This window comes from Paenibacillus daejeonensis DSM 15491 (genome assembly GCF_000378385.1).
Taxonomy (GTDB): domain Bacteria; phylum Bacillota; class Bacilli; order Paenibacillales; family Paenibacillaceae; genus Paenibacillus_D; species Paenibacillus_D daejeonensis.
Genome location: NZ_KB899681.1, coordinates 1 through 49074 on the forward strand (window position 1 = coordinate 1; position 49074 = coordinate 49074).

The window sequence follows — 49074 nt, forward strand, 5'->3', positions numbered from 1 at the left end:
AGAACAATGAGCTCAAGAACCATTGCGGTCTGGGTAAGGTGTGGACCTGCAGCAAAGAAGCAGCTGCAATTAAAGCGCATCTTGCCGGCATCGTCGTCAACCTCAAAAGGGTCTCCAGGCGCTTTTCGCCTCCCGGTTCGGGGTTAATTAGACATGCAATTTGAGCCAAAACCCACGCACCAACCTCCTCAAACCTAGACTACCTGAAGACCTCTTCCATGCCTGTTTTTCGATATTTCCGCACATATTCTCATTTATTCATAGTTGATAGACAGTCACTATATGGCCGTTACGTTTTTATTGTGGCCCATTCGGGCGAAATAGCGGCTGTGGTGGCCGTTAAAACAAAAATGCTGCTTACCAGCAGGTCTCCCAAGGCAACCGGCCCAAGTTCGGCTGTCTTGGAAGATTCGCTAGCATGCCTCTCAAGCATTCCGGCTCACCCGAAAGCCCTGATCGGGACCGTAGCCGTTAGGATCAAACTTGCCGCGGAATGACACCTCGTTGTTGCTGACGTCCCCCATCCAGCCGCCCCCCTTCACGACCCGCCATACACCGCCATCGCTCTCCTCATCGACATGCCAATCCCAGCACCATTCCCTGACGTTGCCGGACATGTCGTGGATGCCCAGCTCATTCGCCTTTTTGCCTCCCACGTCATGCGTCCGGTTTTTATTGTTCTCAATGGCCGGCCAATTCCAGCTTCCGCTTAACGTACGATCACCGGCATTGATCCAGTACCAGGCCACTTCATTCGCATCCTCGCCCCCGCTATAGGTGTACTGCTGGCTCTGCTGTCCCCCTGACGCGGCATACTCCCATTCCGCTTCCGTCGGCAGCCGGTAGCCATTGGCCCCTTCGTTAATCGTCACCGTCCATTTCAACGTATCGTGTTCATTGCGATTTTCCGCATCCTTGCTTGCCTTGTCGATGGTGTAATAGGGCTCCAGCCCTTCGTTCACACTCCGCTTGTTGCAATATTCGATGACATCATACCAGCTGATCATTTCGACAGGCCGTTCGTCCCCCGGGAAGGCAGACGGGTTGCTGCCCATCACAGCTTTCCACTGAGCTTGTGTCACTTCAAATTTGCCAATATAAAAATCCGCCAAGACGTCGCTGCCACCACTCCCCGATTGTGAGCCTATTGCAGCGCCTCCCTCTACGAATACCAAATCGTCGCTTTCCAGGTCCTCGCCGGGCCCCGTAGTATCCACTACGTCTACCCGCTCCTGCGAACAAGCCGCGATGGCGACGGTCAAGACAGCCAAAATTAGCACCAGGCGTAGTTTTTTCATAGACAAATCTCCTTAAAGTCGTTTAAGCTAGTAACTAGCGGCGGAAGCAGACAAGACTGCCGGCGGCCAGGCCGGCAGTCTTGAACAAATAACGCATACGGACACGCCTTAAGCGCTTATCCGCTGAATGGTTACCACACCGTGACGTTGGAGCTTCCGCTGCTCTGATACCCCTCAGTCGCCATGACCTGATACGACCAGTTGTTGCCCAGATGCATGCCCCGACTTGCCCAGGCATTCACGTGATTATTAAAGGTAATTCTCACGTTGCTGCCTGTCGGCCGCTTGGACTGACGAACACTCCAGTACTGAGCGAACGTCTGCGTTCCGTCGATTGAAGGCGCGTTGTAGCGCATCGTCTGGTAAATATCATACGTCCCGCCGTCGCTCGTCACCGTCCCCCGGTGTGTCCCCGTCGGCCTGTAGGTGCCCCAGCTGTCGACGACATAGTATTCGATGAGTGAATTTCTTGTCCAGCCGTAGAACGTCAGATAGCCGTTACCTGATGGCGCCCACACCCCCGCGTTATAGTTGACCACACGATTTGGTGTGCCGTTGTTCCAGCCCTTACCCACGACGAAATTCCCGGTATTGTACCAATTGACGCTATAATTCCCTCCTGACCCATTAACGGCATTGACTGTACCGCCGCCATCCGTCCAATTTTGCCAATAATCCGTCGCACTGGCACTTGCCGCTAGCATACTGAGACTCATTGTAGCCGCAAGAACTACAGACACCACTTTCTTTTTCCACGCAAACATGTTTTGGCCTCCTACACGATTTTTTTGAAAATCCTGACCTTACGGTTGCCTATCTGCGGGTCTCTTGGGTGTGCGTGACTTGACCTGGTGAACATAGGAATAAGCTTGACCACCTCCTCAGTTGAATTATAGTTTGAAAGCGTATTCATTTGTACCTTGAAAATTATAGTTTTTACTCCATAATTTTAACATTATTTTTTTGTGTTTCACTTTATCCACCCTCGGAATGGATACGAACAACCGCTCCGTTAGAGTAGCGCACGCCAAAAAAAAGCCTGGCTTGAAGTCAGTCCAGCTGATTCCAGGCCAGGCTTATCTAATAGAAAACACTGGTGTTCTAGCACCTTACATACTTCCGCTTAAAGCCCGGCTTGCCGCGCTCCAGCGCCTTTCGGATCATCTCGGCCGCATGCAGGGTGCTGCTTTTCTTGCCTTCGCGCTGCATCTCGACTGGCCCAATCGCCTCTGCAGCCGCCACCGCCTGCTCGTACAGTGGCACATAAGACATGGCCACAGTGTAGACGAAGTTGTTCATTGCGGATTGTGTCCGTGGCGGCGCGTCGTGAATCTCGGCCTGTATCGTCTCCAGCATCGCTGCCAGCTTATCAGGCGAGAACTCATGGTCGGGGCGGCTGCCGAGCAGCCAGCAATAGCAGCTCCACCCTCCGGACATGCGAAGCTCCTCATCACTCGCGATCCAGCGGTCCGCTACGTCCTGGGCAATATCCGCTTCCGCCAACGTAACGGCCACAATGAAATCCGATATCATATAGAAGTAGGCCTCATCCATCCAACGGTCGTAATCCTCGGCCGTCATCGCCTTGGGGTCAGCAATGATACCTGCGAAATACATGGCATCGTAGTTGCCCGTCGCATACAGCTGCTCTGCCAGTGCCTGGTCGATCTTCATTTGCTTGGCCAGTGGCTTCATCGCCCCTGTAGCCACCCCGAAGAGAGGCTCTTGTGCGCCATTGGACAGGTAGATTTTCTTCGTCCGTTCCTTTCCAAGCGCTTCCAGCTCCTGCAATACTGTCTATGCTTCCATCGTCCAATCACGTCCTTCACTTTTTTCTTGCTCCCCTGTTGACTCCTGTGGTATTGTAAATGGAAATATTTTCTGGGAGTGATTCATATGGGGCTGACCAAGACCAAGCCGATTCTGCTGGACTTGCCTGATCGCTTCGAAAGTGAACGTATGGTTATCCGCGCCCCCCAATGGGGAGACGGAGCCGCAGTGAATGCAGCTGTCGCAGAAAGCATGGAATCGCTGCGTCCCTGGATGCCCTGGGCCCATCATCTCCCCACCGTCGACGAAACCGAAGCGGATCTGCGTCAGGCGAGGCTCCTATATCTGGAGCGTAAGGACCTCCGGCTGCTGCTGGTGCACAAAGAAACTGAACAGATCGTCGGCAGCAGCGGCCTTCATCGTATCGACTGGCCGGCACGCAGGTTCGAGATCGGGTATTGGGTGCGTAGCTCTTATGAGAAGCAAGGCTACATCACCGAAGCCGTTCACGCCATTACGGACTTTGCCATTCGAGAGCTTCAGGCGAACCGTGTGGAAATTCGCTGCGATGCCCGCAACACCCGGAGCGCAAGCGTTGCAGAACGTGCAGGCTTTACCCTTGAGGGTATACTCCGCAGCGAAACGGTAAATCCAGGCGGATCATTGCGGGATACGATGGTATTCGCCAAGGTCCGTGGCTTTGAATACGACCAGGCTTAGTGTGCAAATCGGCTCCCTGAACACCACACGCCATCCTTCTCTTCCTATCCTATCGCCTGCAACCATGCAAGACAACCAGCATCTTATTCCTTATCCTTCGCTTGGCGCACGAGCTTGAATCGAGATAACTCATCATGCAGCTGTTGCGCCAGGCTGCTCTGTGCCTCTGCAGACGCCTGTACCTGTTCCATGGAGGCCAGCTGCTGCTCAGAAGCCGCAGCCAGATTGACCGTTTCCTGAGAGGTCTGCCGGGTATGCTCCATACTGTCGGCAAATGTGGCTGCCACTTCCTCCGTCCCTGCAGATAGCTCCTGCGCAGCAGACGATACTTCCTGAATTTGACCGGATACTTGTTGTATCGCCTGGCGGATCGAGACGATTGCTTCATCGGCTGCATCGATGGACTGCAAGCCGCGCTCTGACTCCGTCCGGGTTGAAGTAATGGAAGCGCGGACCTCATCCGAGAGTTCCCGGATTTCTGTGACGATCGACGTGATGGTCTGCACGGATGCCCGGGTCTGCTCCGAGAGCTTGGACACCTCACCAGCTACGACCGCAAATCCCCGGCCGAACTCGCCCGCTCTTGCCGCTTCAATATTGGCGTTGAGTGACAGCAGCTGCGTTTGCGACGAAATATCCATAATAACCGACCCGATTTCGCCAATACGCTGTGAACGTTCGCCAAGCGTCTGGATTTTCTCGCTGGAGACGCGAACCGACTCCTGAATTCGTTGCATCTGGGAGACAGCTTCCTCCAACCTTCCCACGCCTGCTTCCGCACCATCTACTGCTTCGCTTGAGGATTCTGAGACGTGAGACGCCGCTTCCGCGATTCGGTTAATTGCCATGGCCATCTCTTGCAGCGCGGTTGCATTCTCTTCTGCGCTCTTGAGCTGCTGGTCTGCGCCCTCCGCGATTTCTCCCACAGATGTCGCCATATGACGCATCACCTGCGAAGAATCAATGGATACGGCAGACAACTGCTGGGACGACGACGCCAGTTGCTCCGAGATCTCCTGATTGCGCAGCAACAGATCGTTCAGCGAACGCGACATGGCGTTGAAGGAATCGCCAATCCATGACAACTCGTCCTTGGTGCGCAGCTCCACCCGACTGTTCAGATCACCGCCAGCCATTCGCTCTGCTTCCTGTTGAAGCTGCCGGATGGATGACATCGTATTCCGGTAAAATCCAACGTAAAGCATGGCAACCAGCAGAAGCGAAGCTATAACGAGGGCTACCAGCAAATTGCGGCTAAAGACGAGATCCTGGTGCCACTCGTCAAGTAAGCGATACAGCTCCTTCGACGCATGGTCGAACAATGTACTTGCCAGTTGAATCGTCGCTGTCCCCTCATCAAAGAAAGCGAGAGGGTCTAGTGTAAACGCAGTAGCTTGAATCACTTGATCATCCAGCTTGGCTGCATAGGCGCGAGTCACTTCCACCATCGTCGAGCCCTCTTCAACAATCTTTGCATCTACCGTAGCATTCATCTCAGAGACAGTTGTCATGCCTTTCTCTGCTCCCTCTAATTCATTGAGCAGCATGCGATGAGACAGCATCAGACCTACTTGTTCATCATCCGTCAGGCCATCGCGAGCCAGGATGCCGTTAACGGTTCCTCTCGTATGTGCAATAACTTCGATAAGAACAGGAAGACGGTTCACCACCAGGTCCATCATGTAATAGGTATCAAGCTCGGCGTTCAAGGTCAGTCCGGACTGATCCGCAGCCTGACGGATTTGATCCATAATCGTCTGCACCAGCAACGAATGCTGCTCAAAGCTCTCTCCAGCCGTCATGGTATCCAACTCGCCTTGCAATGTCCCCCAGCCGGCTTTGAAACGCGACCAGATCTCCCCAGTCTCTAATACGGCGCCATACTTAGCTTCCATGGCATCGACGTTAGCCATCGCTGTCTGAATGGCATCTGCCCGCTCTTGAAGGCGGCTTCCCGACTCCTCATTGCCACTGAGATATCCGTTGGCTAGTCCCCGGTGTTGCTGCAGCTCCAGCATAAGCGGCATCAGGGACTCCACATATACCACCCCATCGCGCTCCGATGCGATGACACTAATTTCCTCCTGAAGGTTGACCAGCCACAGCCATACCAGCAGGAGCATTGGAATGACCAGGGCCAGGCCAATGACCAAAAATTTCTGCCCATACTTGAGCCGCGACATGAGAAATGCCGCCGGGTTTGTCACTTTTGTCAATACGTTCATCTCGTCCCCGTCCTTATCCTTCTACTCTTACAACCTCCGCATTGCGGATTTTCAATCCGATTATAGCTGAACTTTGTTAGTAAATAATGAAGTTTCTCTCTAAGCCAAAAAGAAGCTGCCCAGCCGTCAGATTCCACTGACATGCTGGACAGCTTCTGTCCCAATAGCATCATCAAGATTAGGCCAACCCGCGATCCGTTTCCGGCTGCTGCAGCATATTCTTCATGTCATGACCCGTCGGGTTCTGGAAGACCCGGAGTCCGAATTCTGGCGCAACCGCGAGCAGATGATCAAAAATATCGGACTGCGCGCCTTCGTACGCCACCCAGCGGATGTCATTGGTGAACGCGTAAATCTCCATAGGCAGTCCGGATTCTTCCGGCTGCAGCTGCCGCACGATGCAGAGCATGCCTTGATGAATCTGCGGATGATGCTGGAGATAGCATTGGATATAGGTGCGGAACAAGCCAACATTGGTCAGTGCCCTTCCGTTCACGAGATTGGAGCGGTCAATCTCATGCTCCGTGTTATACGCTTCGATCTCCCGCTCCTTCTGGGCAATATGCTCCTCCAGAAAGTGGATTTTGCGCAGCTTATCGAGCATCTCTTGATCACAAATGCGGATACTGTTCATATCCAGATACACCGACCGCTTGATCCGCCGGCCCCCGGAGCTCTGCATGCCCCGCCAGTTTTTGAAGGAATCTGAGATCAACGCATACGTGGGAATTGTGGTAATGGTCATGTCCCAGTTCCGTACCTTGACCGTATTCAACGAAATATCAATGACATCGCCGTCTGTCCCATACTTGGGCATCTCGATCCAGTCCCCTACCCGCACCATATCGTTGGTAGACAACTGTACGCCGGCCACAAGACCGAGAATCGAATCCTTGAAGATCAGCATAATGACAGCTGACAGTGCTCCGATGCCGCTGAGCAGGATAAGCGGACTCTGACCGATCAGATTGGAGATAAGCAGAATCCCCCCGACGATAAAGAAAAGGATCTTCAACACCTGCAAATAGCCGCGAATCGGCCGCGATTTGGAAACCTCGAAGGTGGCATAAATATCGTTAATCGCATTCAGGAATGCACTCACTACCATCAGCACAACTACTGTCATGTAGATGGCAACACCTTTTTCGATGGCGGTCTCATAAGCAGGAAACAACGATGAGCTAAAATAAATGATGAGAGCCGGGACGATGTGAGACAGCTTGTGAAACACTTTGCGCTCAAGCATATAGTTATCCCAAGTGTAGCGGTTGTTTTTCACGTAATGGGTAATGATTCGGAGAACAACCCGTTTGGCAATGAAATTCGCCAGAATACTGAGCAGTGCGATCACCGCCGCCATCACCACTTGCGTAAGTATCGACGACGTATCGGGCGCCAAGCCCATGCCTTCAAACCAGTCTTGAATGTACTTCATGTGTTCCTCCTTGCGTAGTTCTTGTCATGCTGTAGTCCATTATAACATCAAAAGGCACTGATTCGCTCAGCGCCTCTCATCTACAGCATCTTCATATATACCAGCTTGCCTTCGCCAGGATAGTAGTAGTCGGGCAGGTGGCAGATAAAGGTGAAACCATTGCGCTCAAATAGTTGTCTCGCAGACTGGTATGGCGCGAGGTCGCAGGTAAAGGTCTCGATGTAACGGCCCCCACTGCCCGTGCAATAACGAATCATCGTATCAATCATCTTCCAGCCGAGCTTCTGGTGCCGGTGACTACGGTGTACGCCAAAGTAATCCAGACGATACCCGCCGCTGCGGTGCTCATTTTCCACGAAAATTATAGCCGAGATGACGGTGCCGTTGTCCTCCTCGTACCAGCAATTCATGTGTGACTGCCCAATGCTCTGAAGAGGAAGAAGCTTCAGCTGCTCCTCCTCCCCGGGCGTGAACCGCTGATCATCAAAGCAGTCCGGCCCCAGCAGGAACGCGGATACCGCGGACGCCTCCTCAATCGTTTCTACCATGCGCAGCTTGGACCCCTGTCTGAGCGCTTGCTCCATGACCCGCATCCTCCCTTTGAGTGCCTCATATAGTAGGCCGATCCATTCTTTCTATGGGATTCGTTCTACTAAATCACTTTCATCGAATGATTCCAGTCGCTCGCGGTGCCCTCTTGGTAGAGGCGGTCGCTCTCGAAGAAGTACAGCTTGGCCGCCAGATCATAGCGATTGCGTCGCACCACCTCCACGAAGCCTTCACGGGCATCGTAGAACTTGCCGGTGCGGAACCATTGAATGGATTTCTCGAATGCTGCTTTTGACTCATGCTTCAAACGCTTGAGTGCTTCGGGGTCTCCCTCGTACAGGTCATACAGCTCTACAGTCTCTGAGCGGCCGATCATCTCCAGCGCTCCCAGCTTGCGGTAAGCACCAATTGCCTCGTGTCGGATCGAGCTCAGCGCCTCCTGGGTGATGACAATATTGCAGCCCAGCTTCTCCGCCGTCTTCTCCAGCTCCAGGGCCATCGCAACATGACTGGACACGACGCTGCTTTCGATCCGCTGTTCCTCACCGATGATGCCGAGCATAACATCGCCATAATGGAGCGAAATGTTAATTTCGATCGGTTCGTACCCGACACTTTGTCGCTGGGCATTATAGACCGCCAACGTTCGCCGGATTTGAATCGCTGCATGGACTGCCGCGCCCGCATCGCCCTGGAACATCGTCAGCATGCCTGGCCCCTGGTAACGGCTGATAAAGCCGCCGTGCTCACGAATAATCGGCCCGAACCGCTTCAGGAAGGAATTAATGAAGCCGAACGTTTCTTCTGTCGACAGCTTGGCAGAGAACGTATCAAACCCGCGCATGCTGCAGATCAGAATCGTCATTTTTTTATTCTGCTGCTCCCCCAGATGGATCTGGGTCATATTGGTCTTGCCCAGCACCTTGAGGAACTGCTCCGGTACAAAACGGAAATACGAGTTACTCAGCTTGGTAACCTCGCCGAGATATTGATTAATGGAGCTGGCCATCATGTTGAAGCGTTCGCCCAATTCGCCTACCTCGTCACTGGTATTGATATCCACCCGCACATCCCATTCGCCGCTGGCAATCAGATTGACATTGCGGCGCAGCTTGCGGATCGAGGACAACAAGTAGATCGAAATGAGCGTTACCACGATTAGCAGAGCAATGCTTACGATAACGAAGATGGTCAGCACGTCGGAGAAGATGCTGCGGTTGTTCGCATAGACGAAGGCCATATCCTTGCCGGTTTCGTAAATACCGACGATTTCACCGGCCGTGTTATAGAGGGGTCCGAGCGCATACATCCATTCCCCGTGTGCATCAGCCCAGGTGCCGACTACGGTCTCGCCTTGCTCTAACACACGCAGGTTATCTTCATTAAGTCCGAAGGGCTGGAACATCGTCAGGCTGTTGTCGTCGTCCATAATCAGGTACAGCCCGCCATCCATGTACCGGTAAATCGTATTGTATAACCCGTCCCTGTCTCCACCGGTCTGCGTGAACATCTCGCTCAGCCGTGTCTTGATTAGAGTATAATCCTCGCCGCCATAATCACGAGGCGAATTCAGGCGCTCCAGGTGCTCTTGCCCTACGAGGTACTTGCCGTTGCTGGCGAGCAGCTGGAGCTGACGGAACGTATCCTCCTTCATCTCTCCGGAGAAGGACTGGTAGACCGAATAGAAAAGCGCCAGCATCGATAGCAGCACCATCGGCACGAAAACGGCCAGCAGCTTCAGCAGCAGGGATACCTTGCGCCGGAGCACATGCACGTAACCAAATCGCAGCAGCCCGATACTGACACCCGCCAGCGCCAGCAGCAGCGCCCAGTATACAATTCGCATGGCGATGGTGCTCCATGGGTATGCATAGCCACTCTGCGTTGCCAGAATCGTGCCATCGTCTGCAATCCGGAGCAATTGATCCGCCGCGACTACTGTCAGGCCGCTCTCTGTATAGGCGATGCTGGTGAATTCCTCCCACTCGGTCCCTCCGTCATGGGCCGCCAGCTGGTCAAGCGCAAGCCAGATCTGCGTGTCTCCCGAGGAAAGACTGGTCCGCATCACCGCCTGCTCATGATGATCAATATAATACGCGTTGTCCTGTCCATCACTCACGATGCTCACCGGGAAATTAAGAACCGGAGTGTCTGAGGCGGGATAAATCAGTCGCTCTCCCCCCGGCTCGCTGACCCGCAGCAGCCCGCGTTTCGTCGTATAGAGCAAACGATTTGCTCCCGCCCCTGTCATTTCATTGAGGTAACGGTCCTGACCGATGGAGACCGAGCGCTCCTCCGTTGGCTCCTGCACGCCTGCAGTGTCCAGATCAAACCCCAGCACTTGGGCAGTATTGGCTTCCTTTCGCAGGACATACAGCCTGTTCTCCCATAAGGTCAGCGACTGCAGACGCCCGACGCGGAACAGGTTGTCTTCCGCCGTATAAGCGGTGTCGTAGAGAATGGAGGAGGATTTACCGTCCGGTCTGATCCGAGCGATTCGCTCACCTAGAACTCGTAGTCCATAGGAATCAAGATCGGTGACGAGCGCATAGACATTCCCGCTCTGATCGACCGTGATGCTCTCAAACAGCTGTATCGTATCCGGCAGAGCCAACTCGCTAACCGGATATTGAAAGGACAGCTTGTCCGACTCGTCAACCTTGCGGATGACCGTCTTCGAGTCTGCGATCGTATAATGCGAGCCTGAAGCATCGGTATAGACCTTCGATAGATTCGCATAGTTCTGGGTCGTCACAAAAGGGTTAAGCGAGCGATAATCCTTCAGGCCGACCAGCAGCGCTACGACGACGGCTGTCGCCATCAGCAACAACAATAATTTGGATTTCAAGGGAACTCTCCTCACCCGTTCAATGTGCTTTCTTCTATTCTACAACAAAGCTTAATAGATGGGACCTTTTTCCTAAAATATATTTGTCTGATTTTGGCGATATATTTATTGAAGGATGCTGGTAGAAATAGTAGAATTAATGCAAAACTTGTGGAGATGATTTCGATGGGACAGCTCGTATGCAGCGGGGCCACCTTGCAGTGCAGCTTCGGCGTCGCGCCCGGTACACTGATGGTTCTGCCAGCCAATCGTACGATGGCTACCAGTCCTGCCGCCAACATCATGGACAACAAGCCGATGGTTAATATCATGCCATTTGGCATGTGCAATTCCATGGCCAATCCAACGGTGGCATCCGCGACAGCTGCTGCTCTCGGCGTGCTGACCCCCATGCCTTGCGTCCCAGTTACAGCCGCCCCTTGGGCGCCGGGAAGTCCTACTGTATTAATCGGCAATATGCCCGCATTAAATAATACCTCCAAATGCATGTGCAATTGGGGTGGCGTCATTCAGGTCGTGAATCCCGGCCAGATGACCGTACAGGTACCGTAGCAACACGACCCATTTGCCCCCTAAGGAGACGAATTCTTTGATTGAGAAAATCATCAACCCCATTATCGGGCCGCTGAAGCGCAAAGTCCTCATGCCGCTCAAACGCGCCAAGAACTGGCCGAAACTGCTTGCCAAGTGGATCCGCCGCAAAATCAAGGACATCCTCGGTCAAAAAGAGATTACCAAAGCCAGCTATGTCCCCATCGGCAATTATTACATATCCAAAAAATTAATCGTCATTGTCATTCTCGTGGTGCTTATTCTGTATTTCTTCGTGTTCATTAAACCACCCAAATTCGTTAACAAATGGTTCAACCGCACACCATCCATTACAGCGGCGAGCAATGCACCTGCTCCCAACTTCAGTGGTGCGGCCAATGTGTATAACGAGAATAAGCAGTTGATCTACCAGGGCAATCTGAAAAACGGCTTGTACGATGGCGAGGGCAAGCTCTACGGCAGCGATGGTGCGCTGCTCTATCAAGGCGCATTTGCAGCAGGCAAATACGAGGGTGAAGGCAAGCTCTACAGCGAAGAAGGCGATCATCCGCTCATCTATGAGGGTCGATTTGCTGGCGGAGTGTACGAAGGAGCCGGGAAGCTGTACCGGACGGATGGCAGTCTTGCTGAGGAAGGCACCTTTGCAGGCGGACAGCTCGCACAGGGAAGCCAGTATGATTCGCAAGGTCGACTCGTGTATGCGGGGGCGCTCACGGGCGGTGCCTACAGCGGGCAAGGCATTTTGTACTATGCTGACGGAACCATTCGCCATCAGGGGGAATTCCTGGCAGGTCTGCCCGGCGGCAAGGGACGCAGCTATTCCGAAAACGGGAAGCTCCTGTATGAAGGCGAATTCGAGAATGGTCAATATGGCGGCAACGGTACCTTGTACAACGAGCTGGAACAACCGATCTATACCGGAGCTTTCATGGCGGGCAATTATTTTGGCGCCGGCAAAGCGTTCTTCGAGGGCGGAATAGTGCAATATGAAGGTCAGTTTGTTAATGGCCGACTCACCGGCGAAGGGACCGAGTATTATGATACCGGCACCGTCAAGTACACCGGCGGCTTCCTCTCGGGACAGTACCACGGGGCAGGTACCCTCTATGATGAGCTCGGCAATACCGTGTATGCCGGTGGTATTCAGCAAGGCCGCTATCATGGCGAAGGGGAGCTGTACAACGCAGAAGGACTGCTGGAGTATACCGGCATGTTCAAGCAAGGCCGCCTGAACGGGAATGCGACCTGGCTGAAGGATGGTATCACCCTGATCTATCGTGGTGATTTCCAGGCAGGCTATCTGGCACCACAGGGCTTCCTCAATCTGTCGCTAGCCCAAATTGAGCAGCTCCTGGACAAGCCCTCCAGTACCGAGAGCGTCTACGCGGATCCTCCTGAGGTGGAGGCTCCTGTGTTCTCCGCGGACTTGTCCGGCGAGACGGCTGGTGCAGGAGATGCGGCTAATGGCGAGGTGACGGAAGGCGAACTGGGGACGCTGGCACCAGAGACACCCGCAGCACCAGTAGCCCCTCCGGCACCGGAGCCGGAGCCCGAGCTGCTCATGATGACCTTGAAATACCCCGCACTGGGTATGATCCTGACGGCTGAGCCGGAATCCCCGGAGGCTGATGATGTCGTCATCCGCCAGATCCAGTGGACGCCCGGCCCGCTATTGGAGCAGCTGTATGCGGATCTGGAGGAGCTGGCTGCCCAGGAGAACTCGCCCGTGGCCCGCTCCGGCCCTCGGTCGGCACGCGTCTACGCGTGGGGCGACGCAGCCTTCACCATCGCCGTCAACGGCGAGGACAAGCCACAGTCCGGCTTGCTCATCTTGGTGCCTTAGCCGAAGGAACACGGATAGCTGGCATGAGCTGCTCATGCCATTTAAAGGGGCTGTGCAGAAGTCAGTAACACTGACTCGCTGTGCAGCCCCTCTCATTTACTCGCAGCACGCTCGCTCACACCATGCGCAGCGCTCTAAGTAAACTTTCTTTCGTTGCAGCAGCCCGCTCGCACCATGCGCAGCGCTCCAAGTAAACTTTCTTTCGTTACAGCAGCCCGCTCACACCATGCGCAGCACTCCAAGTATACTTTCTTTCGTTGCAGCAGCCCACACGCACCATTCGCAGCGCTCCAAGTAAACTTTCTTTCGTTACAGCGTCCGCACGCACCATATTCAGCACTCCAAGTAAACTTTCTTTCGTTACAGCGTCCGCACGCACCATATTCAGCGCTCCAAGTAAACTTTCTTTCGTTACAGCGTCCGCTCACACCATTCGCATCTCTCCAAGTAAACTTTCTTTCGTTGCAGCAACCCGCTCACACCATATTCAGCGCTCCAAGTAAACTTTCTTTCGTTACAGCGTCCGCACGCACTATATTCAGCGCTCCAAGTAAACTTTCTTTCGTTACAGCAGCCCACACGCACCATTCGCAGCACTCCAAGTAAACTTTCTTTCGTTGCAGCAACCCGCTCACACCTTATTCAGCACTCCAAGTAAACTTTCTTTCGTTACAGCGTCCGCTCGCATCATATTCAGCGCTCCAAGTAAACTTTCTTTCGTTGCAGCGTCCGCTCGCACCATACTCAGCGCTGGATAATCGAGCACAGGTTCGTTTGAGACGAGATCCCAATCAAAATACGCCAAGACGCCGGCATCCTCCCAGTGTGGGAGTATCCGGCTCCTTGGCGTTGCATTTGTAGCTTGATCTGCATATGTCTTTCAGTCCAACTCGCGCTACCCTTTCTTGCCGCCAGCGGCTGCGGCCTGATCGGCCGCTCGCAGCTCCTCCTCGGCTTTCTCCCGGGCCTGGGCAGAGTGGGTCGGCTCCTTGAAGGCCCACCAGCGGATGCGCAGCTTGGTGCGTTCCGTTTTTTCCTGCAGGTGCACGCCGATGCGGAAGCTTCCCTTTTTGGGATACATTACGAAGCCCAGCGCATGCTTGGGATAATTGCCGTCATATTCGCTGCCTGCAAACATCTCCTGCGGACCGTAATAGACGGCGTTGCTCCGGTTCCACATGGTTGGTAGATGAATGTCCAACTCCTCTTGCTCATCCGAGAGGCCCGCTTGCATCAGGACAACCCCTGCACCTAGACCGTGCTCAATCTCCTCGGAGAAGAAGTTCTTGCGGCGGCGCTGGTACCATTTCTTCTTCTCTTCCGGAACAATCGACACCTCGACAATGCCGGTACGAACCGTATCCTCTGGCGCTTCCTGCTCCTCTGGGTATAGCCGGGCAAACTCTTCCTTGATGTCGGGAAATACCGAGAGCGGCGCAGGCTCGCGGCTCGCCTCGAGCTCCGGCATCCGTGCGACCGGTGAAGCAGGAGGCTCAGACGCCCCGGAGCCAGCCAGCAATTTGTACAGCATCGTCGGATTAATGACGTACTCCTGGAACGGCAGGGGCTCTACGCTTTCGATAACGTAGGTGGCCCCCATCTGCAGCAGGTTGATCTTCGCCAGATACACACACGGCTCAGCGGGAGATTCGATCGCCCGATCCAGCGAACGGCTGTAGTAGGCGCGTAGAATCCGCTCCGCCACCGGCTCTTCACTACATGCGATGCTCTGGCGGATATTGGAGAGATCATAGATCATCCGATCGCCGATTACTAGCCGCACAGAGCCGGACTTCGCTTCCAACTGCAGCCCTTCGCTCTCGCCCTCAGCAGCAGCACGCAGCAGGAATCGGCGCACATAGCTGGAGCTGCCGCCATCCGTTGGCTCGGAGAAGGTAATCTTGCCCTCCGGCAGCTCTTCCGCCGCCTCAATGCCCTGCCAGATCGGCTCGTATTCAAACTCAATATGCGAGGTCTGCAGGGTGCGCTCGACCGTCAGCTTCAGCTCAAACACCTGACCTGGCAAGACATAACGCGGCACCGTCTGCAAGATTCGCACCTGGCCATCGTCGTACCAGATTGACGTATCCTCCACCAGATGGTCGTACTCTAGGCTAGATGGCGCTGGCGGCGTTTCACGGACGAACAGACGGAACGTCTCCAGAATCCGGTTATGCTCACTGACTTCCTCTTTGCGCCCCGTCGCCCCAGCCACCGTGTGGACCGGCTCCTTGCCCTTCTCGTCATAAGCAATGCACAGGTAAACGTTCTTGGCATAGTCGTTGTTTTTGAAGCCTTCCATATTGGACAGCTTGAGCGTCAGCGGCGAAGGAACGACAATCTCCCGGCCCAGCTGATCCAGCGCTGCGCCAGTCTCAATCGACAGCGACTTGTCGTCGACCGCGACAACCTGCAGTCCGGCAATGACGCCGCTGCCGAACAGCAGCCGGTTGGACAGCCGCTTTTTGTCGGTGACATACGTCTGCTCAGACATGAAATCCCGTACGGTCAGCAGCTTCCCGTAGAAATAACGATTGCGTTCAAATGGAATATACCTTGATCTGTTCATCGTAGGACCTCTCTCTCAACTTATTCCACGTTCAAAAAGGTCGGTGTTCAGCACGTGATTAACAGCGGACTTTTTGAACGCACCTCTTCTATTCTAGGCGTGAGTCTAGTTCTAATCGGGTATGCTGATCCATCCGGTTATCATGTCCGGTATCGATGGTAATTGTGTGATGCGGCATCGACTTCTGCCCGTCCAGCGTCAACAGCGTCGGCTCTGATAGAACCGTGTTCATGCCCAAATAGGAATGCAGGTCCATATACACCCACGGCTGCAGGATCACCAGCTTGCAACTGGAAAAAACCGGCTTGAACGCATCAATCAGCTGCTGAAGGGCCGCCCGCTTGACGTCCGTCTCGACATGCTCTGCCTTAACGAGCACATTAAACGTATGGGGATCGGCCGCGTACAGATGATCGCTCACCTCGCCCAGCTCAGGGTTCTCCTTGAGCGGTCGCACCTGTTCGTACTCCAGGATAATCGGCTTTTCACCTGTAAAAATAGTCAGCAGCAGCTCCATCGCAAACCGCGTGCCACGCATGCTGTACAGTGTGGGGGCATGCAGCAGGAGCTGGCGCAGCTGATCCTCTGTCCAGAAGTCCTCCGCGTCGATGCCGATCCAGCCGAGCAGCCATTTCAAGCTGGCGCCGCTGGCATGGGAGGCTTCCAGGGAACGCGGCATATCGGCGATCTTGCGATCCATGTCCTCCAGCATCGTCTGGAATAGGCTGAGGTAGCGGGATAGAAAGGCCCGCGAGGAGGCTTGATGCTCATAGATGGCGGGCAAATAACGCAGATACGACTCCCGCGGAAAATGCACTTTCATACTCTGAATGACGGGTGCATGATGCTCAGAGCCAACCATTTCGAGATAAATCCACAAATACCGACCCTTAGCCTCGAACAGCAGCGCATCCTCTGCATCGCGGAGCGGCTTGGACCACAGCCCGGCTAGCGCCGCAAACTTCTCACTGGGACTGAGGCTCTCGTCTGCGAGGTAGTCATCCAGACGGACCTTGCTCAGGCCAATGATCAGCTCTTCTTGGTCAGAAGCGTAGGTGCGGATATTATACTGCGTGTCCCCTACAGTCGCGGCCTCTACCTGAATCTTGTGCCACTCTGTCTCCAATTGACCGCTGTCCAGCGCACCGCTTACCCAGACGCCAATCCGGCGACCGAACTCACGCCAGCTTGCTGTCTCCGATACAGGCTGCATACTGTACAGATAACGCTCCTGCGGGTCCCACAGCTCGATGCCATGCCGTGAAGCCATGATTTTCGCGCCTTTGCCGTTACCCAGCAGCGCCCGCTCCAAGACCTCTCCGGTCAGTCCGTATCGCAATAGCTTGTGCACGCCTTCCATACTGCGCATCAGCGCCCAGAAGCCATCCGGTCCGCCGTCACACACAGACAACGTCTCCCCGCTGGGGGACAGGGCCTCCTCACCAGTTAGCACTGCAATCCCTTCCTTGAGATCGATCGCTATGACGCGGGAGGTTACCCTGTCCAGCAGCCAGCAGCGCTGGTCAGGTCCCATCGACAACTCGAATCGTTCCTGAAAAATATCTGCAATATAGATCTGATTATCGATCGGCAGCTCAATCGTCGCCTGCTCCCGGCCAGTAGCCCCAATCTGGAGCAGTTGAAGTGAAGGGGCCGAAGCCACCGAGGCGAGCAGCCAGAGACTGTTGTCATCTGCTGCCGCCATCGTGATCCCCAGAAACGATTCATCCCGCCAGGTATCGCGAACCCATTTGATCTGCGAGCTATCGGCGGACATCGCTTGCAGCATCGACGATTCACCCTGCTGCAGTACGATAATCATATCCTCGGTCACAGCCATCCTTGCCCAGCTGTCCCACTGAGCGCCATTCCAGGTCGTGATCGCCTCGGCATGATTACTGCTCAGCTCTGCCCGCCAGAAGATCCCCTTCTCATCGAGCATGTACCATCTGCCATTGCGGTCAACCACCGTATCCATGATGGGAGAGCTGAGCTGAGGCGGATTAAAATGCCGTCTCGCCATTTGCCGATGTACCTTCTCCCGGCGAATGGACAAGCCTTCCGGACGGCGCTCCAGATGAAACGATGCGCCCCTGTCCCAGTCGGACGGTTGACGGAATGAAAAAAACTGTGCGCCTGTCAATGCTCTCCCCCCTTATCCCATTGTTGTAATAAAGTCGATATCATGCTCGCCGGAAATCACGAGGGCATTGGGCGGAATTCGGATATCGCCACCTTCATCCGTGTGCACATCGCGCCCTTCCGCCATCAGCCACAGATCCTGGATGTAATGGACCCCCGGTACCTGATGGATGATGTCGTAGATGTCGCTTTTGTAGATGGGATGACCAAAAGTCCAGCCACTCGTGTGCGTATCCCCGTAAGGCTGCAACCACCGGGTAAGCGCCTCGCCCACAGCATGATCACGGCCCTGGTAGCGCAGATCCACAACAATCGTGGCACGGACAGTGACCTTGACATACTCCGGCGGAATGATGTGAAAATCGGTCGTTAGCAGACGATAGGGCTCCAAGTGACGGCCAATCGTCTCAATGAATCCCTCGCTCGGCTTGGGCAGCTGCTTCTTGCTGTAAGGCACCACAACTATAGAAATCTTACCGACTGCACGTTCCTCGGGGTACCGTGCAAGCTTGGGGTAATAGCCTGGAATGGTTTTGACCTTGGCAATGCGCAGGCCCGGAATTTCATATACTCGCGCTTCGAGATCCTCGGCCGTGATGCCGCATTTGGGCTGCAATAGGCTAAGTCTGGTGCGCAGCATCGCTTCCTTCATCGTCTCCGCCTCTGCGCCGCCGTAAGCGGGATACAGGTTCGTCACATGAAGGACCTGACCATGCAGCTCGATTTTCTGCACGATATTCTCCTTCACATTGCCCCCTTCGCCGATGCCGGTCCGGCAACCGATCAGACGTATGTTCGGCAGCGCCGAAGCCGGCGGGACCATGCCATGCTCCCCATCCGAGAACAAGAGGACGCCATCCTGCACATCAACGACATAATGCCGGCTGTCCGGACCCGACTCGTCGAAGTCAGGCTTGCGCTCCCAGTCGGTCCAGATCATCTCCCCTTCTTCAGGATTCCAATACCCGACCTGCAGCAGCAGCCGGTCTGCCATCACATCCTCGACCGGAAGCGGCAATCGCTGACCAGATATGCCCGTACCGCTGCCCAGCAGCCAGTGGTCCAGGAACCCATCCGAAACCGCAATGAGACGCACGCCTCCCGCCTCGGACACAGCAAGCTCCGAATCGATGTGCAGCACGGCCTGGTTATCACGGAGATTCAGGTCATACGTTCCGGGAGCGATGTCCCGCCATAGCGTGCCATCTTCGGTTCGCTGGAGCGTCAGCCGCCCCTGTTGAAACAAGGCATGGGTCAGCGGCGCAACAAGCTTGCCTGTCGCTTCCTCCGACTCGAGATCAGACGCGGCAAAAGTCTTGGCGTAACAGAGAGATTCCCCTTGTTCGGCAAAGACCTCATTCCAAATCAGACGTCGAATACGTGGCGGATCGTGGTACTCCCCTCCGGTCATTTCGACGCGCAGCTTCGTGGCCTGGCCCTCCGTCTGGGGAAGCTGAAACAGAATTGGCCCGCTCTGGTGAAAGCTGTACGATTCGTCGCGCTCCAGTGGCAACGGCTCCCAGCTGCCGCTGCCGTCCGCTTGCTCCAGCCAATAGCTCCACACTGTGGTACTCGAAGGGACAAAATGTTTGTAACGCGGCGGTATGCGTACCGTCGGCTCCTGATCCGTCAGCTCGAACCAGAGCGACAGCGGCGTCTGCAGCGGCAGGGGCTCACCGAACACGATCAGCATACTGGCGCCAATCTCCCCCTCCTCGCCAAACGGATAGAAGGGGGCACTGCCAAGCTCCAGATCGTCGGTCACGGCAAGCTCGCCTTCCGACGTATGGACATACACCTGTTTGAGCATGTCCGGCAGCACCGTAACCGGACGGATGGTCTCAAACGGCAGCTCGCCCACCCGCAGCAAGGTGCCGGTTGGCAGAAGCATGGGTCGGGCCGCATTGGAGAAGCTGACCGATGTCATCGCTGGCGTACGGTCGCGAGGCTGCTCGCCCAGCAGCTTCAGGAATTTGCGCTCATGGCTCACTGTGAGGCGGTCCAGACGGAACTGCTGCATTTCAATATGCCATGCCAGCATCTCCAGGAGGGTGATCCCGGGATCATGGGCGTTCTCATCCGTCCAATCAGCCAAGATGCCCGGAATCAAATCTCTTGCTTCCCGGACCAGCTCCTCGAAGCTGCGATCGTCCAAATTCGGTAATGGCAGCATAGGTGCGCCCCCTTTCTCATTGATATTTCAGACTGCCCTCAAAAAGGAGCCTTCGGTCACGGATCGATCTTCCGATCGCTGTTGTCCCCAGATTTCTTGATTCGTAACCGCCCTAGCGGTTGAAATCCGGGGAAGCATATGCTTTCGAAGCTAGCTTTTCTGCGAAAAGCTTTCGGGCGAGCGCTTCGCAGCATATGCTCCCGAAGTCGCTTTCTTCCAGAAAGCATTGACCAGATTCGATTCCGTGCCACTTCGGCATCTCGAGGGCAGCCTGATATCTCGGCCTTACTTCTTCACCTCAACATTAATCCGGTGCTCTCCAGAGACGACTACGCCGTGCAGGATTTCGGAAAGCCTGTCTGGACTTAGCTCTGATGCGTCTCCGTTTTCCACTTTGACCGCTTCAATTAGCAGCTGTGGAATGTGGATGACGGGGCCGATGGACTTCAGCAGGGCGTAGAACATTGACTGATGTACGATCTGCCCAATATTCCAGCCCTTGCCGTCGCTATTGCCGTGGATTGGATCGAGAAACGACCGCAGCTTGATCAGAATAGCCCGCTCCGTTGGAACGATATCTTCCATACTCCGTACCCATACGGTTGCTTTAACCCCAATCTGCAACAAAGCTGGCTCCATCACCTGCAAGCCTCCTGGGAATGCAATCGTTGACGCCGCCTTCTCCAGCAAATAACGCTCAATGTTGCGCTTCAGCTCCTGAAAATGCGCGCCATCACCAATACCCGACTTGGGCAGCACGACGATGGACACCGCGCCCGGCGACCGTTCCATCCGCACATTGCGGCCAGGCAGACATTTCACCTTGGCAACATTGGGATGGGCCTCCCGTGCCAACCATTCGAAATCCGCCGCGGTCACCGCTCGGTTGCGATGGGTAAACAGCTTGGGTCCCCGGGTAGTCGCTTCCTCCAGCGTACCCGCATCACAACCACCTGCAGCCGGGAAGCGATTGATTACCCGATCGACAAAAGCAATGGCGCTCTGCAGGGAGGTAATCGTTCCAGCAGGAACATTGCCCTTCTGCCCGCCCCCTGTCGTGTAGGTCACGCGCAGCGCATCCTCGCTGGTACGGCGATTCCTTGGATGACGATGACCGCTTGCGATCAGGCGCAGTCTGCCGGAAGCCCGGTCGATCATGAAATGCCTGTCCCCCTGACGCGATCGCAAAAACTGGGGAACCTCCTCATAACGGACCCATGCCTTGAGCAGTTCTCCCGCCGAGTCGCGCACCGTCTCGACTGAGCCCGGTCGCTCCGTGGCCAGACGCTGCAGCTCATCGATCGTCAGCGTATCCGTCTCGTCGGCCCAGACGTCAATGGCAAGCACCGGCGTCTCGGACAATTGGTAGTATTCGCTCAGTTCGTCACCCAACGTATCGTAATGCTCGACACGCTCGGGGAATTCATCAGTGAGCTTCTTCTGCTGAATAACCTGGGTGGTATTGAGCGCCGCATCCAGAATCCGGGGCAGCCTCCGACCATCGAGCTCCCGGTCATACCGGGCATCCAGGTTCACTACGCGAATCCAACAGCGCTGGGTGCCGAAGCGGGTATCCATGGCAAAATCCCGCGGTCCCGCAAATTGGATGTAGCCGCTGCGGGTCAGTCCGTTCGTATCGTCAGCGACGACCAGCGGTGCCCAAACTGTGGAGTTGCCGACGCTGCGCAGGTACTCCCATTCCATGAACGGTACGTCTTCACTTGTGACGTGTCGTTGTTTGAGCAGCAGGTACAGTTGAATCGGACCGCGTTCCGGCGGCATATCAAAGCCGATCCAGACCGCCGGGTGCTTGCCTTCCAGACCGATGAACGGCCGGAAAACATCACTGCCTGTTCGTACCTCCGCTGTCCGGTCAGCGACCTCAAGATTATTAAAGGTAAACAGCGTCTGCGGGGCATGCATTGGCTCATCGTAGCCGTAGCGGATACGCAAGTCGGAGAGCACTGGCGTGAAGTAGATCGCATTGGGAGAATAAGCATTATGAATATGTACAATTCGCGCGCGAATCCAGAAATTTTCCTCGGCATTCACAACGATTGGCTCGAGATCAGCCGGACAGCGGAAGGTTACCATACGCTCTTCCTCGCCCTCCCAAGGCTCGCTGAACAGACTGCGGTCCTTGTCCTCTACGGGCAGGATAATCCAGGCATAGCCGTTCCAATATTCCCACGCTACGCTCGTAATGGTAACCGGGTCCGGTTCTTCAACCTTGTCAACGTCCTGCCGCTTCATCACCATCTTCCAGTTGATCTGCGGTGGGCGGTCCGGCATGAGACGGGTAGGGGCAAAGCCAAGTCGAAAAGACAGTGTGATGCTCGCACCACGCTTGGAGAACGGTTCCTGGCCCGCGATATAGAACAGCCCGAAGGGAGCAAAATACGTGCCGAACGGCTGACAGCCATGCGCTGCATCGATTTGGATATCGTTGAAGTATAAACGGTTCGGAGCGATCCCCGCCTCATCATTCGCTGCTGCAAAATGAGTGCTGAGCCGCATACCATTGAACTGCATTCTGCCAAGCTGCGGATCCCCGTCACGCTCATGCAGAGACAATGCCCGGCAGCGAATCCAACGGCCGTTGACCTCACCGAGCTGCGATTCTACCAGCCGTCCATGGTAGAGCTTGATCAGCCGGATGGTCGCCTCGTGCCGGTAAACTCGATCAAATGCTGTCCAGCCTTGCTCGCTCAGGTACTCCCAGACAACCTTCGAGGCGTCGGCTAGCTTCTCCACTGCTTCTGCGGCAGCTGAGGCGTGCTGCGAGTTCTGAAAGCGAATCTCGATGTAGGCGGGATGCTCCACCCAGAACAGGAAGTCATGGCGAATATACATGACATGCTCCTGCTCATTCTCGCCTTCGCTGCCGAATAGCGCGATCCCCTGGTTACTGGCCGACAGCCTGCTCAGGTCGCCTTCGGTGGCTAGGCGTACAATCCGGTCACTGCGCGGACTGACCGCTACCAGGTCGAGCAGACGGGCTGTTGTCAGCAACAGCGTCTGCGCGGTCTCGAAGACGATCGGCTCCGGCTCCCCTGGCAGCTGGGCTGCCAGCTGCGTACCACGCTCGACCACCACAGGCTCCCGCGTCCCTTCCGTCAGGTAAAACGTCACCTGGGCAAGGGCGGGCTTGGCTGGCGCCAGCTCCACATGAAACTGGTTGAGGAAGGCAAGAAAGCTTTTGAACGGTACCTGATTCAGACGCCGGATATTGCCTTCGAGCAAATGCGTAAACATGAGCGCGAGCGCCGTACCAGGGTCCGGATCCTCGGGACTGAACCGCCATTCCGGCGCGTAGAAGGGCGCCATCTTTTTCAGTTGTTCAATAAGTAGTTGCTGCGTGCGCGTATCGATAACCGGGTAAGGATGGTCTAGCTGCGTCCCTCCCGCTCGTTGCTCCTTCATGCCATTCTCCCCGACTCGTTAATTTGATCCTTCGAATAAATAGTACGGATAGACCTGATTGTACAAATTGTTCGTGTGGCGCACCTCATACTGCACATGGATCAGCAGCTTCTCGGGTGTGGCCACGTCCCGTTCGACGCGAACCTCCACCTCATGCACTCGCGGCTCCCAGCGCTGAATCGCCTCGCGAATCTCGGCTTCGATCAGATGCAGTGTAGCGTCATCATTGCCCTCGAAGAGGAAACGCTCGATGCCGCACCCATAGTCGGGCCGCATGATGCGCTCCCCCTTGGGCGTCCAGATGATGATGCGGATCGCCTCGGCGATATCCTCCTCGTGCTGCACCTGCTTAATGCGGCCGGTGGCCGGATCGACCTCAATCGGAAACTTCCAGCCCTTCCCCAAAAACGCCTTGGACACACGCCTAACCTCCCCCGCATAATGATTGCGATATCCGCTGCAGTTCGCCAGCTCGCATGGCCGAACGCTGCAATGCACCTTCTTCCGCTATAGCACGCTGACACACTCGATCAACCTCTGCAACGCACCTTTCTTCCGCTATAGCACGCCAACTCTCTCGTTCGAATGCTGCAACGTTACCTTTATTAAGCTACACCCAGCCAACTAGACCGCCAACTGATAGTGCCGTCGCCTCCATTAGCTCTAACGGCCACCACAGCCGCTATTTTGCCTAAATTGCCTTGTTTGAAAATCTAACGGCCATATGAGCTGCTATTTACATCTTTTTCACCGATTTGGACCATTCTTCGGGCCAATAACCGCGCTGGTGGCCGTTAGCGCAAAGTGAGCCCGTTTTTCCACCAAATAGCTGCACTGGTGGCCGTTAGCGGAGACGGCGGTCGCTGAGCAGTGCGTTCTTTGCTAATCACCACTCACTGTTCCCGGTCCACCATTCGCCTCTTGTCGTTCACCCTCCACCATTTGCAGCTTACAGCTCCAAGTACACGGGGATCGGTTGAATAGTACACCGGCAGCATGATAGACGTCGATGAACGCATGGACCTACCAGCTTCCCCACCATCCGTTTCTTCTCGTTAGTTGATCTTCACCATCGAGCCCTTGATGTTGACGAGGCCGTCGGATTGCAGATCGAGGGAGGCGCCGCCCTTGAGCTTGAGCGCAGCCGTCGCCTCCAGCGTCACCTGGGTGGATTTGATCGATACCGCCTTTTGGCTCTCAATTTTCACGTCGCCCTGCTGCGTCAGCGTGATTTTATTGGAGCCCGCCTTGATCTCGACCTGGCTGCCGCCTTTGATCGTTATCGTCATCTGGCCGTTTTTGTCGTTGAGCTGGATCGTGTCCTCTTTATCGTTTAAGGTCAGATGCGAGCCTTTATTGGTCTTAATGCGCACCTGGCCGCCCTGATCGGTATCGTCGAATTCAAGCTGATGTCCGGCACGGGAAGTCATCTTGCGGATATTGTTCTTGTCATCCATATCATGAGGCGGCTTGTCCTTGGTGTTCCACAGACTGCCGATAACAATGGGACGGCTAATATCTCCCATCTGAAAAGCAATCAGCACCTCATCGTTCACCTCCGGCACAAAAAACATGCCCCGCTTGCCGCCAGCCATCATTGTCGTCACGCGCGCCCAGTCGAGCGCGTTGGTGTCGTCCATTACGGGTATCTTGACCTTGACGCGGCCCAGCTTCTCCGGGTCCCGATTGTCCGTCACCACGCCAACGTAGACACCATGAACAATTCCCATGAGTTGATCATTCACATTCGAAAACGAGTCGTACATTTGCTACACCACATTTCCCTGTATGCTAAAGCGTGTCCAGTATCCGGACCCATCGATTGAATGCGAAGCACTCTGAACGTAGTACGGCTGGTTGAGCCGCTGGCCCAGTCCGTCCAACCGTACATAGCGACCGGCGCGAATTTCGGGCAGCCCGATGCACTCCGCACTGCCGGTGACCAGCTGCATGGCACGCTCGTTCATGACGGCCTCTGCCTTTTGCTGGGCCTCCTGCACGTCAGCGACATTCAAGTACAGCGTTTCATCAAAGCTTCCCATTGTCTTGAGCAGGTCCGCTCCCGTCCTAGTCCCTGAACCGATCTTATTCACCGAGGTCGACGAGCCCTCAATCACCTTTTGGGTTTTGGGATCCCATCCACGCACTTTGACCTCCGTCACTTGATCCGCCAGATTCTGCTCCAGATGCACCCGCGTCAGATGCTTGCCCCAGGACATCGTCATCAGCGGTGATTTCTGTTGATTTTTCTTGCGGAAGTACATGGTCTTGCCGACAACGAAAAATTCATAATTGAGCCCCTTGGCCAGATTCAACAAAAACTGATAGTCATTCACCGGCTTCTTCGGAAGGCTGGCAATTGTGCTGGACGTCGCATCAATGACAAAGCTGGTCGCTCCGTGAGTCTGACCAATCTCCTTGGCAACGTCCGTAATTTTCTTATTGGCCCAGGTCGTCGCCTTGCTGCCGCGCATCATTTTGAAGGACAGGTCCATTCCCGTCACGCCAATCGTCGGCGCCTCGCCACTGGAGAAATCAATATTCACCGCCGTGATGTAGCCAAAAAACAGCGGCTCCAGCCTGTCCGTATACCCGAGATGTACCTCGAGCGGCTTGCCCGGAACAAGCAATTGATCCAGCCATTCAAAATCGCGGCTTACCGGATTATAGGCATTGGCGACTACAAAGCTGACCGTATCGGACGCCGGGGAGGTGGTCGTTTCCACCTGCACCTCGGTAATCGCCATCCCTTCGCGGACGGCATCCTTGTTGTTGATAAACAGCTTGAAGCCTGGCGCTATGAAGTTGCGGTATTTGGTTTCCAACTGGTCAAAGGTGAACTTGTCGCTGCTCAGCTTGATGTTACTCATCGCATACTCATCCTATCCGTAGAGGCGGGGAATTTTGATTACACTGCCGGGCTCCAGCCGCTTGGGGTCCTCGATGCTGTTGGCACGGGCAATTTCCCGCCACAAGCCGGGATCCTCATATTCCTCCGCCGCAATCTGCCAGAGCTGATCGCCCTGCTTGATCGTCCGCTGCTTGGTCCGGTCCGCAGATTGGCGCGGAATCTGCTTGAACTGATCCTGTATGCTCTGCACAGCTTTGAAGGTGACATTCAGCGTTGCCCGAACCGGGATGCCGGAATCCAGAAACATCGTGAAATTCTGGGATACTTTTTCAGCCACACCGCGGAACTGCAGCGATCCCCAGATGAACTTGCAGAGTGGCGGAGCGTGCAAATCCTTGTCTACATCGAGCAAGCCGGTAATCTTGGCTGTATGCGTCCGTACATCCTTGCCAGCCTCATAGGAGTCGAAAAATAAATCCATCGATAACGTCGTCGCCTCACCACTCACGAACTGGGCAATGGGCTGTGACAAGCCGGGAATCGTCTGCCACGAATAGCTGTTGGACGATTCCAGTTGATATTCGCTGGGGTTGAACAACACCTCGACCCGTTCCGGGGTCGATCCGCGCTCAATCATAATCAGTGCTTTTTTCAGCGCCATGCTCACTAACCTCCCGCTGCATTTCTTTCTTGCAATCTGTTACGTCTTAATGATGCTTCATGAAACGGGATTTCTCGTTCCTAGGTCTCGCTTAACGGACACTACGGCAGCTATCTCATGGCAAAACCGGACAGCATACGGCTGGCGGTCAAGGAGCAGTTATTTCCTCGGAAATGTTGGCTTATTAGCTGTATGGCCAGAATTGCTGTTCTTGACCGTTAACGCTGCTTAGGTTGGTCGTGGATCAAATAGCTGCTGTGGTGTCCGTTATAAAAGCAGATGTAAAACCGTGACTGTCAGGGGGATGCCTCCCCCCTACAATCCCCTTCGCTGCTGTTCAAACCGCATACGGCGGGTGATCTCCCGGTACATCTGATCCGTCATGGCCTTGACGTCGACGGCTGGAGTAGCCGGCTTCGTTCGGAGCTCTTTCATTTCACCCTCCAGCCGACTGAGCGACTGGCGGACTACCCGGTCCTGCTCTGCTTGACCAGCGGCTGCGGCCCGGCTGCGCACGGCGAATTCGAGCGGCACGGCCCGAGCTGCTGCGCGCGGACGCCTTTCCGACGGGCGGCTGGAGGCTGAGGAAAGTTGCCGATCGGCAGTCTCCTCTTTGTAGAGCAGTGCCGGCAGCTGCCGCGCCGCACGAGCCGTAACCGATTCCGCGATTCGCGCCGCGCGAACGGTATGTCCGGTAAGCGGCGGCGTGGCGACCTGGAGCGGAACAAGGCCGGATTGAGAGCGGACAAGCATCTGCTCCGTCTGGTTTCGCGCCGAGCTCACTGCTCCTGTAAGTGGCGGCGCGATGGCCGAACGGAAGTTGTGCGACCTGGAGACGGGCTGCGCTGTCGTACGCCTTGCGGTCACACCAGTGCCAGACCCCTGTTGCAGGGACATGGCTGGACTACGGCGCATGGCCTGCAAGGCGGGCCGTGGCGACTGCGGTTGGCGTACAATCTCCGCCCCCCTACGCTGCTGCTCGGAAGGTGCTGCTGCAGACACATGCTCTTGCCCCGTTCTCCCACCAGCTCTGGATTCCACGCGCTGGGACAGCACCGGACTGCGGCGCATGGCCTGCAGAGCGGGTCGCGACGGAGTTGTAGTCGCAGGCAGATGCCCCCGAGTACTCAGCGCCCCTGTGCCTGTATTCTGACGTTGGGAGAGAGCCGGACTGCGCCGCACCGCCTGTAAGACAGGCCGTGCCGGTCGCGGCTGGCGCACAGCCTCTGCCTCCACTCGCTGCTGCGAAGGCGTAACGGCAGTGGACGTCTGCACCTGCGCGACCTTGCTCTCCCGAGCCATGATCGATCCGGCAGCGGTATTCTCTGCCGCCGCAGTCATCGGTCCAGGGGTTCGACTATGAACAGTGGTCGGAACCCCAGCGCTTCGCGCGGTCACATGAGCGACTGGCCGCGTGGCTGATTCGGGCTGACCCGGAGTGCGACTGGAGGGTATCGCCTGACTCGTCAGCCTCGTATTGGTGATTGTTCGTGGTGCCTGCCACCGAGCTAGCCGGGCTGCGACCAGAGCCAGTGCTCCAGAGAGGCGGCGACCGCCAAACGGCGTGCCCGGCGCATTGCCTGCCCGGGAGACAACGGATGCCGCTTGCACCGTCGACCGGGATGCTGACACTTGATTGCCGTCCACAGTGGCTCCTCCAACCGATGGGCCCGGCTTGGCGCTCTCATGTTGGACCGCCCGGGCTGAGGTCCCGCGACCGACAGCCCCTGACTGTATGCCCGTATGGCTCGTAACCGTGCGACCGGATAGCCGTTCCATTGCCGAGCCTCCCTTAGCACCGTTGCGGGCACCCTGCATGGAGGCCTGTTTGTGGATGAGTCGCTCAGCAAGCGAGAAATTCAGCAGCAAGGGATCGCCTAGCCAGGCCGATCCGATAGATTCAACTGAGCGATCCGCCACGCGATGGAACGGCAGGGCGGCCGATGCCTGACCGATTGAACTGCCTGCCGATCTTGGGGACAAATTCGCAGGAGCTAAAGTTCTAGCGGTAGCCATCACTACAGCTCTCGCTTGCGGTTCTGGAGCCTGACCGGTAGTCAGGCCGCCGGAACGCCCCAACCCTGGCCCCTGCTGCTGACTTCCGGTTGCCGAAGACCTGCTGTTTCCACCATTTCCAGCACTCCCAACCGCAGATTGGGCACCAAATGTTCGTGATTCACGCTGCGGGGAACTGGAGGCTGCCCCGTTGACCCTATTTCCAGACCTTGCTGGCTGTGGCGGACCGGGAGCAACAGTCCGCCGATGCGTGACGCGCAGAGCGCCGCGAGCCGCAATGTAAGCAGCCGTCGACTTGGAGCCGGGCAGCGGATTCGGTATCGTGCGGCCAGCTTTTGTCTGCTCTCGCCGCTCCTGCGCGTGAAGAGCTGCCTTCTCGGACGAAACCTGCAAGCGTTGCAGCAATCCTCTGCCGCCTGTCAGTTGCTTGGCATGCTCTTGTATAGCAGGAGCAGCTGCAAAGCCCTGCAAACGCGGAGCCGGGACCGAACCTGCCACTGTACGCAGGAGCCAATTCCGGATGCGCCCACTGCTGCTGACCAGCATGCTTCTGTCGCTAATTCCCTGACCTGGCTTAAGTTCTGCCTGCTGGACAGCGCGTTCTGTCCGCCGCTCATCAGGCTTCACAGGTCCCTGCCTGAGTCGTGCCTCGTCAGCAATCGAAGGGGTCGATGAGGCCATACCCGGTTGCTGCCCGCTTCCATGCACGACTGGACCCGAAGCGCCACCATGTTTTGGGGAAGGATGCGTCTCGGACGTGCCCTTCCCAGGCTGTGCAACGCCATTCTGGCGCTCAGGCTTCGTCGTCGAGGCAGTAGGCGATTCGTTGCTCGCACGCGTAGTCTGCTTGCTTCGTGACCGCATGAATCCAGGCTGCTGCTGATCCGAGCGGGCCGCTGCGCCTCCTCTTTCCCTTGTGGAATAAATGAGCGTGGCGGCCTGTCTTCTGCCGCGTCCTGTCTCTCGGGAGCGAGCGGCTGTTGTGGGTTTTTCAGTCTGCAGACTGCCTATGGGACGGCTCCGGGAGGGCAGGGCAATGATGCGTACCATGTCGGACAACCGGCTCGCTAACAGTCTGGACCTGACGGAATCAGCTAGTTGTGAGTAACCACCAGCTGGTGCTGACCATCTTCCCGCGCTGCGGAGGCTGGTAACGAACGCCAAATCCCTCTCGTTCTGACGAGGTGCCGTTGCCTGCTGCCGCAAACGCGAGGTCACCTCGTCAGGCGTCTCCACGATGTTCACCGTTCCGTCCAAGCGTGAGGACTGACGCACTGTGCCTTGTGAGGCCAGGCTCTCGCCTGGCCGGTACGGCTCCGTGCCAGTTCCCGTGCTGCGCCGTACAGTCGCCGAGGCTCCACCGGTGGCAGCTGGAAGCAGCTGTCGCCCGGGAAGCAGGCGAACCGCTGCCGTTGGGCGGGCCGTGGGAGCTGGCAATACCACCTCTTTCAATCGCGCAGGTTGCGGCGAACCAGACACTCTGCGCGCAGTTAGACCAGGTGCGGCAGCGGTATCAGCTGCCTCCTGTCGTGCACGGCGACCGCGCGGCCAGGCAGCCATCCGCAGATCGCGATGAACAAATACCGCCTGCCGCGAAGATGCAGTCCCCGGCCTGCGGACAGCCTGATCCCTGTGGATCGTTCCTGAAGCTGGCAGCCGGTCTCGCAGCTGGCGCTGAGCCGTATCCGCCGCCTGCGTCTTGCTGTCCGTCTGTCGGGTGAAGATGGAGCTGCGTCCCGGCTCCCGACCAGACCCATGATTACCAGAGGGGAAGCTCCCGCTCCTTTCAGAAGGAATCGGCCGACGCACATATTGCACCAGCGTCTGAAGACGTGTCAACCGCTCATAGCTCACTCGAATGGTACGTTCTGTCGTGCGCAACAGCCGTTCTTGCCTGCTAATCATACGTTGCTCAACCAGCGGCTTTGGTTCAGCGATGAATGTCCGAGATGCTTCTGTCCCGCTCTCTCGAATAGTGCCCGTAGCCTGTCGATCTGCAGCAGATGAAGTTGATGGACGTTGATGCATTGGCGCATGTTGGTTCGCTATCGGACGTGTAGTCCGGCGAAGCGCCTCCAGCCGGGCTGTCTCCGTTGTAAGCGTGCGGACCGCTTGCCGCAGCTCTGCTGCCTCTAGCTGGGCACGTTTTCTAACTTGAGCGACCGCTGCCGTATCTGCCTGAGCAGTCAAGGGCGCGGCATTGGCCCGTACAGTCACTTGCTTCGCAGATTGCGATTCCCGCGATCTAGGAGCTTCCAGTTGGAAGGTTTGCAGCAGCTTGAGATAGTAGTTGGCATAATTGGTTTGCAGACGAATATGCAAGTCCCGGGTGCCCCGCCCATTCGCAGCCCGCGTGGAAGGAGTCAGGTAGACAAAGCCCGCTCCGCGAACCGAGCGGTTGACCAGCCAGCCGTATTTGCCTGTCAGGCGACTCGCGAATTGCGGGTCGATCAAGGCTATATTATTGATAGGCTGAGGCTGCTTTTTCTTCATCTGACTTCCCCCCTTTCTTACAATACCTTGAAGCCGTTATGTGTTAGTTCAATAGCTTCTAGTGCGACCTCGCTGCTGGAGGCGTTGAAGTCTGGGCCCGACCATTTGGTGGGATAGGCTTCATAGAAATTCCAACGGCGAAACTCCTGCTCCAGCTCGTCATATAAAATGATGGATCCGCTCTTGCGGACAATCTTGCCCTGTAGGACCTGGCTGTACCAGTTCCATAACTCGTTGGTCAGTGTCATGCCTCTTCGCAGAACTAGCGGGGTCAGACGCGTTCGCCCCGGCAGCCGGTGTACATACTGATTGAGCCCGCCTTCGGCATGCTCGTAAACCTCAGTTTCCACGGACAGTCCGCTAACCTCAGAGAACCCCGCGACCAGCATGCCGTCCAGTTCAACCATGAATCGATAGGCGCCCACGACATGGGAACGTTGTTGGGAATTACGGCTCGACATGTTGCTTCCTCCGCCCGGCGTCTGTTCGCCGACTTCTTGTACTCTTACATTTTAAAAATCGAATGGATTTTTGCGGTCCGGCTCATCGTTCATCTTGCGATTGATGCGCGAAATTTCCTCACACCAGCGCCGCCGCTCCTTGTGCTCCATATTCATAATCTCGTCATGCGGCCAATGGAAATAGTACGCGATAAATCCGGTTTCCTCGTAGAGCCGTTCTTCCGGATAGAGCGTTACATTTCCCCCGCCGGTTGCAAAAAAGACACATCCACCTCATGCTCATGATCACACTTGGGACAGATCGCCTTGACGCTGAGCTGCTCGGTCTCGTTGATCTCGCGGTAGAAATTCTGAAGGAAGGCCAGATCGGCCGTAAATAGCTTTTCGATGGTTTTGGTATCGACAGCGCGCAAGTCACCCAGCTTGGTAATGACCCGGGCCAGCAAAATAATGGTCAGGTAGCCGGGGTTCTGCTGAACGCGTGGATCACGCATGGGCAAGATCTCATCGGCAGCTGTCGCCAGCCGCATGATGCCGCGCCGGTGCAGGTTGCCGCTCTCATCCACATAGCCGCGGGGCAGCTCAAATTCATATTCGGTTCTAAAAGACATAAGACACTCTCCTCAAGCATTCATTTTGTATCCAGCCAAGCTATTATGAAAAAAGTGGCCTACGGTCATGGATCGATCTTACGATCGCTGTTGTCCCCAGATTTCTTGAATTTTTAACCGCTGTAGCGGTTGAAATCCGGGGACAAAGGCGAGCGCTACGCTTCTCCAGATTCGATTCCATGCCTCTTCGGCCATTTTTCTAACGAGCACATCTGAGACTGTCAAAAACTAAAAGTTTTTCTGTTTAACGTCCACAACACGAGGGTAATGGAGTGAATAACAGACTTCTCGCACCCGGCATCCGAGGTAAAAATAAAGTCACCGACAGTCTCACATCTGCGCGTTAGGCAGTCTGGAACGTTGCAGGAACAAACAGTTTGGGCGGTTAAACGTCTGTGGTAGGTGTTAACCGCAACAAACGACGTCGTTTTGCTACATGCAGCCGCGCTTGCGACAGCGCGGCCAGCAGTTGCATCAAACCTTCGGTTCATCCGTGGATGATACGAGTGGCAGCTCGATCATCCACATCATTGATTATTGTGTACGAAGCATACCTTCATGCGCGAGCTCCAGCAGCTCGATTGCTACCTCGGAAGCCGTTGCGTTGAAGTCAGGCGCCGTGTACTTGGTAGGCCAAGCTTCGATGACCTGCCAGGTTGCGACGTCCTCGCCTTCTTCATTAATACCGATGATCGTTACCGTTTTACGCTCAATGGTACCCTCAACGATACACTCCTGGACCCACTCGAACAGGTCCAGTGAATCGGTAGCGCCCCATTTCAGAGAAATGTTGCCGTACTTCGCCAATCCAGGCAGTTTGCGCGGCGTAATCACGTCCGTGCCCTCCCGGTATTCAATCACATCCAGCGAGGCGTCGAAGCCGGAGACTTCGCTGAAGCCTGCCTGCTCGATGCCCTCTACTTCGACCCTAAACCTAAACTTGCGATATGGATCATTGCGTTCGCCCGCCATATTCTAACTTCCTTTCACCTGTAAGGTAGTTCAAAAAAGGTAGTTCAAAAAGTAAGCCTTTAATTACACACCTAACTATTGCTCATTCGTTTTCTGCGTAATGCGGAAGACCACGAACTCTGCCGGTTTGACCGGTGCGATGCCGATGATGCAGACCAGACGGCCGTTGTCGATATCATCCTGGGTCATGGTGCTGCGGCTGATGTCGATATAGAACGCCTCCGACGGAGATGATCCCATCAACGCTCCACCACGCCATACACGGGTGAGGAAGGCATCAATCGTACGATGCACGCGTGCCCACAACCGCTCGTCGTTCGGTTCGAAGACGACCCAGTTGGTGCCCGACTTGATCGATTCCTCCACGAAGATGAACAGGCGGCGAATATTAATGTATTTCCAGAGGGCATTCGAGGATGTCGTGCGCGCTCCCCAGATGCGGATGCCTTGTCCCGAGAAGCTGCGGATCAGGTTGACGCCTTTGGGATTCAGCACGTCCTGCTCGCCTCTGTTGTATTGCACGTCCAATCCGGTCACGCCACGGATGACTTCGTTTGCCGGAGCCTTCTCGACGCCGCGCGTACTGTCACTGCGGGCATAGACGCCAGCAACCGATCCGGATGGCGGAACGAAGATGTTGCGTTTCTCGAGCGGATCAAATACCTGCAGCCAAGGGTTGTACAAGGCCGCATAGCTCGAGTCGAACAGCTCGCGGTGGGTGAGCACATCCTGGATTTTGGTCTTCTCGCGCGGGATGTCCAGCACGGCGAAGCGGCTGCCTAGTCCCTCACAATGTGCAACCAGCGAGAGCTGTACCGAAGGATCGGTCACGCCCGGTACGGCCATGATGCTCACTTGATCGTTGTCTACAAAGGCCTGGATGCCTGTCCGTTTGCCAGGGCCGTTGTCCTCGCCCATGTATGAGGAAGCATCAAGTCCGCTCAGACTGCCGTCGGAACCACCAGCAAGCACGATGATGTATGGCGCCGCGTCCTTCTTGAACAGCTTGGTCAGCTTGGCCTTGCTGTCAGCCGTTACCGAGATCAGTTCCGACTTGGTTAGTACGGTGTCGACATAGTTGGCTGCACCTGCATTGAAGGAGCAGGATTCAAACGTCTCCGACTCGGAGCCGTAAGCGACGTTGACGGTGAATTCAGCTGTGCTCAGCACCTTGACTGGCAGCAGTCCCACATCAACCGGGTCCTCTGGGAGTGCGTCATCCAATTCGAGGATGTCGTCCAGCACCTGCACCACATTAGCTGAGGTTACCGCTTCTCCGTTGGAGAAATTGACAACGTCGCCGACGTTGAAGCCCGAGCTGTTCTTGACGCGGTACTTGTTGCCGCCCAGGTCTTCGAACACCTGTGTTTTGGCTTTGCTCGCAGATTCGATAATCACTTTGATCTGATTGCCCCAGGCTCCCGGATTGCGGGCCTCGATAGCGAACAGGGGATCATCGCTGACGGCGACAGCTGCATCGGCAGGCACAACCCGCATGATGTAGGCGCTGGAACCTCCGTTTACAAAATACTGCTCTACCGCATACGCAAGATACCGGTAGGTTCCGAACTGCTTATCGGACAAGTGGGAGCCAAACGTTTTTCTGAACTCGTTCATGTTGGTTACCAGCAGCGGCAATCCTTCGGACGGTCCGCGCTCGGCTACGCCGAGAAAGCCAGCGACACTTGTGCTGACGCCTGAGAGCGGCTGTCCGGCACTATCAAATTCCTCCACATAAACCCCTGGCGAAAAATATTCGGCCATTGTTGTCGCCCGACTCACAGAATACGCAAATGGGCCGCGTAGTTGTGAAATCGGTTCCTCCTTTCGTGACTTTAAAATATGCAAGATCGGGCCCTTAATGGTTGTTCAGAGCTCGGTGCCAAACACCAAGCGTCTTGAACGCTCACTTGATTCAAGCCGTCGATCAGTGCTACATGGTTGGTGCCTGCTCTTCATGCCTCCGCCACCAGCTTACTTGCGCTTCAGGTTGAACTGGCGTTCGCGGACACGGGAGACCGGCTTGGTGCGAGTGGATTCGAGGAAGACGGGGCCTACCCGGCAGCCGAGCGACAGCTTGTACGGCCCATTGGGAAACAGGCCCATCAGCGTATCGAGCGGCAGCTCTTCTCTCACGATCCGGATGCTATCTCCGCTGCCCTTGAGCGCGCCCACCAGATCGTCGTCTTGCAATATATTATGATCGTGCAGCAGCTGCATCGTTTTACCGATGATCCGCTGCTCGTCAATAGCCCTAGTCAGTACATCCGAGCTGGAGTGGGCGGTAACCAGATAGAACAAATCGAGCGCCATCGGCGGATACCGCAGCCGGTCGCCCTGATCGATCATGTCACTGCTTCGCACATCCATATTTTCTTTGATGTCATACAGATACAGACTGAGATTCATGTCACCCTTGTCTTGCGGATGCGCCAGCCCGATCCCATCGGTATGCGGCACGAGATCGGGCACCAGCCCTTCCCGCAGCATCTTGATCAGGGACAGGCCCGTGTCGGCGACCAAGCTATAGTCCGCCACAGCGGATCACCCCTTCCAATACTGCGCGTAGGGACCGAATCGGTCCTTCATCAGCAGCTTGCCCGTCTTCTTGTATTCTTGAATGACGCTCTCCAACAGTCGTTGCATCGACAGCGGCTCCCCCGCCTCGGCAGACAGGAACGCGGCCGAGAGGACAATGTTCTTGATCGGTGCGCCTGTGAGCTCGAACGTCTCCGCGAGGAAAGCGTAATCGATCTCCCCGGCTGGCATCGCTTGCGGAATGGCCGAGCGCCACAGGCGCTCACGATGGTCGCTATCAGGAAAGGGAAAGCGGATAATATATTGAATTCTTCGTACAAACGCATCATCGAGGTTCTGAGAAAAGTTGGTTGCGAGAATAGTGATGCCATCGTATTCTTCCATCTTCTGAAGGAGGTAGGAGGTTTCCATGTTGGCGTATTTGTCGTGAGCATCCTTGACCTCAGAGCGCTTGCCGAACAGCGAGTCCGCCTCGTCGAAGAACAGGATGGCCCCGCTCTGTCCGGCCTGTTCGAAAATCTCGCTTAGGTTCTTCTCGGTCTCCCCGATATACTTGCTCACCACGCGAGAGAGATCAATCCGGTACAGCTCGGCCCGGAGCTCCTTGGACATGACCAGCGCGGACATCGTCTTACCCGTTCCCGGCGGACCGGTGAACAGCATGCTGATGCCCCTGCCGTAGGGCAGCAGGCGGTCAAATCCCCACTGACTGAGCACCGTGTGGCGGTGCACCAGGCGGTTACACGCCTGCCGGAGCAGCTGCATCGCATCCGCCGGCAGAATGAGATCATTCCAATCCAGCCGGGACTCCATCTTGACGGCCTTGTCACTCAGGCGATGCCGCAGCAAGCTATAGGCAGCCGTCTGGAGCCAGTCTCCTGCGCTGCCGCCTTCACCGCTGGCCTGCCGCCAATCCGACAGCTGCAGCGCATATTCGGTCGTGGCCTTGATCTGTCCTGGCGTGAAGCGGAACTTGCCCGCCAGCAGCGCGATCTCCCGTTCGTCCACAGCGAGCAGCGACGGCGTCAGCTGCTCCCATAACCGTACACTATCGAGCATATCCGGGAGGGCAAGCGGGATGTCCAGCCAGACCGATCCCGGCGGCCGCACCGGCGCTTTGAGCGCCGCATCACTCAGCCAGAACACATCCCCCGACCAATCGTTCAGCTCTTGGAGCAGCAGGTGGATCCGATTATCGGAGGCTGTACAACGGAATGCCGGAATGGCGTCTTGGAGCCGGGCTTCGAGAAGCATCTGCGCCAGTTCGTCGCGCAGCCTGTCCGGTTCCTGTGCAGCCTGTGCAAGATCCCACTCCAGCAGCGCGCAGCCGAGGTCGGCGCAGAGGTGTCTGGCCTGGAAGGTCTTACCGCTGCCGGAAGGGCCGTGCAGATTCCAGTGAACCGGATACTCCGCACGATCACGCGCATAATCGCGCATCCGCTGCCGCAACTGATCCTGTATAAGGGGAGGCTCCAGTAAGCGATTGCTCTCCAGCCCATAGTGGGTCAGTCCAGTGAGGGTATCCTGTACCCGCCAAGGGAGATCCAGCAGGAAGCTGACTGCCCGGGGTCGCAGCACCAGCGGCTCTGACAGCATCGATACGTCCTTCCTCGTCTGCGCGGACGTCATCTCCGCGAATAGCCCCCGGAGCGCGCCGCGCGTCTGTGCCCAACGTTCCAGCAACCGCTTGCGCTCCCCAGGACTACGGCTGCTTAGTCGCAGCATCAGATCGAGTGTCAGATGCTGGCTGGACATATCATCCTGCAGATAGCCATACAGTCTTATGTACTTGCGATTGGCATGAGGTGCGAGCGCCGCAAGCAGCATTCGCGAATCCTGCTCTGTCAAGCCCAGGACTGCCTGCAGCCGCAGCAGCGGCACCTCGCGTTCAGAGGTCGATTCTAACCGCAGCCGAATCCGTTCCTCCAGTTGATCCAGCAGATATGTCTGTTCCGCTGTCAGCATCAGATAGGGTTCATCATCGTCCAGCAGCGCCTTGGCTTCCGTGTCCGACAGATACATGCCGCGGAAGGCGCCAGCTGATCCGTCCAGCTCCTCCGGATGTTGCATCATCCGCTGCATTTCAATCTCCAGAACCACATCCAGCCTGATCCATTCATCAAACAGATATTCCGACAAATTCGGATACGGAGAAGCCTCTTGCGTCTGTGTCATTCCAAGCTCACTCCCCCGAATGCTACTTCTTTCCATTGTCGTTCTAAATACTCATAGGCGCAACAGTTCTTTCGACCTATTCCAACAATTTTTGCGTCGTCAGCCATAATTTAACACCATGAGCGCTTGATCATCATGCTGCGGCATGCCAGCGGCAAACAACTCGATGGTTTCCGATAACCGAAACACGATCTCTTCCGCAGAACAACCGACCGAATGCGACAATTGTTCTGCCAGACGTTCGGCCCCGAACCAATGACCTGCCGAATCCTCGGCTTCTGTAATGCCATCCGTGTAGAGCACGAGCGACTCACCCGCCGAGAGCCTAATATGGTTATCGGCATAATCCGCGTCCGCGAATATACCGATCGGAAGATTTTTGTGTCCTGTCAGAGCGTTTGCTCCCTGTTGACCAACGACATACGCCGGACAGTGGCCAGCATCGCAATATTGCAGCTCGCCACTCGCCGTATCCAGGATGCCGAGGAACATCGTCGCGAACATGGTCGACTCTTCGCTGCTGATCTCCCGATTGATGTGAGCGACGATTTGGGATGGTTTGAGAGAACCATTCGCCTTCGCCCGAATCCAGATCATGAGTCCTGACATGAACAGCGCCGCAGGCATGCCCTTATCTGAAACGTCGCCCAAACAGATAAGCAACCGCCCATCGCCAAGCTCCTGGTAATGATAGAAATCGCCCCCCACCTCACGGGCAGGCTCAAGGGAAGCGTTCAGCTCGACTCCCGGCATCCGCCAGGAAGAGCCGGGCAGATAGCTGCTCTGGATCTCTCTGGCAATCTTGAGCTCGCTCTCCAGCCGCTCCTTGGCCGCCGTGGTTTCGCGCAGCTGGAGCATCGACTGCTCCAGCGCTTCGTAGAGCAGCATATTTTCCAGCGCAATCGCCACCGGAGCAGCGATGTCCTCCAACAGCCGCAGCTGAGCCTGGGAGAACGCACCGCCACCTTTGCGGTTGATGACCTGCAATACCCCCAGCGTCCGCTCGCCGGAGCGGACCGGCACACAGAGCATGCTGCGCGTAGGCATGCCTACGCGGTTCGAGACCCGGCTGGACCAGCGGGCATCGCGTGCGGCATCAGCGATTCTAACGGATTGGCCGCTGGCCGCCACGCTCCCGGCGATCCCTTCCCCTGGCTGCAGCCGGATCTGCTTCACCTCGCCGCCCCGCTCCCCGGTAGCAACCTCAAAATATAGTTCGCCCGTGCTTGCATCAACCATGATGATGGAAGAAGCTTCGGCATCCAGCGCCTCCTCCGCAGTCTCCATGATGATCTGGAGCAGCTCTCCGCGGCGAAGCGTGGAGTTTAACCGCAGGCTGATCGCCAGCAGCTGAGATGAGCGCCTGCGCTCTCTCGCCAGGAGCATGCCCGCCCCCGCAGCAGCCCCGGCCAGCGCCGTAGACAGCCATGCCTTTCTGCTCATCTTAGCCCTCCCCTTGTGCAGAGACATGGGCTAGTGCCGCCTCCAGCGTATCAAACAGCGGGAAGATCTGGGCGAAACCGGAGATATCCAGCACCTCACGCACTGTATCTCGCAGCAGGCAGAAACCAACGCTTCCGCCATCCGCCCGGCTTTTCTTGACGGTGAGCAGCATGACGCGCAGACCTGCACTGCTCACGTACTCCAGCTCGTCCAGCCGGAAAACGATGCGGCGGCAGCCTTCGTCCCACAAGCGCAAGAACGCCTGCTCCGTCTGTGCCATCGAGGCGCTGTCGAGCCGCCCCCTCCAGGTGACAACTGTCACCTCCTCTATCTGCTGCACTGTCATTTCCATGCCCTATACCTCCTCTCGATCCTGCTGCTCTATCCGCCTGGTTACAGCCATTATTCCGCCCTACAGCTTTTCACCATGCGCAGCACATTTCGCTCTTCCTTGCGTTCGTATACCACTTGATTCATCGACTGCTTCATCAACCAGATTCCCAGACCACCAAGCGCTCTCTGCTCGAGCGGCAGCGTCAGATCAGGATCAGGATGCTGCAGTGGGTCAAAAGACTGCGCCTCATCTGTAATGGTCACAATCAGCCTGCGAACCCCGCTGCCCTGATCCAAGTTTTCCAACGTATCCGGCTCTGGCTGCTTGTGTTCTGTAAGCTCCAGCGTAATCTGGACTGACCCGGCTGCACCCTCCCCATATCCATGTCTAATAATATTGACGATCCATTCCTCACAGGCCAGCAGGATGCGACCTGTATCCTCTTCCGGGATGCCCTGGCTTAAGCAAAACGCCCGGATACGCTCCCCCAGCCGCTCCCACTCCGCCAGCGAAGCCGTGATGCACAGTTCGATTCGATTCACCGTATCCGGGCTCCTTTCGTAAAAGTGCGTATTAGCTTAGCTTCAGCAGCAGATGCTCCAAATTACGCAGACGCTGGCTCACCGACCGCAGCAAGCCGACTCCAATATCGGGGTACAGACGGACCAGCTTGGCGGCTTCCTCGCCAGCAATTTCCAATACACGCACTTCACCCAGCAGCGCTTGCGCAGATACGACAGAGGGATGTTGATCGAACAATCCGGCTTCGCCGAAGGTCTGACGCGGTCCGAGCAGTGCGAGACTGCCCTCCACGCCTTCATCATTAACACCGCTCAGTTCCACTTGCCCATCAACAATCATCACCAGCGAGCCCCCACTCTCTCCTTGACGCAACAGGTAATCCCCTTCCTGGTACGACTGCTCCTCAGCAATACTGGCGATCCGCCCCAGTTCCTCTACAGAGATTTCGTGAAAAAGAGGGACCTGCTTCAAAAATACGATTTTGTCGAGCGCGTTCAAATATTCCCAGGTCTGTGCCAATTCCGTATCCCCCTCCATTGCGCCAACCTTGACGAAGATGGCCTGCAGCCACGGATCCGTCGGTAGCGTATGCGCAAAATCAAGCGTACTCTCCAGCGCCGCACGCACCTCCGCCCGCTTGGCCGCTCCCTGCTGGATACTCTGGTAATAGAGCAGGAGCGCGCCCGCCAGTCGTGGATGGTTCATGCCTTCGGATAAAATCTCGAGCCCATGGTCGCGGGCCTCCTCGGCCCCCTGCTCGATCGCTTGCCGTAGCTGAGGAATAGAGCGCTCGTCGCCATAACGAATCATGATCGTCCAGATCGTATCCAGCAGCATGCGGTTCACCTCGTTGCGCCGCTGCCGGGCCAACTGCGTCCACGCTTCCTGGCCTGCTTCTTCGATGCTCTCCAGGATCCGGTTGCCCGCACACAGCTCCATCAGCTTGCGGATACAGGCCGGCGCTACCAGCTCAGCAATCTCTGCATCCGTACCGATGACATTGACCGTAAGTACAGCCGCCCGCCAGATATCCTCATTGGGCGAATCGATGAACCGCTTGAGGTCAGCGACCTTTCCTGCTTCCTGGAGCGCCTCCTCAATAATGCGACTCATCTCCCGGTCCGCTCCGACCAGCATATCCATCAGACTCGTCACAATGTCGCTGTCTCCGATTTTGCCGATGGTACGGACCGCTTCGTATTTGAGCGCCATGGACGGATCGAGCATGCACAGCATCACATCGTAGAGCATGGACGTCAGCCTTCGCTCCCCGATGAGCCGGCAAGCCGCCAGCGCATGCTCGCCGCCTTCCTGTAGCAGCTGCCTCAGATCCGACTCCAGCTCCTCGACCTGCTCCCATACGCGCAGCGCCTCTAGCCGCACCGGCAGTGCCGGATCACGGTAGGCCGCCTGCAGCCATTCCGCTCTGTCCGGCCGCCCCGAGCCGGTCAGCTGGCGGACCACCACGGCCCGCACACCCTCATCGGGGTCCTGCAGCCATTCGCGGGCCCACCCTGCAGCCATCTCCCGCCAGCCATCGGCATGAACGGCAGCGAGCGCCAGTGCTCGCACATCGCCTTCGTGGCGGGCAGCGAACCTGAGTAGCGTATCGGCTGCAGCCGCATCCGGCTCCTCCGCCAGCCACTCCAGCGTCATCCGCTGGGTCTGCCGGTTCGATGCCTCCAGCCTGGCAATCAGCGCTTTCCTGGCATCCTGACTGCGCAGCGAAGTCACGAAGTCCTGATACCGGTTCCTGATTGAACCGGAGGCGGCGTGCAGGTAATGCAACAGCTGCTGCATGTAGAGCCTGCGGATGAACCAGGCCAGTACGACCAGGCCGCCCGCCATCATCAGACCTACTAGAGCTTGACCCGAGAGACTCCAGCCAAATCGGGAGTGCAGCAGCGAGACACCCGAGCCAAGCAAGATGCCAGCCGAGGCGGACACGCTCTGTGCTGTGAAACGCAGCCCGTCGCGCTGCTGCTGCGGATACATTTTGAAGAACAATTGGAAACTGGGTTCAGCGAAATAAAAAAGCAGTAAATAGGTAAGGCAGTAGCCAAGGGAGACGGCGAACAAGGCGCTAGCCGTGCCCGCCAGAGGGGCTACCACAACAAAACTGAGGAAAAACACCGCCGTCATGGCCAGCACCATATTGCTGGCACCGAGCCAAGCCATCAGCCGGGCGGAAAACAACTGCAGCACAAACGCACCGCAAAATAACACGATCACCATCAGACCGTAGAAGGCCGTCAGCTCCTCTTCCGTCTGAAACACGGTCTGGGCTGCGGTGAAGTATTGATATTCCATGATGTAATAAACCGCTGGCATCAGCGTCATGACCCCAAGCACCACGAGCAAGAACGGAGACTTCAGCATGAGCTTCATCGACCGACTAACCGCGCTTAAGTCCTCGCCTTCTTCCTCCGGAGCTAGTGCCGAGGGCAGCAGGTATTGCTTGAGGGCACTGCGAAAGTTGGGGAAGCCGAGCAGCAGAATGACCGCGCTCAGCAGGTAGAGCAGCTCCGCTCCAATCAGCGGGGCCAGCCCCCGGGAGAGAATACCGGCCACGATGCCGCCAATGATGGCAAGCAATACGAAGACGGGCATGACTCGCTTGGCTTGCTGGGTTGGGCAGAGGTCAAAAGCCGTGCTCCACATCAGGAGTGTCTGCTGCCTCACAACGAAGCTGGACAGCAAAAACAGGATAAAATAGAAGAAGGACCATTCCATACCCGTCAAACGAAACAGAAGCAGCACGGCACCTCCGGTCAAACCGATTCCTACAAATAGCAGATAAAGGGTAATCATCAGACGCCGCTTGGGCACCCGTTGGGACATATACGACAATAGCCAGCCTTCCAGCGGCAGCAGCAGCGCTTCGATGATATACATGATCGGCAGGAACTGCGTCCCGACCCTGCTGTTGAAAATCCCCATATACGCCGTATAATTGACCATCTCCGAGATCCCTGCCAGCAGAAATACGACACCCATCACCATGATCTTCCGGCGATCCTCGAACCTGAGGTTAAAAAAAGCCTGCAAACGCGCTGCCACTTATGTCTTCCACCTTGCTTGTCGATATAGTCTAGCCAAGTCGTGCAGCAATCAGCGCCGCCGCCTGTTGCTCCTCTGTCCCATCCGGAATCGCCAGCTGCTTGAGCGCTTGACGGAATGCTTTGTCCTTGCCTTCCTTGGCCCCGCGGGCAAGAAACGCAGCGAAGCCTCGCATTAGAAAAGCAAAGCAGTCGGCAGCGGATCCAAATCCTGCCGTCTTCAACCGCTTGGCCCGCTGCTTGTTGCGCCGCGCTTGAGGATAGGGGCCGAGACTCAGATAACGGTCGACGACCGCCTCCTTGTCGGGACTACCGCTCCGGTAGCGCTCAACAATTGCCGTTACGGCCAACGAACCTTTGATACCGAGCAGCAGTCTTGTCCAATATTCGCCGCTCCTGCCCGCCAGCATCGCCAGCCCGGCATCGCTGGCCTTCGTGGCCTCAGGCTTGGCGCCATCCGGGTCTTGCCGCCCCTCGCTGGCCGATCCGGTCCCTTGCTCCTTCGTGATGCCTTCCGTTGAACGCCCTGCGTCTGCTGACGCAGCAGCATCCTCTCCCCCACCCGCAAGACCAAGGAGCGAGAGCAAGGCGGCTGGCAGCCCGCCGGTTCCAATCTCCTCCAGATCACCGTCCGACGCCCGCTCCTCGCCGCTTCGGGGTTCACTCTGTGGAGACTTTCCTGCTGTGGGACCGCCGGGAACCAATCGTTCCGCCAGCTGCATCCCGTCCTGCACCGCCGCCCAGTCTACCCATTCCCGCTCCAGAAGAGGCAAGGTCATCTGACCGGTGAAGGACCGGACGGTAAGATTGCGATAACGAATCATCCGGTGCATGGCCAGCTGCTTTTGAGCCGCAGACAGCTGCCCGAAGCGCTGCATTAGCATCGTTTGGTCCTGCTTGCCTGCCTTGTAATTGAGCCATAGCAGAATCTCCCGATACGGATGGAGCAGCCCTGACGGGTTAAAGCTGACCTGCACGGGCTCCGCTCCACGTTCGCGTTCATCCGCCTCCTTCTCGGACTCGCCGTGCCGCAGCTCGACATGCTTAAGCTCCTTCACACGCCGTTCGAACAAGTCCAGATCAAGTGTATATTGCTCGCTCTGCAACGCGGGCTTGCCTAATGTATTCAGCAAGGCTGCCCGCTTCTGCGGCATGGTCAGAGCATAGAAGCGGCGCAGCAGCTCCTGGCGGCCGTCCGCCTCTACGTGCGAGAGCAGCCAGCGCGCATAGCGCGCATACTTGGGCTCGCGCGGCAGCAACGGACCGGAGCCCGAGACGGCCACCGATTGCGCCATCCGTCGCATCGCCTTGTTGCCGATTGCGCGCTGCAATGTTGTCGATTGCATGTCTTCGGAGTCAGCCTCTTGGGCAGCTGCAGGTCGCATGATTTTCTCCTCTGCTTGCTTATCCGAATTCGAGCCGACTGGCGGCAGCTTCGCATATGTACGTGTCATCCCGTGCCCTCCTGCGATCGCACCGCGTTCGGCATTGTGTGATTTGCTGCCGCTGCATGGACCCATGACAAAAGTACCGTTTCAATTCTAAAGAATTCCTAAAGTTTTGTTTATTCTACATCCCATCCTCTTTCCCCTGCCAATGTGTAAAAAAAATGTCGATTCCGCGCGACTCATGAAAAAAATGTCAACACAGTCCCAGGACTCTCATGTATAATCAGGACAGATTGATTTACGGTACGATACTCTCGCTAGGAGGACAGCGCATGGCCCCGTTCCCTTCTCTCTTTTCCAGTTCGAAGAAACCCTCGGACCAGGACCGGCAGAATGCTCCGCAGCCCCAGTCCCAGACGACACCACCCGTTCAGAGCGGACAGACCCAATCCCCCTCAGATCTGCGTAATACGCTGCAGCGGGCATTCGGCAATCGGAACCTGGCTCGCAGTCAAGCCTCCCCCGGAAGTGGCGGCAGCACACCACCCGCACCGAGCGGCCCCACTGAGGATCAGCTGCGCGAGACAGACCTTAATCTGCAGAAGGACTTGACTGCCGACAGTCTGGCCAACAAGTACTTCCAGAAGCTGCAGACCGCTACCGCCACAGAGCTCACAGAATTCGTCACCCGGGACAAGCAGACCGCTGCCCTTCGTGAACAGCTGAGAAACGCAGCCATTGCTGCCGTGCAAAAGCAAGTGGACGAGAGCACCACAGCCAGTGACCAGCAGAAGAAAGATGCCAGGACCCAAGCCGAGAAACTGGTCGACTCCAAAAATGTGCTAGGGGATACGTTAAAAAAATATGCCAGTTCCACCGCAGCCCCCCAACTGGACACTAGTCACAAAACCAGACTGCTGAACAAGGCGAAGGCGGGATTCGCCACTGTTGCCCCCAAAGCTAGTACACCACTGCAAAAGCAAATTGATGCAGCTACGAAAGCGGCGGACAGGGAGACGGCAAGCGAGGCCGAGCGGATTGGCGATATTACGCTGAATAATAGTAAGAGTGTCATTCTTCTGGACATGCAGGGCGATTTGTCATCGGTCAGCACTCATATCGATATCAAGACACTCGGTACGGAGGAAGCCGCGCTGCGCGAAGGACTGGAGAGCAGCCTGTTCGACCAGGCCACGATTGATAACATCTACACCAGCAAGCTGGCGGACCCGATTCGCCAGGTGGTCTTGCTCAAGCTTGGTGTAGGAAGAGGCGCATTCCGCAGATCGGATGAACTTAATATTTTTCGCGATAAGCTCAAGGAAGCCGGACGTGCCCAGGCCCGAACCGACATTGACAATCAGTTGGACACTAACAGCCTCACCAGCGGCAAGGGCGCCGTCGGCAAGCAATACTACGGCATGCTCGCCAAATCGGAGGCTCATCGTACCTCCAAGGGCTCGGTCGATAAGGTTATGGGAACCCATGCCGATGAGATCATCAAGCAGGTGTTGCCGAAGGATCAGACGACAAAGGAACTGAAGGAAGCTGCTCAGACCTCCGCTTATAGCGTAGCCAGAAGCCATAAGGATGCAGCAGACAAAATCGCCAAGGCTTCCCGGGCGGGAGCCCAGACCAAAGCCGCCGAGCTCTACAAGATCGTCATGCCGAAAGCCGAGCAGGAAGCCCGTAAGGTGACCAAGGGTGACAAGGAGACGGGTGCCGGACCGGATCTGGTGAAGCAGGATGAGCTGGTCACCAAGGTCGGCGACCAGGTCACGATTGATGATATTGCGGGCAAGGCCATCAAATACGTCATTGAAGAGGACTCGCTGAACAAGGGCTTCGCCAAGGTTGCCTCTATCATCGACTTGGCGGTACCGGCAGCCGGGGATTCCGCTTCACTTGAATTCGAGCTGAAAATCCCGATTCAGGCTGGCGCCTACTTCCTGATCTCTCTGGGAGCCGAGGCCGAAAAAGAAGAAGGCGAACTCTCCCTTGAGTCCGAGGTGAATATCGGCGCTGGCTTCGGCGGCTTCGGTCTGGATGCCAACGCGCGGATCGGCTTCTTCCTGGCCGCCCAAGGCAGTCATTCGCACAGCGCTGTGAATCTGATGTCCTACGGCATGTACCGGCAGATGCGGATGTTCTCCGAAGGCGCGGCCGACGCGCTATGGGGCCATGGCGGCAAGTCGGGCAAGAGCAAGCTGGAGGAAGCCGAGCTGTGGGCGGCCATGATCGAGCAGCAGGAGATGACCAATGAAGACAATCATGTCGATGTGGGCATGACCAGCCAATTGGCCGCAGAGGTGAACGCCGGAGTATTCGAAGCGGATATTGCACTCGGCCACAAGCGGCTTAACCGTTACGACAAGGAAGCAATTGGCAAGCGCTCGGCGCTGTTCGGCGATGCGACGGATACGACCAAGCTGGCCGATAAAGCCGCTGCCCTTGCCTCCGGCTCCAAGCGCCGCACTCTCGAACTGGAAAGCTCCTTGTCGGTTGAGATCATGGGGACCGGCGTCGATTTCGGGGTCGAGCTGGAGCTGGCCTGGATGGATGGAACGCTCCGGGAGATCGAGGTTGCCATCAAAGCTGGCATTCCCTTCGAGTTCGGCGAAGAAACGACGGGGTGGGCCACCACGTTAGCCAAGATTGTGACACCGGCCTCCGGTCTATTGAAAAACCTGGTCGGTGAGGCCCAGAACGCGAAGAAGGATAAACAAAAAGCCAGTCATGCAGGCGGCGTAGCGGATATGGCTACAGATACGCTGTACGTCGTGCCTCAGTTCGATGCCTGGGGCGAGAGCTTCGCCTCCAAGTTGCAGGACAATGATGAGGTTAACGAAACGATTCGCAGTTGGTTTACCAAAGAAGATCTCGACACGGACGAGCTCTCCAACAAAATTGCGCTCAGCAGCACAATGGACTTCTCGCTCAACATCAGCGTGGAGAAGGACGACAGCGGCAAGTTCGGGGACTGGGAAGTCTCGCTGGAGATTGGCCAGACCAAAGGTCTGGAGATCGAGGCCGGCATCATGACCCTTGCCATCGAGAAGTCCAAACGCCTCGGCAAGCTGGCCTTCGGCAAGGAAGACGGCGCCTTCGGCGTCAAAGGCGGACTCTTCGGCGTCGAGAAGACTTAATTAGGCACGGGCGCTCGCTGAGGCAGTACCCACGCTGTATTGTGGTGGCGTGAGGCGGTGTGGCGGTGGCGTGGCGGTGGCGTGTGGTGTGACGGGGTGCAGTGGCACGCTCTGCAGCGAAAGAAACTTTCGTTGGAGTGCACCATGCGGCGGTGGGACGATCTGCAACGAAAGAAACTTTCGTTGGAGTGCACCATGCGGCGGCGGGACGCTCTGCAGAGTAAGAAACTTTCGTTGGAGCGCATCATACGACGGCCGGACGCTCTGCAACGAAAGAAACTTTCGCTGGAGTGCACCATGCGGCGGCGGGACGCTCTGCAGCGAAAGAAACTTTCGTTGGAGCGCACCATATGGCGGCAGGACGCTGTGCAGCGAAAGAAACTTTCGTTGAAGTGCATCATACGACGGCCGGACGATGCGCACCGAAAGAAACTTTCGTTGGAGCGCACCATGCGGCGGCGGGACGCTCTGCAACGAAAGAAACTTTCGCTGGAGTGCACCATACGACGGCCCGACGCTCTGCAGCGAAAGAAACTTTCGTTGGAGCGCACCATGCGGCGGCCGGACGCTGTGCAGCGAAAGAAACTTTCGTTGGAGCGCACCATGCGGCGGCCCGACGCTCTGCAACGAAAGAAACTTTCGTTGCAGCGCACCATGCGGCGGCCCGACGCTCTGCAACGAAAGAAACTTTCGTTGCAGCGCACCATGCGGCGGCCCGACGCTCTGCAGCGAAAGAAACTTTCGTTGGAGCGCATCATACGGCGGCCCGACGCTCTGCAGCGAAACGAAACTTTCGTTGGAGTGCACCATGCGGCGGCCCGACGCTCTGCAGCGAAAGAAACTTTCGTTGGAGCGCA

The 49074-nt window shown here is 56.5% G+C and carries 34 protein-coding genes and 1 pseudogene; 5 read left to right on the top strand and 30 right to left on the bottom strand.

All coding sequences use genetic code 11. The features are described 5' to 3' along the window. Positions 1-425: 425 nt before the first annotated feature. The 3 genes from F556_RS0131120 to F556_RS0131130 all read right to left on the bottom strand — a co-directional run bounded on the left by F556_RS0131120 (position 426) and on the right by F556_RS0131130 (position 3089). Positions 426-1298: a formylglycine-generating enzyme family protein gene (locus F556_RS0131120; protein ID WP_020620929.1), complete on the bottom strand. Its 873-nt coding sequence runs from the start codon at positions 1296-1298 to the stop codon at positions 426-428. A 131-nt stretch (positions 1299-1429) separates the two neighbouring features. Continuing rightward, on the bottom strand, positions 1430-2062 hold the full coding sequence (locus F556_RS0131125; RefSeq protein ID WP_020620930.1) for a glycoside hydrolase family 11 protein: 633 nt from the start codon (positions 2060-2062) through the stop codon (positions 1430-1432). Between the two features lie 337 nt (positions 2063-2399). Next, positions 2400-3089 (bottom strand): DNA alkylation repair protein, encoded by a 690-nt coding sequence (locus F556_RS0131130; RefSeq protein ID WP_020620931.1) that lies wholly within the window; start codon positions 3087-3089, stop codon positions 2400-2402. 105 nt (positions 3090-3194) lie between these two features. On the opposite strand from F556_RS0131130, the gene F556_RS0131135 reads away from it, so the two are divergent. Beyond that, a complete protein-coding gene (locus F556_RS0131135) occupies positions 3195-3788 on the top strand; it encodes a GNAT family N-acetyltransferase (RefSeq protein ID WP_020620932.1) in 594 nt (197 codons plus the stop codon). A gap of 83 nt (positions 3789-3871) precedes the next feature. On the opposite strand, the gene F556_RS0131140 is transcribed toward F556_RS0131135, so the two are convergent. The 4 genes from F556_RS0131140 to F556_RS0131155 all read right to left on the bottom strand — a co-directional run bounded on the left by F556_RS0131140 (position 3872) and on the right by F556_RS0131155 (position 10845). Then, positions 3872-6013 carry a methyl-accepting chemotaxis protein gene (locus tag F556_RS0131140; protein ID WP_020620933.1) on the bottom strand — a complete coding sequence of 714 codons (2142 nt, stop codon included), beginning with the start codon at positions 6011-6013 and terminating at the stop codon, positions 3872-3874. Positions 6014-6191: 178 nt separating this feature from the next. Next, entirely contained in the window at positions 6192-7448 is a 1257-nt protein-coding gene (locus tag F556_RS0131145; RefSeq protein WP_020620934.1) for a mechanosensitive ion channel family protein, read from the bottom strand. 80 nt (positions 7449-7528) lie between these two features. Beyond that, positions 7529-8032 (bottom strand): GNAT family N-acetyltransferase, encoded by a 504-nt coding sequence (locus F556_RS0131150; protein ID WP_020620935.1) that lies wholly within the window; start codon positions 8030-8032, stop codon positions 7529-7531. 68 nt (positions 8033-8100) lie between these two features. Beyond that, on the bottom strand, positions 8101-10845 hold the full coding sequence (locus tag F556_RS0131155) for an adenylate/guanylate cyclase domain-containing protein (protein WP_020620936.1): 2745 nt from the start codon (positions 10843-10845) through the stop codon (positions 8101-8103). 165 nt (positions 10846-11010) lie between these two features. On the opposite strand from F556_RS0131155, the gene F556_RS0131160 reads away from it, so the two are divergent. Continuing rightward, positions 11011-11397: a DUF4280 domain-containing protein gene (locus tag F556_RS0131160; RefSeq protein WP_020620937.1), complete on the top strand. Its 387-nt coding sequence runs from the start codon at positions 11011-11013 to the stop codon at positions 11395-11397. Positions 11398-11434: 37 nt separating this feature from the next. Beyond that, complete coding sequence (locus tag F556_RS0131165) at positions 11435-13240, top strand: MORN repeat-containing protein (RefSeq protein ID WP_020620938.1); 1806 nt, start codon at positions 11435-11437, stop codon at positions 13238-13240. Positions 13241-13871: 631 nt separating this feature from the next. Here the strand turns inward: F556_RS0131165 and F556_RS38195 are convergent. From F556_RS38195 to F556_RS0131275, 23 genes and pseudogenes are all read right to left on the bottom strand, one after another. Then, complete coding sequence (locus tag F556_RS38195) at positions 13872-14045, bottom strand: hypothetical protein (RefSeq protein WP_020620940.1); 174 nt, start codon at positions 14043-14045, stop codon at positions 13872-13874. Between the two features lie 90 nt (positions 14046-14135). Next, complete coding sequence (locus F556_RS35785) at positions 14136-15809, bottom strand: hypothetical protein (RefSeq protein ID WP_020620941.1); 1674 nt, start codon at positions 15807-15809, stop codon at positions 14136-14138. Between the two features lie 88 nt (positions 15810-15897). Next, entirely contained in the window at positions 15898-17952 is a 2055-nt protein-coding gene (locus tag F556_RS0131180) for a phage tail protein (RefSeq protein ID WP_020620942.1), read from the bottom strand. Positions 17953-17964: 12 nt separating this feature from the next. Further along, complete coding sequence (locus F556_RS0131185; protein WP_020620943.1) at positions 17965-20124, bottom strand: putative baseplate assembly protein; 2160 nt, start codon at positions 20122-20124, stop codon at positions 17965-17967. A 285-nt stretch (positions 20125-20409) separates the two neighbouring features. After that, positions 20410-23547: a baseplate J/gp47 family protein gene (locus F556_RS0131190; RefSeq protein ID WP_020620944.1), complete on the bottom strand. Its 3138-nt coding sequence runs from the start codon at positions 23545-23547 to the stop codon at positions 20410-20412. 18 nt (positions 23548-23565) lie between these two features. Beyond that, complete coding sequence (locus tag F556_RS0131195) at positions 23566-23967, bottom strand: GPW/gp25 family protein (RefSeq protein ID WP_020620945.1); 402 nt, start codon at positions 23965-23967, stop codon at positions 23566-23568. Positions 23968-24440: 473 nt separating this feature from the next. After that, complete coding sequence (locus F556_RS39140; RefSeq protein ID WP_281167929.1) at positions 24441-24566, bottom strand: hypothetical protein; 126 nt, start codon at positions 24564-24566, stop codon at positions 24441-24443. 36 nt (positions 24567-24602) lie between these two features. Next, the gene (locus tag F556_RS0131200) at positions 24603-25292 is read right to left on the bottom strand and encodes a phage baseplate assembly protein V (RefSeq protein WP_026297607.1); all 690 of its coding nucleotides are present in this window, start codon (positions 25290-25292) and stop codon (positions 24603-24605) included. Positions 25293-25316: 24 nt separating this feature from the next. Next, entirely contained in the window at positions 25317-26417 is a 1101-nt protein-coding gene (locus F556_RS0131205) for a phage late control D family protein (RefSeq protein ID WP_020620947.1), read from the bottom strand. Positions 26418-26429: 12 nt separating this feature from the next. Next, complete coding sequence (locus F556_RS0131210) at positions 26430-27059, bottom strand: CIS tube protein (protein ID WP_020620948.1); 630 nt, start codon at positions 27057-27059, stop codon at positions 26430-26432. Positions 27060-27374: 315 nt separating this feature from the next. Beyond that, positions 27375-31568, bottom strand: coding sequence for a hypothetical protein (locus F556_RS0131215; RefSeq protein ID WP_020620949.1), 4194 nt, complete (start codon positions 31566-31568; stop codon positions 27375-27377). A 17-nt stretch (positions 31569-31585) separates the two neighbouring features. Further along, entirely contained in the window at positions 31586-32029 is a 444-nt protein-coding gene (locus tag F556_RS0131220; RefSeq protein ID WP_020620950.1) for a phage tail protein, read from the bottom strand. Between the two features lie 51 nt (positions 32030-32080). Beyond that, positions 32081-32251, bottom strand: a pseudogene (locus F556_RS39195) (DUF6760 family protein); the annotation flags it as partial. A gap of 11 nt (positions 32252-32262) precedes the next feature. Continuing rightward, positions 32263-32640, bottom strand: a complete 378-nt coding sequence (locus tag F556_RS0131230; protein ID WP_020620952.1) for a hypothetical protein — start codon at positions 32638-32640, stop codon at positions 32263-32265. A 534-nt stretch (positions 32641-33174) separates the two neighbouring features. Beyond that, a complete protein-coding gene (locus F556_RS0131235; protein WP_020620953.1) occupies positions 33175-33612 on the bottom strand; it encodes a phage tail protein in 438 nt (145 codons plus the stop codon). Positions 33613-33687: 75 nt separating this feature from the next. Then, positions 33688-35376 (bottom strand): phage tail sheath family protein, encoded by a 1689-nt coding sequence (locus tag F556_RS0131240; RefSeq protein WP_020620954.1) that lies wholly within the window; start codon positions 35374-35376, stop codon positions 33688-33690. A 210-nt stretch (positions 35377-35586) separates the two neighbouring features. Then, a complete protein-coding gene (locus tag F556_RS0131245) occupies positions 35587-36150 on the bottom strand; it encodes a Pvc16 family protein (RefSeq protein WP_020620955.1) in 564 nt (187 codons plus the stop codon). 6 nt (positions 36151-36156) lie between these two features. Beyond that, positions 36157-38325, bottom strand: coding sequence for an AAA family ATPase (locus tag F556_RS35790; protein WP_020620956.1), 2169 nt, complete (start codon positions 38323-38325; stop codon positions 36157-36159). Between the two features lie 99 nt (positions 38326-38424). Further along, complete coding sequence (locus F556_RS36805; protein WP_020620957.1) at positions 38425-39768, bottom strand: PP2C family protein-serine/threonine phosphatase; 1344 nt, start codon at positions 39766-39768, stop codon at positions 38425-38427. Position 39769: 1 nt separating this feature from the next. Further along, positions 39770-40120, bottom strand: coding sequence for an STAS domain-containing protein (locus F556_RS0131260; protein WP_020620958.1), 351 nt, complete (start codon positions 40118-40120; stop codon positions 39770-39772). Positions 40121-40170: 50 nt separating this feature from the next. Continuing rightward, on the bottom strand, positions 40171-40644 hold the full coding sequence (locus F556_RS0131265; RefSeq protein WP_020620959.1) for an ATP-binding protein: 474 nt from the start codon (positions 40642-40644) through the stop codon (positions 40171-40173). Positions 40645-40675: 31 nt separating this feature from the next. Next, a complete protein-coding gene (locus F556_RS0131270; protein WP_020620960.1) occupies positions 40676-43684 on the bottom strand; it encodes a cyclic nucleotide-binding domain-containing protein in 3009 nt (1002 codons plus the stop codon). Positions 43685-43715: 31 nt separating this feature from the next. Next, positions 43716-45137, bottom strand: a complete 1422-nt coding sequence (locus F556_RS0131275; RefSeq protein ID WP_020620961.1) for a hypothetical protein — start codon at positions 45135-45137, stop codon at positions 43716-43718. A gap of 266 nt (positions 45138-45403) precedes the next feature. Here F556_RS0131275 and F556_RS0131280 point away from each other — a divergent pair, with 266 nt between their 5' ends. Together F556_RS0131280 and F556_RS38670 are read left to right on the top strand one after the other, a co-directional pair. Continuing rightward, on the top strand, positions 45404-48217 hold the full coding sequence (locus tag F556_RS0131280; RefSeq protein WP_020620962.1) for a hypothetical protein: 2814 nt from the start codon (positions 45404-45406) through the stop codon (positions 48215-48217). Positions 48218-48361: 144 nt separating this feature from the next. Continuing rightward, the coding region (locus tag F556_RS38670) for a hypothetical protein (RefSeq protein ID WP_026297608.1) at positions 48362-49074 on the top strand (713 nt) is incomplete at its 3' end.

Coding starts and splice junctions, on each gene's coding strand:
- F556_RS0131260 (WP_020620958.1), bottom strand. CDS start 40,120: ATGGAAATGACAGTGCAGCAGATAGAGGAGGTGACAGTTGTCACCTGG.
- F556_RS0131240 (WP_020620954.1), bottom strand. CDS start 35,376: ATGGCCGAATATTTTTCGCCAGGGGTTTATGTGGAGGAATTTGATAGT.
- F556_RS0131120 (WP_020620929.1), bottom strand. CDS start 1,298: ATGAAAAAACTACGCCTGGTGCTAATTTTGGCTGTCTTGACCGTCGCC.
- F556_RS0131150 (WP_020620935.1), bottom strand. CDS start 8,032: ATGGAGCAAGCGCTCAGACAGGGGTCCAAGCTGCGCATGGTAGAAACG.
- F556_RS0131185 (WP_020620943.1), bottom strand. CDS start 20,124: ATGCTGCCATTACCGAATTTGGACGATCGCAGCTTCGAGGAGCTGGTC.
- F556_RS39140 (WP_281167929.1), bottom strand. CDS start 24,566: ATGCGTTCATCGACGTCTATCATGCTGCCGGTGTACTATTCAACCGAT.
- F556_RS0131215 (WP_020620949.1), bottom strand. CDS start 31,568: ATGAAGAAAAAGCAGCCTCAGCCTATCAATAATATAGCCTTGATCGAC.
- F556_RS0131145 (WP_020620934.1), bottom strand. CDS start 7,448: ATGAAGTACATTCAAGACTGGTTTGAAGGCATGGGCTTGGCGCCCGAT.
- F556_RS0131230 (WP_020620952.1), bottom strand. CDS start 32,640: ATGTCTTTTAGAACCGAATATGAATTTGAGCTGCCCCGCGGCTATGTG.
- F556_RS0131140 (WP_020620933.1), bottom strand. CDS start 6,013: ATGAACGTATTGACAAAAGTGACAAACCCGGCGGCATTTCTCATGTCG.
- F556_RS0131210 (WP_020620948.1), bottom strand. CDS start 27,059: ATGGCGCTGAAAAAAGCACTGATTATGATTGAGCGCGGATCGACCCCG.
- F556_RS35790 (WP_020620956.1), bottom strand. CDS start 38,325: ATGACACAGACGCAAGAGGCTTCTCCGTATCCGAATTTGTCGGAATAT.
- F556_RS36805 (WP_020620957.1), bottom strand. CDS start 39,768: ATGAGCAGAAAGGCATGGCTGTCTACGGCGCTGGCCGGGGCTGCTGCG.
- F556_RS0131205 (WP_020620947.1), bottom strand. CDS start 26,417: ATGAGTAACATCAAGCTGAGCAGCGACAAGTTCACCTTTGACCAGTTG.
- F556_RS0131135 (WP_020620932.1), top strand. CDS start 3,195: ATGGGGCTGACCAAGACCAAGCCGATTCTGCTGGACTTGCCTGATCGC.
- F556_RS0131275 (WP_020620961.1), bottom strand. CDS start 45,137: ATGACACGTACATATGCGAAGCTGCCGCCAGTCGGCTCGAATTCGGAT.
- F556_RS0131190 (WP_020620944.1), bottom strand. CDS start 23,547: ATGAAGGAGCAACGAGCGGGAGGGACGCAGCTAGACCATCCTTACCCG.
- F556_RS0131220 (WP_020620950.1), bottom strand. CDS start 32,029: ATGTCGAGCCGTAATTCCCAACAACGTTCCCATGTCGTGGGCGCCTAT.
- F556_RS0131160 (WP_020620937.1), top strand. CDS start 11,011: ATGGGACAGCTCGTATGCAGCGGGGCCACCTTGCAGTGCAGCTTCGGC.
- F556_RS0131235 (WP_020620953.1), bottom strand. CDS start 33,612: ATGGCGGGCGAACGCAATGATCCATATCGCAAGTTTAGGTTTAGGGTC.
- F556_RS0131125 (WP_020620930.1), bottom strand. CDS start 2,062: ATGTTTGCGTGGAAAAAGAAAGTGGTGTCTGTAGTTCTTGCGGCTACA.
- F556_RS0131280 (WP_020620962.1), top strand. CDS start 45,404: ATGGCCCCGTTCCCTTCTCTCTTTTCCAGTTCGAAGAAACCCTCGGAC.
- F556_RS35785 (WP_020620941.1), bottom strand. CDS start 15,809: ATGAACAGATCAAGGTATATTCCATTTGAACGCAATCGTTATTTCTAC.